Annotated in this window: 56 protein-coding genes (1 of these 56 only partly in view); 36 read left to right on the top strand and 20 right to left on the bottom strand. The window is 64.4% G+C overall.

Annotated features, from left to right (window positions below; all coding sequences use genetic code 11):
* The 4 genes from recG to proC all read left to right on the top strand — a co-directional run.
* On the top strand, positions 1–1,022 hold the 3' portion of the coding sequence (recG, locus tag CSC67_RS18425; RefSeq protein WP_245220295.1) for an ATP-dependent DNA helicase RecG. 991 nt of this gene lie to the left of the window's left edge; the window shows 1,022 of its 2,013 coding nt (coding positions 992–2,013); its start codon lies beyond the left edge, outside the window; it ends in the stop codon at positions 1,020–1,022.
* Positions 1,023–1,066: 44 nt separating this feature from the next.
* Complete coding sequence (locus CSC67_RS18420; RefSeq protein WP_118995921.1) at positions 1,067–2,014, top strand: LysR substrate-binding domain-containing protein; 948 nt, start codon at positions 1,067–1,069, stop codon at positions 2,012–2,014.
* Between the two features lie 35 nt (positions 2,015–2,049).
* Positions 2,050–2,562, top strand: a complete 513-nt coding sequence (locus CSC67_RS18415) for a Dps family protein (RefSeq protein WP_118995920.1) — start codon at positions 2,050–2,052, stop codon at positions 2,560–2,562.
* A 129-nt stretch (positions 2,563–2,691) separates the two neighbouring features.
* Positions 2,692–3,522 carry a pyrroline-5-carboxylate reductase gene (gene proC, locus CSC67_RS18410; protein WP_118995919.1) on the top strand — a complete coding sequence of 277 codons (831 nt, stop codon included), beginning with the start codon at positions 2,692–2,694 and terminating at the stop codon, positions 3,520–3,522.
* A gap of 22 nt (positions 3,523–3,544) precedes the next feature.
* Here the strand turns inward: proC and CSC67_RS18405 are convergent, their stop codons facing one another.
* Positions 3,545–4,153 (bottom strand): glutathione S-transferase family protein, encoded by a 609-nt coding sequence (locus CSC67_RS18405; protein WP_118995918.1) that lies wholly within the window; start codon positions 4,151–4,153, stop codon positions 3,545–3,547.
* Between the two features lie 42 nt (positions 4,154–4,195).
* The gene (locus CSC67_RS18400) at positions 4,196–6,103 is read right to left on the bottom strand and encodes an alpha/beta hydrolase family protein (protein ID WP_118996024.1); all 1,908 of its coding nucleotides are present in this window, start codon (positions 6,101–6,103) and stop codon (positions 4,196–4,198) included.
* A 150-nt stretch (positions 6,104–6,253) separates the two neighbouring features.
* Here CSC67_RS18400 and CSC67_RS18395 point away from each other — a divergent pair, with 150 nt between their 5' ends.
* From CSC67_RS18395 to CSC67_RS18365, 7 genes are all read left to right on the top strand, one after another.
* Complete coding sequence (locus tag CSC67_RS18395) at positions 6,254–7,024, top strand: SDR family oxidoreductase (RefSeq protein ID WP_118995917.1); 771 nt, start codon at positions 6,254–6,256, stop codon at positions 7,022–7,024.
* A 129-nt stretch (positions 7,025–7,153) separates the two neighbouring features.
* A complete protein-coding gene (locus tag CSC67_RS18390; protein WP_118995916.1) occupies positions 7,154–8,182 on the top strand; it encodes a type I glyceraldehyde-3-phosphate dehydrogenase in 1,029 nt (342 codons plus the stop codon).
* Positions 8,183–8,802: 620 nt separating this feature from the next.
* Positions 8,803–10,206, top strand: coding sequence for a class II fumarate hydratase (gene fumC / locus CSC67_RS18385; protein ID WP_118995915.1), 1,404 nt, complete (start codon positions 8,803–8,805; stop codon positions 10,204–10,206).
* Positions 10,203–10,598 (top strand): DUF488 domain-containing protein, encoded by a 396-nt coding sequence (locus tag CSC67_RS18380; RefSeq protein ID WP_118995914.1) that lies wholly within the window; start codon positions 10,203–10,205, stop codon positions 10,596–10,598. The genes fumC and CSC67_RS18380 overlap by 4 nt, the downstream gene beginning before the upstream one ends.
* Before the next feature lie 95 nt (positions 10,599–10,693).
* The gene (locus CSC67_RS18375; protein ID WP_118995913.1) at positions 10,694–12,103 is read left to right on the top strand and encodes an NfeD family protein; all 1,410 of its coding nucleotides are present in this window, start codon (positions 10,694–10,696) and stop codon (positions 12,101–12,103) included.
* A gap of 22 nt (positions 12,104–12,125) precedes the next feature.
* Positions 12,126–12,980 (top strand): slipin family protein, encoded by an 855-nt coding sequence (locus CSC67_RS18370; RefSeq protein ID WP_118995912.1) that lies wholly within the window; start codon positions 12,126–12,128, stop codon positions 12,978–12,980.
* A gap of 143 nt (positions 12,981–13,123) precedes the next feature.
* Complete coding sequence (locus CSC67_RS18365; protein WP_245220288.1) at positions 13,124–14,299, top strand: PQQ-dependent sugar dehydrogenase; 1,176 nt, start codon at positions 13,124–13,126, stop codon at positions 14,297–14,299.
* A 6-nt stretch (positions 14,300–14,305) separates the two neighbouring features.
* On the opposite strand, the gene CSC67_RS18360 is transcribed toward CSC67_RS18365, so the two are convergent.
* The 3 genes from CSC67_RS18360 to CSC67_RS18350 all read right to left on the bottom strand — a co-directional run bounded on the left by CSC67_RS18360 (position 14,306) and on the right by CSC67_RS18350 (position 17,315).
* The gene (locus CSC67_RS18360) at positions 14,306–14,728 is read right to left on the bottom strand and encodes a universal stress protein (RefSeq protein WP_118995911.1); all 423 of its coding nucleotides are present in this window, start codon (positions 14,726–14,728) and stop codon (positions 14,306–14,308) included.
* A 90-nt stretch (positions 14,729–14,818) separates the two neighbouring features.
* Entirely contained in the window at positions 14,819–15,328 is a 510-nt protein-coding gene (locus CSC67_RS18355; RefSeq protein WP_245220287.1) for a MarR family winged helix-turn-helix transcriptional regulator, read from the bottom strand.
* A gap of 1 nt (position 15,329) precedes the next feature.
* Positions 15,330–17,315 carry an acetoacetate--CoA ligase gene (locus CSC67_RS18350; protein WP_118995910.1) on the bottom strand — a complete coding sequence of 662 codons (1,986 nt, stop codon included), beginning with the start codon at positions 17,313–17,315 and terminating at the stop codon, positions 15,330–15,332.
* Positions 17,316–17,677: 362 nt separating this feature from the next.
* Between CSC67_RS18350 and CSC67_RS18345 the strand changes: the two genes are divergently transcribed.
* Positions 17,678–18,241 carry an NADPH-dependent FMN reductase gene (locus tag CSC67_RS18345; RefSeq protein ID WP_118995909.1) on the top strand — a complete coding sequence of 188 codons (564 nt, stop codon included), beginning with the start codon at positions 17,678–17,680 and terminating at the stop codon, positions 18,239–18,241.
* Here CSC67_RS18345 and azu read toward each other — a convergent pair.
* The 5 genes from azu to CSC67_RS21400 all read right to left on the bottom strand — a co-directional run bounded on the left by azu (position 18,238) and on the right by CSC67_RS21400 (position 23,648).
* Entirely contained in the window at positions 18,238–18,687 is a 450-nt protein-coding gene (gene azu / locus CSC67_RS18340) for an azurin (RefSeq protein WP_118995908.1), read from the bottom strand. The genes CSC67_RS18345 and azu overlap by 4 nt on opposite strands.
* Before the next feature lie 222 nt (positions 18,688–18,909).
* Complete coding sequence (locus CSC67_RS18335) at positions 18,910–20,082, bottom strand: ABC transporter substrate-binding protein (protein ID WP_118995907.1); 1,173 nt, start codon at positions 20,080–20,082, stop codon at positions 18,910–18,912.
* 145 nt (positions 20,083–20,227) lie between these two features.
* Positions 20,228–20,611 (bottom strand): hypothetical protein, encoded by a 384-nt coding sequence (locus CSC67_RS18330; RefSeq protein WP_118995906.1) that lies wholly within the window; start codon positions 20,609–20,611, stop codon positions 20,228–20,230.
* On the bottom strand, positions 20,608–23,085 hold the full coding sequence (ctaD, locus tag CSC67_RS18325; protein ID WP_118995905.1) for a cytochrome c oxidase subunit I: 2,478 nt from the start codon (positions 23,083–23,085) through the stop codon (positions 20,608–20,610). The genes CSC67_RS18330 and ctaD overlap by 4 nt, the downstream gene beginning before the upstream one ends.
* A complete protein-coding gene (locus CSC67_RS21400; protein WP_167752960.1) occupies positions 23,082–23,648 on the bottom strand; it encodes a cupredoxin domain-containing protein in 567 nt (188 codons plus the stop codon). Before CSC67_RS21400 ends, ctaD begins: the two co-directional genes overlap by 4 nt.
* A 253-nt stretch (positions 23,649–23,901) precedes the next feature.
* On the opposite strand from CSC67_RS21400, the gene CSC67_RS18315 reads away from it, so the two are divergent.
* Positions 23,902–24,372, top strand: a complete 471-nt coding sequence (locus CSC67_RS18315; protein WP_118995903.1) for a DUF2231 domain-containing protein — start codon at positions 23,902–23,904, stop codon at positions 24,370–24,372.
* On the opposite strand, the gene CSC67_RS18310 is transcribed toward CSC67_RS18315, so the two are convergent.
* Positions 24,253–24,807, bottom strand: coding sequence for a CopD family protein (locus CSC67_RS18310; protein WP_167752959.1), 555 nt, complete (start codon positions 24,805–24,807; stop codon positions 24,253–24,255). The genes CSC67_RS18315 and CSC67_RS18310 overlap by 120 nt on opposite strands.
* 217 nt (positions 24,808–25,024) lie before the next feature.
* Between CSC67_RS18310 and CSC67_RS18305 the strand changes: the two genes are divergently transcribed.
* The 4 genes from CSC67_RS18305 to CSC67_RS18290 all read left to right on the top strand — a co-directional run bounded on the left by CSC67_RS18305 (position 25,025) and on the right by CSC67_RS18290 (position 31,523).
* The gene (locus tag CSC67_RS18305) at positions 25,025–27,364 is read left to right on the top strand and encodes an FdhF/YdeP family oxidoreductase (protein WP_118995901.1); all 2,340 of its coding nucleotides are present in this window, start codon (positions 25,025–25,027) and stop codon (positions 27,362–27,364) included.
* Positions 27,365–27,530: 166 nt separating this feature from the next.
* Complete coding sequence (locus CSC67_RS18300) at positions 27,531–29,729, top strand: sulfatase-like hydrolase/transferase (protein WP_118995900.1); 2,199 nt, start codon at positions 27,531–27,533, stop codon at positions 29,727–29,729.
* On the top strand, positions 29,716–30,849 hold the full coding sequence (locus CSC67_RS18295) for a formylglycine-generating enzyme family protein (protein ID WP_118995899.1): 1,134 nt from the start codon (positions 29,716–29,718) through the stop codon (positions 30,847–30,849). The genes CSC67_RS18300 and CSC67_RS18295 overlap by 14 nt, the downstream gene beginning before the upstream one ends.
* Positions 30,846–31,523, top strand: coding sequence for a prepilin peptidase (locus CSC67_RS18290; protein WP_118995898.1), 678 nt, complete (start codon positions 30,846–30,848; stop codon positions 31,521–31,523). The genes CSC67_RS18295 and CSC67_RS18290 overlap by 4 nt, the downstream gene beginning before the upstream one ends.
* Positions 31,524–31,530: 7 nt before the next feature.
* On the opposite strand, the gene CSC67_RS18285 is transcribed toward CSC67_RS18290, so the two are convergent.
* Genes CSC67_RS18285 through CSC67_RS18270 form a run of 4 tightly spaced genes read right to left on the bottom strand, consistent with a single transcriptional unit; the run spans position 31,531 to position 35,082 of the window.
* Positions 31,531–32,454 (bottom strand): ABC transporter substrate-binding protein, encoded by a 924-nt coding sequence (locus CSC67_RS18285; protein ID WP_118995897.1) that lies wholly within the window; start codon positions 32,452–32,454, stop codon positions 31,531–31,533.
* A 35-nt stretch (positions 32,455–32,489) separates the two neighbouring features.
* Positions 32,490–33,293, bottom strand: coding sequence for an ABC transporter ATP-binding protein (locus CSC67_RS18280; RefSeq protein ID WP_118995896.1), 804 nt, complete (start codon positions 33,291–33,293; stop codon positions 32,490–32,492).
* Entirely contained in the window at positions 33,290–34,096 is an 807-nt protein-coding gene (locus CSC67_RS18275; RefSeq protein WP_118995895.1) for an ABC transporter permease, read from the bottom strand. The genes CSC67_RS18280 and CSC67_RS18275 overlap by 4 nt, the downstream gene beginning before the upstream one ends.
* A complete protein-coding gene (locus CSC67_RS18270; protein WP_167752958.1) occupies positions 34,093–35,082 on the bottom strand; it encodes an ABC transporter substrate-binding protein in 990 nt (329 codons plus the stop codon). The genes CSC67_RS18275 and CSC67_RS18270 overlap by 4 nt, the downstream gene beginning before the upstream one ends.
* A 262-nt stretch (positions 35,083–35,344) precedes the next feature.
* Here CSC67_RS18270 and CSC67_RS18265 point away from each other — a divergent pair, with 262 nt between their 5' ends.
* Complete coding sequence (locus tag CSC67_RS18265; RefSeq protein WP_118995893.1) at positions 35,345–35,857, top strand: ferritin-like domain-containing protein; 513 nt, start codon at positions 35,345–35,347, stop codon at positions 35,855–35,857.
* A gap of 76 nt (positions 35,858–35,933) precedes the next feature.
* On the top strand, positions 35,934–37,145 hold the full coding sequence (locus CSC67_RS18260; protein ID WP_118995892.1) for a zinc-dependent alcohol dehydrogenase: 1,212 nt from the start codon (positions 35,934–35,936) through the stop codon (positions 37,143–37,145).
* On the opposite strand, the gene CSC67_RS18255 is transcribed toward CSC67_RS18260, so the two are convergent.
* Positions 37,103–37,549, bottom strand: coding sequence for a type II secretion system protein N (locus CSC67_RS18255; RefSeq protein ID WP_245220286.1), 447 nt, complete (start codon positions 37,547–37,549; stop codon positions 37,103–37,105). The genes CSC67_RS18260 and CSC67_RS18255 overlap by 43 nt on opposite strands.
* Before the next feature lie 473 nt (positions 37,550–38,022).
* Here CSC67_RS18255 and gspG point away from each other — a divergent pair, with 473 nt between their 5' ends.
* The 12 genes from gspG to CSC67_RS18195 all read left to right on the top strand — a co-directional run bounded on the left by gspG (position 38,023) and on the right by CSC67_RS18195 (position 50,005).
* Positions 38,023–38,439, top strand: coding sequence for a type II secretion system major pseudopilin GspG (gene gspG, locus CSC67_RS18250; protein ID WP_118995890.1), 417 nt, complete (start codon positions 38,023–38,025; stop codon positions 38,437–38,439).
* The gene (gene gspH, locus CSC67_RS18245) at positions 38,411–38,980 is read left to right on the top strand and encodes a type II secretion system minor pseudopilin GspH (RefSeq protein ID WP_167752957.1); all 570 of its coding nucleotides are present in this window, start codon (positions 38,411–38,413) and stop codon (positions 38,978–38,980) included. The genes gspG and gspH overlap by 29 nt, the downstream gene beginning before the upstream one ends.
* On the top strand, positions 38,973–39,344 hold the full coding sequence (gspI, locus tag CSC67_RS18240) for a type II secretion system minor pseudopilin GspI (RefSeq protein ID WP_118995888.1): 372 nt from the start codon (positions 38,973–38,975) through the stop codon (positions 39,342–39,344). Before gspH ends, gspI begins: the two co-directional genes overlap by 8 nt.
* Positions 39,341–40,027, top strand: coding sequence for a PulJ/GspJ family protein (locus CSC67_RS18235; RefSeq protein WP_118995887.1), 687 nt, complete (start codon positions 39,341–39,343; stop codon positions 40,025–40,027). The genes gspI and CSC67_RS18235 overlap by 4 nt, the downstream gene beginning before the upstream one ends.
* Positions 40,024–40,923, top strand: coding sequence for a type II secretion system minor pseudopilin GspK (gene gspK, locus CSC67_RS18230; protein WP_245220285.1), 900 nt, complete (start codon positions 40,024–40,026; stop codon positions 40,921–40,923). Before CSC67_RS18235 ends, gspK begins: the two co-directional genes overlap by 4 nt.
* Before the next feature lie 10 nt (positions 40,924–40,933).
* Positions 40,934–41,959: a type II secretion system protein GspL gene (gene gspL / locus CSC67_RS21605; RefSeq protein ID WP_118995885.1), complete on the top strand. Its 1,026-nt coding sequence runs from the start codon at positions 40,934–40,936 to the stop codon at positions 41,957–41,959.
* Positions 41,956–42,546: a type II secretion system protein GspM gene (gene gspM, locus CSC67_RS18220; RefSeq protein ID WP_118995884.1), complete on the top strand. Its 591-nt coding sequence runs from the start codon at positions 41,956–41,958 to the stop codon at positions 42,544–42,546. Before gspL ends, gspM begins: the two co-directional genes overlap by 4 nt.
* Positions 42,546–43,304 (top strand): general secretion pathway protein GspN, encoded by a 759-nt coding sequence (locus CSC67_RS18215; protein WP_118995883.1) that lies wholly within the window; start codon positions 42,546–42,548, stop codon positions 43,302–43,304. Before gspM ends, CSC67_RS18215 begins: the two co-directional genes overlap by 1 nt.
* 44 nt (positions 43,305–43,348) lie before the next feature.
* Positions 43,349–45,802, top strand: a complete 2,454-nt coding sequence (gspD, locus tag CSC67_RS18210; protein WP_118995882.1) for a type II secretion system secretin GspD — start codon at positions 43,349–43,351, stop codon at positions 45,800–45,802.
* Positions 45,799–47,220 carry a type II secretion system ATPase GspE gene (gspE, locus tag CSC67_RS18205; RefSeq protein ID WP_118995881.1) on the top strand — a complete coding sequence of 474 codons (1,422 nt, stop codon included), beginning with the start codon at positions 45,799–45,801 and terminating at the stop codon, positions 47,218–47,220. The genes gspD and gspE overlap by 4 nt, the downstream gene beginning before the upstream one ends.
* A gap of 24 nt (positions 47,221–47,244) precedes the next feature.
* On the top strand, positions 47,245–48,450 hold the full coding sequence (gene gspF, locus CSC67_RS18200; RefSeq protein ID WP_118995880.1) for a type II secretion system inner membrane protein GspF: 1,206 nt from the start codon (positions 47,245–47,247) through the stop codon (positions 48,448–48,450).
* 226 nt (positions 48,451–48,676) lie between these two features.
* Positions 48,677–50,005 (top strand): amidohydrolase family protein, encoded by a 1,329-nt coding sequence (locus tag CSC67_RS18195; RefSeq protein WP_118995879.1) that lies wholly within the window; start codon positions 48,677–48,679, stop codon positions 50,003–50,005.
* 61 nt (positions 50,006–50,066) lie between these two features.
* Here the strand turns inward: CSC67_RS18195 and CSC67_RS18190 are convergent, their stop codons facing one another.
* The 4 genes from CSC67_RS18190 to CSC67_RS18180 form a co-directional block, all read right to left on the bottom strand.
* Positions 50,067–50,360, bottom strand: coding sequence for a helix-turn-helix domain-containing protein (locus CSC67_RS18190; protein ID WP_118995878.1), 294 nt, complete (start codon positions 50,358–50,360; stop codon positions 50,067–50,069).
* A complete protein-coding gene (locus tag CSC67_RS18185; protein WP_118996021.1) occupies positions 50,357–50,683 on the bottom strand; it encodes a type II toxin-antitoxin system RelE/ParE family toxin in 327 nt (108 codons plus the stop codon). Before CSC67_RS18185 ends, CSC67_RS18190 begins: the two co-directional genes overlap by 4 nt.
* 290 nt (positions 50,684–50,973) lie before the next feature.
* Positions 50,974–51,108: a glycine zipper domain-containing protein gene (locus CSC67_RS21695; RefSeq protein ID WP_280813927.1), complete on the bottom strand. Its 135-nt coding sequence runs from the start codon at positions 51,106–51,108 to the stop codon at positions 50,974–50,976.
* A gap of 30 nt (positions 51,109–51,138) precedes the next feature.
* Positions 51,139–51,564, bottom strand: a complete 426-nt coding sequence (locus CSC67_RS18180; protein ID WP_118995877.1) for a VOC family protein — start codon at positions 51,562–51,564, stop codon at positions 51,139–51,141.
* A gap of 181 nt (positions 51,565–51,745) precedes the next feature.
* Between CSC67_RS18180 and CSC67_RS18175 the strand changes: the two genes are divergently transcribed.
* The 5 genes from CSC67_RS18175 to CSC67_RS18155 all read left to right on the top strand — a co-directional run.
* The gene (locus tag CSC67_RS18175) at positions 51,746–52,276 is read left to right on the top strand and encodes a toxin-antitoxin system YwqK family antitoxin (RefSeq protein WP_167752956.1); all 531 of its coding nucleotides are present in this window, start codon (positions 51,746–51,748) and stop codon (positions 52,274–52,276) included.
* A gap of 90 nt (positions 52,277–52,366) precedes the next feature.
* Positions 52,367–52,714 carry a hypothetical protein gene (locus CSC67_RS18170; RefSeq protein ID WP_118995875.1) on the top strand — a complete coding sequence of 116 codons (348 nt, stop codon included), beginning with the start codon at positions 52,367–52,369 and terminating at the stop codon, positions 52,712–52,714.
* A gap of 189 nt (positions 52,715–52,903) precedes the next feature.
* On the top strand, positions 52,904–54,169 hold the full coding sequence (locus CSC67_RS18165; RefSeq protein WP_118995874.1) for a TolC family protein: 1,266 nt from the start codon (positions 52,904–52,906) through the stop codon (positions 54,167–54,169).
* A complete protein-coding gene (locus CSC67_RS18160) occupies positions 54,166–55,431 on the top strand; it encodes an efflux RND transporter periplasmic adaptor subunit (protein ID WP_118995873.1) in 1,266 nt (421 codons plus the stop codon). Before CSC67_RS18165 ends, CSC67_RS18160 begins: the two co-directional genes overlap by 4 nt.
* A 14-nt stretch (positions 55,432–55,445) precedes the next feature.
* The coding region (locus CSC67_RS18155; protein WP_135227480.1) for an efflux RND transporter permease subunit at positions 55,446–55,731 on the top strand (286 nt) is incomplete at its 3' end.

Raw genomic sequence — 55,731 nt, 5'->3', positions numbered from 1 at the left:
TGGGGGTCAAGGCGAGGCGCGAGGCCATCGCGGCCATCGAGTCGGGCGAAGCGCAGCTCGTCGTCGGCACGCAGGCGCTCATCCAGGACAAGGTCGTCTTCGCCGATCTGGGGCTGGTCATATTGGACGAACAGCATCGCTTCGGCGTCGGCCAACGGCTCGAACTCAGCCGCAAGGGCGAGGCGGCCGGCGGGGCGCTCATTCCGCATCAATTGAACATGAGCGCCACGCCCATTCCGCGCACCCTGGCCATGACCTTCTTCGCCGACCTGGACGTCTCGGTCATCGACGAGCTTCCGCCCGGCCGCAGCCCGGTCGTCACCAAGCTCGCCTCGGACGGCCGGCGCGACGAGGTGCTGGCTCTGGTGGCGCAAGAAGTACGCTCGGGCAGACAGGCTTACTGGGTCTGCCCGCTGGTCGAAGAAAGCGAAGCGCTGCAGCTGCAGACCGCGGTCGAAACCTACGAGCGCCTTTCCCAGGCGCTGCCCGATCTGCGCGTCAGCCTCATCCACGGCAAGCTCAAGCCCGCCGAGAAAGCCAGGGTCATGGACGCATTCCGGTCCGGCGACATCGACCTGCTGGTCGCGACCACGGTCATCGAGGTCGGCGTCGATGTGCCCAACGCCTCGCTGATGATCATCGAGCATGCCGAGCGCTTCGGCCTGGCCCAGCTGCATCAATTGCGCGGAAGGGTGGGGCGGGGCGCCGTGCAGTCCATATGCCTGCTGCTGTATCAATCGCCGCTGTCCCAGGTGGCCCGGCAGCGCCTGCGCGCCATGTACGAAACAGGAGACGGCTTCGAGATCGCGCGGCGCGACCTCGAACAGCGGGGGCCGGGCGAGTTCCTGGGCCTGCGCCAGTCGGGCGCGGCGCTGCTGCGCTTCGCCAGCCTGGAGGCCGACGAAGCGCTGGCCGCCCAGGCCCAGGAGCTTGCCCGCCACTGGCTCGAGCACGATCCCGGCAAGGCGCAGGTGCACATGCATCGCTGGATGCGCGGCCGGCAGGATTACCTGCGCAGTTGAGCGGCTCGCGCCACCCCATTACGCCAGACACATAGTGAGTAGCCATGACATTGACGGAACTTAAATACATCGTAGCGGTGGCGCGCGAGCGGCACTTCGGACGGGCGGCCGATGCCTGCTTCGTCAGCCAGCCCACCTTGTCCGTGGCCATCCGCAAGCTCGAGGACGAGCTGGGCGTCGTGTTATTCGAGCGCGGGGGCACCGAAGTGGGAGTGACTCCCATAGGATTGCGCGTAGTGGCCCAGGCACAGCGTGTGCTGGAAGAAGCGACCAATCTCAAGGAAATCGCGCGCCAGGGGCACGATCCGCTTGAAGGGCCGCTGAGAGTGGGGGTGATCTACACCATCGGGCCCTATCTGCTGCCCAAGCTGGTGCCGGCCCAGATCGAGGTGACGCCGCAAATGCCGCTGGTCCTGCAAGAAAACTACACCACGCGCCTGCTCGAACTGCTTCGCCAGGGCGAGATCGATTGCGCCATCGTGGCGCTGCCCATACCGGATGCGGGGCTGATGGTGCAGCCGCTGTACGACGAGCCTTTCATGGTAGCCGTGCCCAGAGGGCATCCGTGGGCCCAGCTCGGCCACATCAGTTCCAGCGCCCTGAAGGAAGAAACCATGCTGCTGCTGGGGGCCGGCCATTGCTTCCGCGACCAGGTGCTGGAGGTCTGCCCCGAGCTTTCGCGCTTTTCGGCGTCGAGCGAAGGCATACAGCGCACCTTCGAGGGCTCGTCGCTGGAAACCATACGGCACATGGTGGCGGCGGGCGTGGGCATCACGGTCCTGCCGGCCAGCGCCATCGGCACCGGCGACCCCAAGAACGACCTGCTGGCCTACATACCTTTCAAGAAGCCGGTGCCCGACCGCAGAGTGGTATTGGTATGGCGCAAGAGCTTCCCGCGGCCGACCGCCATACAAGCCCTGATCAAGGCCGTCCATCGCACTGAATTGGGCGGCGTTCACTATCTGGAGGAACCCTCCAGCATGGTATGCTAAACCCCGTTGTTCTCAACATATTTGGGAGATCTCAAATGGCCAAGGTTACAAGCAAGTCCTCCAGTAAAACAGATAAGGGCATCGTGATTGACATCGGCATCACCGCGAAAGACCGCGAGGCAGTCGCGCACGAACTCGCCAAGATGCTGGCCGACTCTTATACGTTGTATCTGACAACCCACAATTTCCATTGGAATGTGACCGGGCCGTTGTTCAACACGCTGCACCAGATGTTCATGACCCAGTACACCGAGCAATGGCAAGCGCTCGACGAGATCGCCGAACGCATCCGCGCCCTGGGCCACTATGCGCCGGGCACCTACGCCCAATACGGCCGCCTGGCTTCCATCACCGCGCCCGACGATGTGCCCGACGCCACCGAGATGGTGCGCATTCTGGTCAAGGGCAACGAGGCGGTGGCCAAAACGGCCCGCGCTGCGCTCAAGCGCGGCGAGGACGCCAGCGACGCGCCCACGGTCGACCTCCTTACCCGCCGGCTGGACGTTCATGAAAAGAACGCCTGGATGCTGCGCAGCATTCTCGAATAGCACCCAGAAGGTTTCGCCTTTGCGGGGCGTCCAGCGGTCTGCGCGCGGCGCCGTCTTGCTTGAGGCGTATTCAATACCCGGGCCCATCGCAACGCGGCGGGCCCGGGTTCTTTCGTACAATGGCGGGTTATGAATCAAGCACTCACTCTTTCCTTCATCGGCGGCGGCAATATGGCCTCGGCCCTGGCTTCCGGCCTCATCGGCAAGCGCTGCGGCGCGTCCGATGTGCATGTGATCGACGTCGACGAATCGGTGCTTGCGCGCTGGCGCGAACAGGGCGTCGGCACCGCCGGCGCGCCTGACGACACGCTGGCCTCGCAGCGCGTCTGGGTATTCGCCGTCAAGCCGCAAGTCATGAAAGAAACGGTGGCCCGGTGCAAGCCCTTCCTGCGTCCGGACACCCTGGTCATCAGCATCGCGGCGGGCATAACAAGCAGCACGCTGGCCGGTTGGCTGGGCGGCGACACGCCCTGGACGCGGCTGGTGCGCTGCATGCCCAACACTCCGGCCCTCATCGGCGCGGGTGTTTCCGGCCTGCTGGCTCTCGATGGCGTCTCCGAGGACGACAAGGCGGTTGCCCAGCTTCTGCTCAAGGCGGTCGGGGAAGTCGTATGGGTCGACAACGACGACCAGCTCGACGCCGTCACCGCCTTGTCGGGCAGCGGCCCGGCCTATGTGTTTTTATTTCTCGAAGCATTGATCCAGGGCGGCATCGACCTGGGCCTCGATCCTCAGCAATCGCGCAAGCTGGCGTTGGCCACGCTGCACGGCGCGACGCAACTGGCGGCGCTTTCGCCCGAGCCCCCGGCCACCTTGCGCGAGCGCGTCACGTCCAAGGGCGGCACCACGGCCGCCGCCCTGGCAGTATTCGAAAAACAGGGTTTTTCGACTCTGGTCCAGCAAGCCATGCGCGCGGCCTATGACCGCGCGGGCGAGCTGGCCACAGATTTTGCAAAATGAGGCCTTTTAGTGTTAACAGGCCCTAGGCCAGCCCTTGCTTCTTCAGCGCGGTTTGCACCGCCGGATCGGCATCTACGCGTTCGAAGAAGCGTTTCAGGTTGTCCATGCCTGACAGGTCTACCTCTTTGGCGCGCGCCCAGCGGCTCACCACGTACAGGTAAGGGTCGGCGATGGACCGCTTGCCGGTAAGCCAATCCTTGCCCTCGAGCTGCTTGTCGGCAATGCCGAACAGGAAGCGCAGGCGTTCGGAGGTCTTGTCGATGAGCAGCTTCTGTATCTCGGCGTCCGAGCTATAGGCCTGCACGCCGAAGATCATGGCGAAGGTGCGGTGCAGGTCGGCGTTGGCGAAGCTGAGCCAGCGGCGCACTTCGGCGCGCTCGACGACGTCGGCGCCATGCAGTCCCGCCTCGGGATGGAGCTCGTTGAGATACTCGAGTATGGCCACACTTTGCGTCAGCACCAGGTCGCCGTCCACCAGTACGGGCACCGAGCCGACGGGATTGAGCTTGAGGAATTCGGGTTTTTTCAGGGCGTCGCGCTCGACCGCCTCGAGCTCATAGGAAAGGCCCATCCATTCCATGACGATCTGCGATACCAGGGGGCAGGCGCCCGGCAGATAATAAAGCTTCAATTTTCTCTCCTTGTGGTGGGGGGTGCGCGCCGTCCGGATACGCTACTTGAGGTGGGCCTCCAGGAAGTGCGCCATGCGGTGATAGAACTCGAATTTGTTTTCGTCATTGTGGAAACCGTGGCCCTCGTTGTCCTTGACGATGTACTCCACATCGATGCCGCGCGCCTTCAGGGCGGCCACCATCTGATCGCTTTCGTCCTTGTTGACGCGGGGGTCGTGCGCGCCCTGGGCGATCAGCAACGGCGTCCTGATGCGGTCGGCGTTCAAGGCCGGCGACGTGGCCTCGAGTCGCTCGCGGTCGGCCACCGGGTCGCCCACCATGCTGTGCATTTTTTCGAGCATGGGTTTCCAGTAGGGCGGAATGGTGTTCAAAAAAGTGAGCAGATTGGAGACGCCCACGTAATCGATGGCCGCGGCGTAGAGGTCGGGCGTGTAGGTAATGCCCGCCAGGGTGGCATAGCCGCCGTAGCTGCCCCCGTAGATGGCGATGCGGGCGGGGTCGGCAATGCCCTGGTCGATGAGCCACTGGACGCCGTCGGTGATGTCGTCCTGCATGGCCAGCCCCCATTGGCCGAAGCTGCTTTCCCAGAAAGCGCGCCCATAGCCTGTGGAGCCGCGAAAATTCATCTGCAGCACGGCATAGCCGCGATTGGCCAGAAACTGGGCTTCGGGGTTGAAGCCCCAGCCGTCGCGCGCCCAGGGGCCGCCATGCGGGTTGACCACGACAGGCAGGCCGCGTGCCTCACGCCCCAACGGCAGCGTCAGGTAGCCGTGAATGGCAAGGCCGTCGCGGCTTTGGTACTGTATGGGGCGGACCACCGCCATATGTTCTTCGGGCAGTTCGGGATTGATATCGGCCAGCTTGTCCAAGGTGTCGCGTTGTGCGTCGTAGATATGACGGCTGCCCGGCGTGCGGTCGTTGTAGGCGGCCACAATGAATTTGTTTTCATCGAGCGTACTGCTTTGATAGGCGATTTCGTATCCCGGCAGATGCCGCTGCAGGCGTCGGTGGCGATCGCGACTGACATCATCGAAGAAATGGTAGGCGGGCTTGTCTGTCTGGTAGGCCGCGACAGTAAGCACTTTGCGCAGCTTTGAATAGCCGGCGCCATCCAGATCGACCTCGGGATTCTCGAATATGACTTCTTCGCTGTCCGGATGGGCCGGGTCGATGCGCACCAAGGTGAGCTTGTCGCGCCCTCGATTGCTCAGGGCATAGAATCCGACGTTGTCGAAGTCGAAGAATTGCGGTGCGACTGTGGTGCGGAAGTCGGTCTGGATCAGGGGCCGGAATTCACTGTGTTCGTCATTGCGGTACAGCAGTACTGCATTCAGGCCGTCGCTGGCGATGCCGGCCCTGACGCGTCCGGCGTGGTCGGTTTGCCAGCCGACGATATTGCCCGGGTTCTCGGCTACCAGCGCAAGTTCGCCGTTGCGGACGTCCGCCCGATACACATCGAATACCTCGGGGTTGCGTCCGTTGTGGCTGATCAGCACGTGGTCGGGGTCGTCTTCGAGATCGTCTTCGATGCTGGCCCGCACGCCGGGAAAGGGCGTCAGGTCGGTGACGGCTCCGGTCAGGATGTCGACTGCCAGTACGTGGAAGTTCTCGTCGCCGTTGAAGTCCTTTTCGTAGATGACGGTGTGTTCGCCCTTCCAGAAATAGCCGCTGATGTCGCGCTCTGTTTCGGCGGTGATGCGCCGAGCCGTGCCCGTGGGGCGGCTGCCTTCCAGAGGCTGGACGAAGATGTTCATGCGCGCCGGCTGTCCATCGATGGATACCGGCTCCATGAAGCCCAACATCGAGCCGTCGTCCGACAGCCTGAAAAAACCCCGGGCGGGATTGCGGAAAAAAGTCTCGATCGGATAGACGGGCGGCACAGGCTGGGCCGCGGCCTCGGCCGGCATGATACCTGGCTGAAGAAGGCCGGCGAGAAGGAAAAAAAGCATAAGAGGACCTTGAAAGTGCACAAACATTACTATATCGGCTTGCAAGCTCGCTGCATACTGCACGGGCACCGGAATGCCGCGCGCCAAGAAACCGTTTTTCCGGTCCGGCTCCGCCGGACCACTCCTTCCTGACCACCATCCATCGCCACCATGCAAGCACCCGATTTTTCCCTCTCCGGCAAGACAGCGCTCATCACCGGCTCGACCCAGGGGCTGGGACTTGAAATCGCCAAGGCGTACGCGGCCAGCGGAGCGCGGGTCATCATCAATGGCCGTTCGGAAGCGCGCGTGATGCGGGCCCTACGAGGCATAAACGAAGGCGGCGGCCGCGCCGAACCGCTGGTGCACGACGTGGGCGATCTTGCGGAGCAGGCTCAGGTCTTCGAACAGTTGTGCAGCCGGTCGGGTGCGCCCGACATCCTGGTCAACAACGTGGGGGTCCGCCTGCGCAAGAGCCTGGGCGAGTCCAGCGCCGAAGAGATCCAGGCCCTGATCCACATCGACCTGATCGCGGCCATGCATCTGTCCAAGCTGGCCGCGCAGCGCATGGCGCAAGACGGCCTGGGGGGCCGCATCATCACGCTCACTTCGATCGCCGATCGCGTGGCGCGCCCGGGCGACGCTATCTACGCCGTCGCAAAGCACGGCCTGGCCGGTCTGGTGAAAGCCCTGGCCGTGGAGTACGGGCCCGTCGGCATCACCAGCAACGGCATTGCTCCGGGCACCTTCGCCACCGAAAGCAATGTGCGGCTCGCAGGCGACCCCGTCCAGGGTCCGCGCGTGCTGGGCCGCAATCCGCTCGAGCGCTGGGCCCAGCCGCATGAGATCGCGGGCGCCGCCGTCTTTCTGGCCTCGCCGTCGGCCTCTTATGTGAACGGACACATCCTGGTGGTGGACGGCGGGTTTTCGATCGCGTTCTAGCTTCATGCCCGAGCGTCCGCGCCGGGACGCGCAAGGGCCATGGGATCCATGCCGGCGGCCAGGGTATACACTGACATACTTTGCCATCGACCCTGTTTCGACGCACATTTCTGATTCAGCTTCATCGACATGAACACACCGTTACGCCTGGCCATCAACGGATATGGCCGCATCGGACGCTGCTTCCTGCGCGCCCTGCACGAGTCGCCCCTGAAAAACCGCTTCCGCATCGTGGCCATCAACGAGCCTGCCGACCTGGACACCATGGCCTATCTGACGCGCTTCGACTCGACGCACGGCGTCTTCCACGGCAAGGTCGAACAGGGCGATGACAGCCTGATCATCGACGGACAGGCAATCTCGGTCACGCACGCCGGCACGCCCGAAGAAGTGCCCTGGCAGGCGCTGGACGTGGATATGCTGGTGGAGTGCTCGGGCCGCTACGGCAGCCGCGAGCAGTTGCAGCGTTTTCTGGATGCGGGCGTGCCGCGCCTGCTGCTGTCGCACCCCGGAGCCAGCGCGGCCGACGTGGATGCGACCGTGGTCTACGGCATCAATCACGAAAGCCTCGCCGGCACAGAGCGGCTGGTCTCCAACGCCTCGTGCACCACCAATGCCATCGTGCCGGTCCTGGACGTGCTGCATCGCTCCTTCGGCATGGAGCAGGCGTTCCTGACGACGCTGCACTCGGTCATGAACGATCAGCCGCTGATCGACGGCTATCACAATTCGGACTTGCGGCGCACGCGTTCGGCGATGCAGTCGTTTGTTCCGGTCTCGACCGGTTTGGCGAAGGGCGTGGAGCGCCTTTTGCCCGAGCTGTCGGGCAGGGTACAGGCCAAGGCCATCCGGGTCCCCACGCTCAATGTGTCGGCGATCGATCTGATGTTCCAGACGGGCAGCGACCTGGACGTGGAGGAGATCAACGCGCTGATGCGCGCGGCGGCGGAGGGCGCGCCGGGCCTCATTGCCTATTCGGACCAGCCGCATGCATCGGTGGACTTCAACCACGATCCGCACTCGGCCATCATCGACGGCAGCCAGACCCGGCTTTGCGGGCCGCGCATGGCGAATGTGCTGGTGTGGTTCGATAACGAGTGGGGCTTTACGAATCGGCTGCTGGATGTGGCGGATTATTGGGCCGGGCTGGTTCGCTGAGCTTTCCGCGGAGAAGTAGCCCTCTATGCCGTGTCTAGACCCCTCTATGCTGTGCCATGGTGCAAGCCGCTGGAGGTAAAGGCTCTTTTCCCGGGCGTTGGAGGGCGCTGCCTCGGACCGCCCGACCGCCCGGGAAAAGAGCCTTTACCTCCAGCGGCGTTCAAGAACTCAATCCACAACCGTCACCATATGACTCCCGGCCTTCTTGCCTCATTGAAGCACTCTGGTTCCTGGAGCGTTTCAATTTGGGTTCTTTAGCGCCGCCGGAGGCGGGACCGCTCATGCCGGGCGGTCAGGCGGTCCGGCTGCGCCGGACTCCCCGCGTCTACCTCGTACGCGCGGGCGGCGAAAGAACTCGCCCTCACCGCTACGCGGTTCGGAACTCGGACAGCTTTCGCCGACTGCCCCCGCGCTCCCTTCGGTAGCCCGCGGCGCCCTCCGACGCCCGGCATGAGCGGTCCCGCCTCCGGCGGCTTGCAATTGGGCTTATTGTGAGAGCGCAGACGATTGAGGCTTACTCGCCACAAGACCAGGCAAAAGCGTATAGTTGAGTTCGATGGCAATCGCCTGGCCACCGCGATTGCCGGTTCCCCGCCACACTCGAACCAGGAGCCCAACACATGAGCAGCACGCGCGTCGAAACGGATTCCATGGGAGCCATCGAGGTTCCCGCCGATCGTTACTGGGGGGCTCAGACCCAGCGGTCCATACAGAATTTTCCCATCGGCGTGGCGCGGTTCAAATGGCAGGCCCCCGTCATCCGCGCACTGGGCATCCTCAAGCGCGCAGCGGCCGAGGCCAATGCCGAACTGGGCGAACTGCCCCGGAACCTGGCCGACCTCATCGTGCAGGCCGCCGACGAAGTCATTTCCGGCAAGCTGGACGAGGAATTTCCGCTGGTCGTGTTCCAGACCGGCTCGGGAACCCAGTCGAACATGAACGCCAACGAAGTCATCTCGAACCGGGCCATCGAACTGGCCGGCGGCGCCATGGGCAGCAAGTCGCCGGTCCATCCCAATGATCACGTCAATCGCGGCCAATCGTCCAACGATACCTTTCCCACCGCCATGCACATCGCCGTGGCGCAAGAACTCGAGCGTGATTTCTTTCCGGCCTTGCACCAGCTCAGGTCCACCCTGGCCGACAAGGCGCGCGACTATGCGCAAGTGGTCAAGACAGGCCGCACACACCTGCAGGACGCCACACCCATCACCCTGGGCCAGGAGATCGGCGGCTGGGTGGCGCAGATCGATTTCGGCCTGAAGGCGGTGGAAGCCGCCTTGCCGGGCATCTACGACCTGGCCATAGGCGGCACGGCCGTGGGAACCGGCCTGAACGCCCATCCCCGCTTCGGCGAAACCGCGGCGGCCCACATTGCCCAGATCACGAGCCTGCCGTTCAAGTCGGCCGAGAACAAGTTCTTCGCGCTGTCCGCGCACGACGCGCTGGCCAATCTGTCTTCCGCGCTGCGGCTGCTGGCCGGGGCGCTGTTCAAGATGGCCAACGACGTGCGCTGGCTGGCCAGCGGGCCCCGCTGCGGCATCGGCGAACTCATCATTCCCGACAACGAGCCCGGTTCGTCCATCATGCCGGGCAAGGTCAATCCCACCCAGTGCGAAGCCATGACCATGGTCTGCGCCCAGGTCTTCGGCAACGACGCCACGGTGGCGTTCGCCGCCACCCAGGGCAATTTCCAGCTCAATGTCTACAAGCCGGTCATGGTGCACAACGTGCTCGAAAGCATCGCCTTGCTGGCCGACGCCAGCCGGGCCTTCAACGATCATTGCGCCGTGGGCATCGAACCCAATCACGAAGTCATCGAGCGCAATCTGCAGAAGAACCTCATGCTGGTCACCGCGCTCAATCGCCACATCGGCTACGACAAGGCGGCCGCCATCGCCAAGAAGGCCCAGAAAGAGGGCACCACGCTGCGCGAAGCGGCGCTGGCGCTTGGCCACGTCACGGCCGAGCAGTACGATGAGTGGATCGTGCCGCTGGACATGACCCACAACGACAGCGCATGAAAATACAGGTCGACGTCAAGCGCGCCTACGAAGAGGCGGCCAAGGGCGATGGGTATCGCGTCCTGGTCGATCGCCTGTGGCCTCGGGGCGTTTCCCGGGAAGAGCTCCATTTCGATGCTTGGTGCAAAGACCTTGCTCCCAGTCCCGCGCTGCGCAAATGGTTCGGCCACAAGGCGGAGCACTGGGAAAAATTCCGCGACGAGTACGAAACCGAATTGCGAAGCGAAGAGCAGAAAGAGCGCATGCGCCAGCTCGTCCAGGACTCGGGCGCTTCCCACATTACCTTGCTGTACGGCGCCCGCGACACCGAACACAACCACGCGGTCATCCTGGCCGCCGAAATCGAACGCGTTGCACGCTCCCTGCGCAAAACGTCCAAGCAGGGCGGCTGATCCCGCCCGAACCGTTGCCTGCATCGATTAAGCTTCGAGTAAGGCTATACTGGCCTTGAAGGCGTTCTCGGGGCGCCGTACACCGGAAAGCTGCAATGACCCGATTCGATCAAGCCAGACATTCGCCGCAGCGTGGGGGCATTCTCCCTCTTTTCATCGCCATCGCCATGGCCATAGCACTCCTTTGCGTGGCCTTGCCGGCTTTCGGCCAAGACGGAAGCGGCGGGAAAGTGGTCGAGCTGCAGCTCGACGGCATCATCAGTCCCGCCTCATCCGATTTCATCGTCCGCGGCATCGACCGGGCAGCAGCGCAGCAGGCTCAACTGGTCGTCATCACGCTCGACACTCCCGGCGGGCTGGACGCCTCGATGCGCAGCATCGTCAAGGCCATACTGGCTTCGCCGGTGCCGGTGGCCACCTACGTGGCCCCCGCGGGCGCTCGGGCGGCCAGCGCCGGCACCTTCATTCTGTACGCCAGCCACATCGCCGCCATGGCGCCCGCCAGCAACATCGGCGCCGCCACGCCGATCCAGATCGGCGGGTCTTCCCCGTCGCCTGCCGCCGACAAGAAGGGCGACAACGAATCCGAGCCCCTGGATGCTTCCGGGCGCAAGGCGCGCAATGACGCGGCCGCCTACATACGCAGCCTGGCCCAGCTGCGCAGCCGCAATAAAGAATTCGCCGAGCAGGCGGTGTTCGACGCCGCCAGCATGTCGGCCCAGGAAGCCCTGGCGGGCGACGTGATCGATGTCATTGCCACGGACATTCCCGATCTGCTGCGCAAATTGGATGGCCGCCAAGTCGAGCTGGAGAACGGCCGATCGGTCAGCCTGGCGACCGCCGGAGCATCGGCCGAGCAAGTGCAGCCCGACTGGCGCACCAAGCTGCTGCTTCTCATCGCCAACCCGCAGGTGGCGGTGATTCTGATGATGATCGGCGTCTACGGCCTGTTCTACGAAGTGACCAGCCCGGGGCTCGCCGGGCCGGGCGTTGCGGGTCTCATCAGCCTGCTGCTGGCCTTCTATGCCTTTCAGCTGCTGCCGGTCAACTGGGTGGGAGTCGGCCTGATTTTCATGGGCCTGAGCCTGATGGTGGCCGAGGTGTTCCTGCCCAGCTTCGGCATTGCCGGGGCGGGCGGCGTCGCGGCCTTCGTGCTGGGGGGCATCTTTCTGACCGACAGCGACGTGCCCGGCTTCGACCTGGGGCTGCCCTTCATCATCGGGTCGGCGCTGATCAGTGTGGCCGTACTGCTGGTCATCGGCCATCTCGCACTGCGATCGTATCGCAGCCGCATCGTCAGCGGAGCCGAATACATGATAGGGCAGATGGGGGTCGTCACCCATGTCGAAGAGGGCATGACGTATGCTGACGTGCGGGGCGAGCGCTGGAAGGTGCGCAGCAGCCAGCGGCTGCATCTAGGGCAGCGGGTGCGCGTGACCTCGATGGACGGCCTGACGCTCGGCGTCGACATCGCCCCGGACGACCCCGCTTCAAATCATTCCTAAACGCTCATCAAGGAAGGCGCTCATGTACTTCATCGATTTCGACTTAAACTTCGGTCTGTTGATCCTGCTGATCGTCATTGTGGTGATACTGATCAACACCCTGAAAATCCTGCGCGAATACCAGCGCGGCGTCATTTTCACGCTGGGGCGCTTCACTGCGGTCAAGGGCCCTGGCTTGGTGATCGTCATACCAGGCCTGCAGCAGATGGTGCGCGTCGATCTGCGGACCGTGACCATGGACGTACCCAGCCAGGACGTCATCTCGCGCGACAACGTGTCGGTCAGTGTGAACGCAGTGATCTACTTCCGCGTGGTGGCGCCCGACAAGGCCATCATCCAGGTCGAGCGCTATCTGGACGCCACCAGCCAGCTGGCCCAGACCACCTTGCGCGCCGTATTGGGCAAACACGATCTGGACGACATGCTGTCCGAGCGCGAAAAGCTCAATCAAGACGTTCAAACGATACTCGATCAGCAGACCGATGGCTGGGGCATCAAGGTCACCAATGTGGAGATCAAGCACATCGACCTGAACGAAAGCATGGTGCGCGCCATCGCCCGCCAAGCCGAAGCCGAGCGCGAAAGGCGCGCCAAGGTGATCCATGCCGAAGGCGAGAAGCAGGCCGCCCAGGCTTTGATGGAGGCCGCGCAGACCCTGGCCGAGCAGCCCTCGGCCATGCAGCTTCGCTACCTGCAGACCCTGACCCAGGTCGCCGGCGACAAGACTTCGACGCTGGTCTTTCCCGTGCCGGTGGACATGCTGGCCGGTTTCTTCGAAAAATCCGGCAAGGGTATTGCGCCCATCGTCCCCCCGGTTCCGTCCGCGCCGCCTGCCACCGACCCGGACCTTCCGCGACGCATCGACCCGGTGGCCTGAGTCACTATTCATACGGAGCTTGCATGAGGCATGAAAGCGCGCAGAACATCAGAGAAACCGGCTTGTCGGGCATAACGCGGGTCAGGCGATCATCCGGGCGTGCCACGGGGATGCCCGGCGCGGGCCGAGCCGGCATGAAGGCCATGCTATTGGACAGAGGCGGCGCCGGCTTCATGGGCGCAGTGCTGCTGGCTGTCGCGGCGCTGTGCGGACCGGTCCAGGCGCAGACCGCCACCTATCCCAGCGAAGAAGGAACGCTTGAAGTCACGACGCTTCAAAAGGGGCTTGAAAACCCTTGGGCCCTGGCCTTTCTGCCCGACGGCCAGGGCATGCTCATCACCGAAAGGCCGGGCCGCCTGCGGCTCTGGACGCCCGAGGGAGGCCTGTCGCAGGACATCGAGGGTGTGCCGCGCGTCTTCGCCAAAGGGCAGGGCGGCCTGCTCGATGTCGCGCTGGCCCCGGATTTTGCCCAAAGCAGGCATGTCTATCTGTCGTATGCCGAGGGTTCCGAGCGCAATCCCGGCGAGGGGCCGGCCGGCACGGCCGTGGGCTATGGCACGCTGTCTCAGGACATGCGCCGTCTGGACGACTTCAAGGTGATCTTCCGCCAAGCGCCCAAGTTGTCCAGCGGCGTGCATTTCGGTTCACGCCTGGTGTTCGACGGCAAGGGGCACTTGTTCATCGCCCTGGGCGAGAACAACCAGCGTCCGACTGCCCAGGACCTGGACAAATTGCAGGGCAAGCTCGTGCGTCTGCAGCTCGACGGCGGCGTGCCCGATGACAACCCCTTCGTCGGCCGCGAGGGCGTTCCGCCCGGCATCTGGTCCTACGGCCACCGCAATCAGCAGGGCGCGGCCCTGAATCCGTGGTCCGGCAAACTCTGGACTCACGAACATGGTCCGCGCGGCGGCGATGAGATCAACATCCCGCAAGCGGGCAAGAACTACGGCTGGCCCCTGGCGACTCATGGCATCAACTATTCCGGCATGCCCATACCCGAGGCCAAGGGCGAAACCGCAGAAGGCACCGAGCCGCCGCACTACGTCTGGGAAAAATCGCCCGGCATCAGCGGCATGGCTTTCTATGACGACCAGCGCTTCGCGCCATGGCGGCACTCGCTGTTCATCGGCGCCCTGGTGGACCGATCGGTGATACGCCTGAAGCTCGACGGCGATCGCATCGTTCACGAAGAGCGCATGCTGAAAGAGCTGGATGCGCGCATACGCGACGTCAGGGTGGGACCCGACGGCTACCTGTACGTACTCACCGATGAACGGGACGGCCGCCTGCTGAAGGTGGGCTTGCAGCCGCGGGAGTAGGCGCGGCTATTTGACCAGGGTGACGGGCAGGTCGGTGAGGCTCAGCACCTTGGTGGCCACCGAACCCAGCAGCAGGCCCGAGATACGGCCCAAGCCGCGAGTGCCCATCACGATGTGCCCGCAACCATGCTGCCTGGCATCGTCGACGATGGTTTCGGCGACCGACCCCACCAGCACTTCGAAGCTCACCGGCGCCGAGGCATCGCGCAACAATTCGCGGGCTGCCTCAAGAGACTTGTTGCCTTCGTCCTGATAGTACTCGTCCAGAATTTCGGCGGAGATGAAGCGCTTGACGTTGCCCGATGCAATGGGCGGCTGAACCGTGACGACCCGCAGGCCTACATCGCTGCGCCCGCCTATCATGGCGACAGCCGCCTTGAGCGCATTGAGAGAGGATTCCGAGCCGTCTATGGGAACCAGTATATTCATGCCTGACCTATTAGAATGATTGAATCCGCGCCCCGCGACACGGACAGCGATCGACTTGCTTATCTATTCGCTTATCTTAAACCAATCGCATCAGGCCGCGACGTCAGAAGCGTAAAGTTTGCGCAGCAGGCGCAAAAGCGTTTTGCGCTCGCCATCGGTCAGCGCGCCGGCGGCCTCGCTCTCGATGCGCAGGGCGGCTTCTTCGGCGAGCGTGCAAAGCACCTGGCCATCGGCCGTCAGCGAGAAAGTCTGGATGCGCCCGTCGCGCCGGCTGCGCTGCCGGGCCAGCAGCCGGCGCGCTTCGAGCCGTTCCAGCACGGGCGCCAGATTGGGCGGCGCCACGCCTATGCCGTGCGCCACCTGCTTCTGGCTGATGCCCGGGTTCGCGCTCAATAGGCTCAGCACGGCGAAGTCGGCCGGCCGCAAGGCGAAGGCGGACATCCGTGCGTCCGAAAATGGCTCTACCTGCACGAATGCCCGCCGGCAGTGATAGCCGATCAGCTGATGCATCAGCGAAGGCTTCAAGGTTTCTTCGGGCTCTTGGCTTCGGCCGGCGCGGGCGCCTGTCCTGGCGGGGGATGCAGCGGAAGAGGAGGCCATGTCAGGACTCTATCGGCGCCGGATTCAGGCGCTTGGCAAAGTCGACGTACCAGGCCATGCTTTCGGGGTTGGCCATGGCATCGGGGCTGGCCACCTTGTCGACGCTGGCGCCAAGCAGCAGCTTGCGCACCGGCAGCTCCATCTTCTTGCCGCTGAGCGTGCGCGGTATTTGCGGCACCTGATGCACTTCGTTGGGCACGTGGCGGGCCGAAGCCTTGCTGCGGATCTGCTCTTTGATGCGGGCGGCCAGCGCCTCGTCCAGTTCCATCCCTTGCGCCAGCACCACGAACAGCGGCATATAGGAAGGGCGGCCCAGGTATTCCAGGTCGACGACCATGCTGTCGCGTATCTCGGGCAGCTCTTCGACCACGCGATAGATCTCGGCCGTGCCCATGCGTATGCCGTAGCGGTTGATGGTGGTGTCGGAGCGGCCGTAGATGACGGCCGTGCCTTGCGGGCTGAAGCGTATCCAGTCGCCATGGCGCCAGCAGCCGGGAAAGGTTTCGAAATAGTTCTCGATATAGCGCGCGTTGCCCGGATCGCTCCAGAAATAAAGCGGCATCGAAGGCATGGGCCGGGTGATGACGAGTTCTCCCACTTCGTCGATGACGGGCCGGCCGCCGTCGTCGAAGGCGTAAGCCGCCACGCCCAGCTCCCGGCACTGGATTTCACCCGCCGTCACGGGCAGGCACGGCGCACAGGCCACGAAGCCCGACGCGATGTCCGTGCCGCCGCTGATGGAGGCCAGCCATAAGTCTTTCTTGACCTCGTTGTAGACCCATTCATAGGCGTCCAGGGGCAGAGGGGAGCCGGTGGAGTTGATGGCGCGCAAGGCGTCGAAGCGCCCCTGCCGGCCGGGCTGCAGGCCGTCCTTCTTGCACTGGACCAGGAAGGCCGCGCCGCATCCGAAATGCGTGACGGCGTGCTCGTCGATGAAGCGCCACAGCGACCGGGTGTCGGGATAAGAGGGGTTGCCGTCGTACAGCACCACGGTGGCGCCCGACAGCAGGCCGCCCACCATCAGGTTCCAGACGATCCACCCGGTGCTGCCCAGGAACATGAAGCGATCGCCGGCGCGCACGTCGTGCTGCAGCTGCATGGTTTTGAGGTGGGTCAGCACGATGCCGCCGTGGCCGTGCACCATGGCCTTGGGGATGCCTGTGGTGCCCGACGAATAGACGATCCACAGCGGGTGATCGAAGGGCAGGCGGGTGAACGCCAGCGGCGCGCTGCGGGCCGTCGCCTGTTGCCATGACGTGCAGCCGCGCCATGCCGGCTGCCCGATACAAGCCGGCCCCGCGACATGGATGACGCGCTCGACGGAGGGAAGCTGCTCGAGCAGCTCGGATACGGTCGTACCGCGCTCATGCACCTTGCCGTTGTAGCGATAGCTGTCCACCGCGAACATGACCTTGGGCTCGATCTGCCGGAAACGGTCGACCACGACGGACACGCCCATCTCGGGCGAGCAGCTCGACCAGATGGCCCCGATGCTGGCGCAGGCCAGAAAGGCCATGACCGTTTCGGGCCGGTTGGGCATATAGGACACCACGCGGTCGCCGGGCCCCACGCCCGATTCGCGCAAGGTCGCGGCCAATGCGCCCGTGGTGTCGCGCAGCTCCTGCCACGAGACGAAGCGCGGCTCGCAGTCTTCGCTGCGTGCAAGCAGAGCGGGACGCGATGCGTCGGCGTTGCGGAACACATGCTCGGCGTAATTGAGCTGCAAGCCCGGAAACCACTTTGCTCCGGGCATGCGCGCATCGGCCAGCACGACGCCCGGGTCGCCATCGGCCTGCACCTGGAAGAACTGCAGGACGGTGCTCCAGAAGGTTTCGAGCTCGTCGACCGACCATTGCCACAGCGTCTGATAATCATCGAAGCGCTTGCCATGACGTTGCGCCACGTAATCGATGAATTGCGCCAGTCGGGTCTCTTCGACCTGCCGAGCCGTGGGGGCCCATAAAACTTCGCCTTGTTCGATGGCCATGCCGGAATTCTTCCTCGCTATGCTGATTCCTTATGATACATAAGTAATTAGCGAAACAGACGGCCCATGCACTAGGGTTAACCAGCGGCCTCAAGAGAATTTCTTATGGCCTGTTCGGAGAATTCCGGAGTGGTGTTACAAACTGCATTTCTTTTGTCCATTGAACCTCGAAGCCTGTCGTATATTGCAGTTCGATGTCCGGTCCGTGACTTATTCGCAAGGTTATGCACAGACTTTGTGGATAAGCTTCGCGCAAAAAACGGGTTTCATTCCGGGGCGCGTCCGGGACCCGGCGTGCCGCTCCAAGGTGTTCAGGTGTGCCGCTTGCTGGAATCCATTTTTTCATCAGCACAAGGAAAGGCATGAACACATATCGAATCGCCGTCGTGGTCGGCAGCCTGCGCAAGAACTCCTACAACAGGCAGTTGGCCGACACGGTCGCCGCGATGGCGACCGGCACGCTGCGTTTCCAGCGCGTACGCATCGACGATCTGCCGCTTTACAACCAGGATGAAGACGAGAACCAGGCCGAAGCCGTGCAGCGCATGAAGCGCGAAATATGCGCGGCGGACGGCGTGCTGTTCGTCACGCCGGAGTACAACCGCTCGATTCCCGGCGTACTGAAGAACGCCATAGATCACGGCTCGCGTCCGTTCGGCGACAGCGCCTGGGAAGGAAAGCCGGCCGGCATCTTGGGCGCCAGCCCGGGCGCCATGGGTTCGGCGCTGTCGCAGCAGCATTTACGCAATGTGCTGGCTTCGCTCGACATGCCGACCCTGGCGCAGCCCGAAGCCTATGTGCAGGTACGGGAAGGGGTGTTCGATAACAAAGGCGGCGTAAGCGACGAGCCCTTGCGCGTCTTCCTGCAAGAATGGCTCGACCGCTACGCCGCCTGGGTGGCGAGATTCGCCGGTTCGAAAGCTTAGCCGGAGACCTTGAGCGAGCCTTTCATGACCGCCCAGTGGCCCGGGAAGGAGCAGAAGTAGGCGTAGTCTTCACCGGCGTTGAGCTTGCTGACGTCGAAGGTGACCGAAGTTTCTTCGCCGCCGCCGATCAGGTCGGTGTGGGCGAGGATGCGGTCGTCGTCGGGCTTGAGATAGTCGTTGTCGGCGCCCGCCGCCATGCCGTCGGTGGCGGTGGCCTGCATGTCGGCCTGCTTGGTCAGCACCCAGTTGTGGCCCATGGCGGCCTTGGGCAGCTTGCCGACGTGCTTGAGATGAACCGTGTATTTTTCGCAGGATTTGTCGACCGTGATTTCCTTGACGTTGAACTGCATCGCGTCGTTGCCTTCGATGGTGGTTTCGCATTCGGCGGCCATGGCGGGCAGGGCGGCGGCGGACAGTAGGGCGGCAAGGGCGAGTTTGGCGAACATATCAGGCTCCGTTGAACAGTGAAAAACCGGGCGGCTCGGCGTTTGCGGATGCAATGGCCGAAGCTCGACCCTACCCATTCTACTCTCACCCTCCCGAAGCTCCATTGACCCTGATCAAACAGGATGTAAAAAGCCCGCCTCGAAGAGGCGGGCTCAGGCAAGGACCCGTTGGAAAAGCCCTTGTATGCGCGCCGTCCCGGCGCGCTTGCCGTTGATGCCGGCTTATTGCTTTTTGTTCGTGACTGCGTCCATATCGACGAGCGACCAGTCGCCGTCCTTGACGGTGATGAGCACGCGTGCGCGCTCGTCCATGCCGAAGTGGTCGGTGGGCGTCATGTTGTATACGCCATGGGTGGTGACCACTTCTTTGGAGTTTTCGATGGCGTCGCGCAGGGCGGCGCGGAACTCGGGCGTGCCGGGCTTGGCGGCCTTGAGCGCCACGGGCACGGCGTTCTGGAACAGCAGGAATGCGTCATAGAACTGGGCGCCGAAAGCGGAAAGCGAACCTTTGCCGTATTTGGCTTCGTAGCGTTCGGTATAGTCCAGGCCCAGTTTCTTGGAGGGGTTGCTGTCGGGAAGCTGGTCGGCCACGACGACCGGGCCCACCGGCATGATGGTGCCTTCGACGGCCTTGCCGCCGACGCGCATGAATTCTTTGGTGGCCGTGCCGTGGGTCTGGTAGATCTGGCCCTTGAAGCCGCGGTCTTGCAGGGTGACCTGCGGCAGCACGGACGGAGTGCCCGAAGCCACCACCAGCACGGCGTCGGGCTTGGCGGCGACGATCTTGACGGCCTGCCCGGTGACGCTGGTGTCGTTGCGATTGAAGCGCTCGACGGCCGTGAGCTTGATGCCCGCGGCTTCGGTGGCTTTCTTCATGGCGGTGAGCCAGCTTTCGCCATAAGCGTCGGTGTAGCCGATGAAGCCCAGGGTTTTCACGCCGGTGGCCTTCATGTGCGAGATCAGGCCGTCGGCCATCACGTCGTAGTGCTGGGGCGCGCGGAACACCCATTTGTTCTTGTCTTCGGGCAGTTCGACGGGCGCGATCGTGATCTGCGGGGTCTGGGATTCGTTGGCGACTTCGGCCATGGCGGCGCTGGGCGGCGTGGCGGAGGAACCCAGCAGGATGTCGACCTTGTCTTCGGCGACCAGCTTGCGTGCATTGCGGCCGGCCTGGGTGGCGTCGGTGGCGTCGTCCAGGACGATGTAGTTGACTTTTTCACCCTCGATGGTGTCGGGCAGCAGAGGCACCGTGTTCTTTTCGGGAATGCCCAGCGCGGCGGCCGGACCCGTCGAGGACAAGGATATGCCCACGTTGATGTCGGCGTGCGCCGGCGCGGCAGCCACCGCCATCGAGCCAGCGGCAATGGCCGCCGCGAGCGTCAACTTTTTATTCATGCTTCCTCCTGGTTTGCAACTTGTGGCCTTCTGGCCTGAATATGGCGCCCGCCCGACTTGAATTCCGGACGCCAGCAGCGACTCTACGCTGTTAAAAATAGGCGGTCAAGAATTTTGGTTACAACTTCGGGTTAACCATCGGAGTTCAGGGGTGGCAGGCGGGAAAAGCCAGCAGGGGCAGACCCGTGACAAATGTGGCGCCCAGGGCGGACGCATCGATCAGAAAGGCGGCGCGCCACATGAAGCGCGCCCGGACGCGGCAGTCGCCATCATGGCGCAGAAGCCTCAATCGCCCGCCGCTGCGCCAGGCCAGGGCCGCGCCCGCCGCCATATGCACCGCCCACAGGACCACCAGCGCGGCGGTCACGGTGGCGGGCTGGATGGACGAGGGAACATAGACGCAGCCCAGGGCATGGCCGGCATACAGCACGACGAAGGCCGAGGCCCAGACGATGAAGCCGGCAATGGCGCGCCACACGCCGGGCGAGGAAGACGATGCATTCCAGCCGCGCATGCCCGAGCCCTTCATGGCGAGCCCCGCATTAAGAGCATCAGGGCCAGCAGCCCCAGCCCGCTGAGTCCCGTATAGCCCGTCCACAGCGACGCGATGCGCAATTCTTCGTCGCACACCGCGTGGCTGTGCCGGACGCGCCGGCACAAACCGTACAGGGACATGATGAGGGCCGCGCCGAGGTGCACCCCCATGTAGATCAGCACCACCAGCATCAACGCCAGATAGGCATGCTGACTGGGCGATCCCACTTGCCGGACGAGCAGTACCACGGCCGCCAGCGCCACGGCGGCGCAGACGGCGGCGGCCGCCTCCAGGCCGATCGCCCGGCTGGCGGCGGGCCGGGCAAGCGCGGTGGCGAGCAGGCCGGCCAATGCCGCAGCCAGTATGCCCGCAAGCCAGGGAGCCGGTTCCAGCCAGTGCGGCGGCGGCCAATTGGGCGCGTACAGGTTCAGGAACAGGCAGCCGAAGATCAGAGAGGCCAACAGCGTGGCGTCGGCCGCCAGAGCACAGGCCATGCCCCACCAGCCGGGCGATCCCCTGGCGGCCCAATGCCCCGGCAGGTCGATGCCCGGGCTCGCATCGACGCGGGGCGGACGGCCCTTGGGGGCCAGCTGCCATGCCCAGCAGGCGAAGAGCAGGACGGTGACGGCCGCGCCGGCCAGGGCGACGGCGTAACCCTTGAAAAGCAATGCCAGAAAGAACACCGCGGTGGCGATGCCGCAATACAGAGGCATCCAGGTAGGCCCCGGCAGATGGATCACGCTGCGCGGCTCGCCGGTGATGACGTCCACGCTGAGAGTTTGCCGGGTGGGCGGCGGGCAGGCGGCCAGCCACATGCGGCCTTCTTCGATGTCGTCGTTCAGTTCCGGCTCGTCCCACAGGGGATAACGGCCGCGTATCTCGGGAATGCTTGCGAAGTTGTACGAAGGCGGGGGCATGGGCATGGCCCATTCCAGGGTGCCGGCGCGCCAGGGATTGTGACGCGCGGGATCGCCTTTGCGCGCATGCAGGACGATGTCGAGCAGGAAGATGCCGAAGCCGATCGCTTGGATGAACCCGCCCAGGCTGCTGAGCAGATTGAGCGTGTCCCAGCCCGAATCCTCGGCATAGGCGAAGATGCGGCGCGGCATGCCCAGCAAGCCGGTCAGGTGCATGGGCAGAAAGGTAAGATTGAAGCCCGCGAACACGAACCAGAAGGCCGTGGACCCCAGACGCGCGGACGGCATGCGTCCCGACAGATGCGGCATCCAGTAGTAGGTGGCCGCCATCAGCGGAAACACGGCGCCGCCGATGAGCACATAGTGCATGTGGGCCACGATGAAGTGGGTGTCGTGCACCTGTACGTTGAAGGGTATGAGCGCCACCATCACGCCCGTCAGGCCGCCCAGCACGAAGATCACCAGAAAGCCGCCCAGATAAAGCATGGGCAGGCGCAGGCGCACGCTGCCCGACCACAGGGTGGCGATCCAGGCGAAGAACTGGATTGCGGTGGGCACGGCCACCAGCATGCTGGCCGCCGAAAAGAAGGCCAGGCTCAATTGCGGGATGCCCACGGTGAACATGTGGTGCACCCATAGCCCGAAACTGAGAAAGCCCATGGCCACCACGCCGTTCACCACCCAGGCGTGGCCGACGATCGGATGCCGCGCGAAAGTGGGAATCATCGTGGACACCAGCCCCGCCGCGGGAAGAAAGATGATGTAGACCTCCGGGTGTCCGAACATCCAGAACAGGTGCTGCCAGAGAAGATTGTCGCCGCCGAGCTCCACGGTGAAGAAGGGCAGGCCGAATGCGCGCTCGAGTTCGAGCAGGATGCTGCCCAGAATCAGCGGCGGAAACCCGACCAGGATCATGCCCGCCGTCACCAGCATGTACCAGGCGAATAGCGGCATGCGCGCCAGGCTCATGCCGGGGGCCCGCATCTTGAGTATGGTGGCGATCAGCTCGACGGCGCCGCATAGTGCGGAAATCTCCGCGAAAGTGATGCCTATCAGCCAGATGTCGCTGTTGATGCCGGGCGTGTATTGCCTGCCGGACAGCGGCGTGTACATGAACCAGCCGCTGGAAGGCGCCAGCCCCAGCGCCATGCCCGCCATCAGGATGAGCCCGCCGAACAGATAGCACCACCAGGCATAGGCGCCCAAGCGCGGAAACGCCAGGTCGCGGGCGCCCAGCATCTTGGGCAGCAGGTAGAAGGCGAAGCCTTCGAGCATCGGAATGGCGAACAGGAACATCATCACCGTGCCGTGCATGGTGAAGATCTGGCTGTACAGTTCGCTGTCCAGAAAGCCGCTGTGCGAAGTCGCCAGCTGGGCCCGGATCAGCATGGCCAGCACGCCGCCCACCAGAAAGAAACACAAGGCGGCGACCATGAACCGGCGGCCCATGGCCGTGTGGTTGACTGCCGACCAGCCGCGCCAACCCTGCGGCGACCGCCAATGCTCATCGAGGGCGCGATGCAAGGCGGCGTTGTCGGGGGCTTCCCTCATGGCGACCCCTGGCTGTGGGTGGGCAGCGAGTCAAGCACCCGGGAAAGCTCCGCCTCGTTATGCGCCACCACCTGAAAAGGCATTGCCGCGTGTCCGATGCCGCAGTACTCGGCGCACTGGCCCTGATAGACGCCTGCCTCCTCGGCGGTATAGACGAGCTTGTTGAGCCGGCCCGGAATGGCGTCCATCTTGCCGCCCAGCCTGGGCACCCAGAAACCGTGTATGACGTCCGATGCACCGAGCTCGATCAATACCGGCACGCCGCGCGGCACGTGCAGGACGTTGGCCGAATAACGCGCCGCGCCGGGCGCATCGGGGTAGCGCACTTCCCACCACCAGCGATGGCCGGTCACCTGCACCCGGTATGCGGGCTCGCCCTGCGCGGGCGCGGCAAGATAGGCGTAGGCCAGCAAGGCCGCCATGACGCTCAGGGGAAACAGGACGCCGCCGCCCAGCAGCAGCCACAAGGGCCGGCGTCCCGGCCGGCCGCTCGAACGCGCGCGGATGGCCAGAAACACCAGGGCCAGCATCATCAACAGGACCGACAGGCTGCCCCAGGCCATGGCTTGCCACACATCGGCAACATGACCCGCCTGCTCGCTGGCAGGATTCAGGGCGGATAGGGGGGTGCGGTCGCAGCCAGCCAGGACTGCCGCCGGCGCGGCGAGCCATACATGCCGGCAAAGGGAAGAGCGCCCGCGCGGCGGCGATCCACCATGGCGGCCCCGAAAAGGCAAGCGTTGACGAAATAACGAGGGCCGATGAAGGTATGCTGTTTGCTGGCGTCGCCTGACCAGGGGACGAAGGAAACGAACCATGAGACTTTTTTTTCGGCGCAAGCCAGAGCAAACACATACCGCGGTGGCGCTGGGCAGCCATCCGCTGCACCCCATGGTGGTGCCTTTTCCCATTGCTTTCCTGATCACGGCGCTGGCCACGGACCTGGCCTTTCTAGTAACGCTGGACGAGTTCTGGGCTCGCCTTTCCCTCTGGCTGCTGGGCGCGGGAACCTTCATGGGCGTGGCCGCGGGCATGATCGGCGCGGCCGAAATGCTCATCATCGGCTCCATCCGCCGGCGCGCGGCGGCCTGGAGCCATTTCGTGGTGGCGGTGATGCTGCTGTCGGTCGCTTTTCTGAACTGGTTCATGCGGCTGTCCGATCCGGTTTCAGCCCTGTATCCGTGGGGCATCGGCATGTCCTTTCTGGGCTTCCTGCTGGTCTCGGCGGCCGGATGGCTCGGCGGCAAGCTGGTGTTCGAGGAGCGTGTCGGCGTGAAAGAAGCGTAAGCGCGGCTGTGGTTCGAACTCCAGGCGCGGCTTGGCCAGCACTAGCCACAGTACACATGGAAAGAGAATGATGGGCAAGGCGATGCGCATGACTCGCACGAGCGCATTCGCCCGCTCGGCGGTATGGCTCTGTTTGGCCAGGATGACGCCGCAGCGCGCATGGATGATGGCGAGCGCGGCAACGAAAAGCAGCTTCAGCGCGAACCACGGGGCCGTGACTTCGCGCAGCGGTATCAGGGCCGTGCCGCTGATGATGGCCAGAAGGGCGAAGGGCGACGCGATCCAGACATAAAGGTTGCGCACCATGCCGTGCAGGCGCAGGTACGTCGGGTTGGACAACCTCGGATTATGGCCGGCCATCAGGATGGGCAGGTAGATCAAGGAGGCGCTCCAGAAAATAATCGCTATGACGTGCACGCCCTTCAACCAGGTCATCTGTTCTCCATCCTCCCCGCCGCTTTTTTGTCTTAGGCGCCGCAGGGCTTTTTTCGCCCGCTCGGTGCGCCGTCTCGTCGCACGCCAGCAAGAGATGTTCCCATCCCCTCGGATCACAGCGGCCACATAGCGAATGTACAGCAGGCACCGGAGCAAAGCGCCGCCTTCGAGGCATGACGCTTGCTGTCCCGCGGGCTCGTTCGACGGGGAAAAACTCATGACTAAAACAGATCGGGATGCCGGCCCCTATGCCGGCGATCATCAAGACAAGGCGAGTCCCTACGAGGGCTCGGCGGGCGGCTGGGGGTCGGTGCGCGCATTGACCGACATCTTCGCCAGGACCGGGGCGGCAACGGCGGCGGCCACGGTGCTGCCGCGGCAGAACAAAACGGGCGGCGTCGCATGTGTAAGCTGTGCTTGGGCCAAGCCGGCCGACTCGCACACCTTCGAGTTCTGCGAGAACGGGGCCAAGGCCACTGCGTGGGAAGGCACCTCGCACAAGATCGACGCCGGCTTCTTCGCCGATCACTCGGTGGCGGCATTGCGCCGATGGAGCGATCATCAGCTGGAAAACAAGGGCAGGCTGGTGGAGCCCATGGCCTGGGATCCCGAATCGGACCGTTACCGGCCCATTCCATGGGAGCAGGCCTTTGCCGAGATCGGCGCGCATCTCGGCCGCCTGGAGCCGGATTCGGTCATCTTCTACACATCGGGACGCGCCTCGCTCGAGGCATCCTATATGTACCAGCTGATGGCGCGCATCTATGGGACGAACAATCTGCCCGACAGCTCCAATATGTGCCACGAGTCGACCTCGGTGGGCCTGAAGGAAACCATAGGACTGGGCGTGGGCAGCGTGCGGCTCGAGGATTTCCGCCAGACTCACGCCATTTTCTTCTTTGGCCAGAACGTCGGCAGCAACAGTCCTCGCATGCTGCATGAGCTGCAGGCGGCAAGCGAAAGAGGCGTGCCCATCGTCACTTTCAATCCGTTGCGCGAACGTGGGCTCGAACTGTTCCGCAATCCGCAGCGGCCCACGCAGATGCTTGGGGCCGAAAGCACGCCGGTCAGCTCCCATTATCACCAGTTGCGGTTGGGCGGCGACATTGCCGCCGTCACGGGGCTGTGCAAGGCCTTGCTTCAACGCCACGACGTCCGGGCGGGCGACGGCTCGGCCACACCAGTGCTGGACACCGACTTCATCGAGCGGCACACCAGCGGCTTCGAGGCATTTGCGCACTACCTGCGCGATACGAAGTGGCCGGATATCGAGCGACACAGCGGCCTGACGCGCGCCGCGCTGGAGGACGCCGCCCTGATCTACGAGAAAGCGGACAGCGTGCTGCTGGTGTACGGCATGGGCCTGACCCAGCATGTGGGCGGAGTGGACAACGTGCGCATGCTGGTCAATCTCGCCCTGATGCGCGGCAACATCGGCAAGGCCGGCGCCGGCATCTGCCCGGTGCGCGGACATTCCAACGTCCAGGGCCAGCGCAGCGTCGGCATTACCGAGAAACCCGAACTGGCCCCGCTGGACCGGCTCGAACAACTGTATGAATTCCAGGCTCCGCGGCAGAAGGGGCGCGACACCGTGGGCGTGTGTGAAGGCGTCATCGACGGTTCCGTGCGTGGCTTCGTCGGGCTGGGCGGCAACTTCGTGCGCGCTGCGCCCGACACCCAGGCGCTGGAGGCGGCATGGCCGGCGCTGGACCTGACCGTACACATCACCACGACACTGAACCGCAGCCACCTGTTCCCCGGCAAGGCATCCTACCTGCTGCCTTGCCTGGGCCGCACCGAAATCGACGAACAGCGCAACGTCCCGCAAGCCGTTTCAATCGAGGACAGCACCTCCTGCGTACACGGTTCGCGGGGGCGCAAGGCGCCGGCGGATCAGCGGCTGATGTCCGAAGTCGCCATCATCGCCCACATCGCCCTGGCCGTGGGACGGCTGTCCCATGCCAAGGTGCCATGGCTCGAATGGACGCAGGACTATGCCCGCGTGCGCGACGCCATCGAAGCCACCTATCCACAGCGTTTCTCCCGCTTCAATGACAGACTGTGGGAACCGGGCGGCTTTCCGCTGACGAATGGCCCGCGCGAGCGGATATGGCATACCGACTCGGGCAGGGCGCAGTTCACGGTGCCCGCCAATCTGACCGCGCTGCGGCCGGAGAGCCTGGACGAAGAAGGCGTCATGCAGCTCATGACGCTGCGCAGCAACGATCAGTTCAATACCACCATCTATGGATATGAAGATCGCTTCCGCGGCGTCTCCGGAACCAGGCAGGTGGTGTTCATGAACCGGGCCGACATGGAAAGACTGGGCCTTGCCGAAGGCGACAGCGTCGCGCTGCGTACAGCGGCGGACGACGGCGCCGAACGCCGCGTAGGCGAATTGAAGGTGGTGCCTTATGACATACCCGAGGGTTGTTGCGCCGCCTACTATCCCGAATGCAATGTATTGCTGCCGGTATGGCATCACGCCCACGCCAGTCGCGTGCCCGCGGGCAAGTCCATTCCGGTGAGGGTGGTGCAGCAGGCCGGCGCTTTATAAGAAGAAGAGCCGTCGGGGGTGTGCGGCGCCGCGTCATCGCGGCGCCGTGTGCGCTGCACCAAAATTTTAACTATCTCCGCCCAAAGGAAATCTGTTACGATTTTCAGCGTTTTGAACGGCGACTCACGAGTTGTGCCGCGACGCCGCCAAGTACTGGAGAATAATTTTGAAGAAGACAGTTCCAGCCCTATGCGCGGCAGGTTTGGCCGCGCTCGCTCTTGCCGGGTGCAATAGCGGAGGAGGAGGGGGTTCCAGCAACGACACCGCCGCCGGGCCAAACATTCTGTTCGTCATCATGGACGACGTCGGCATCGATCAGATGAAGGTCTTTGGCTATGGGGGGCAAATGTTCCCCATACTGCCCAACATAAACGCCGTGGCCCATGCCGGCGTACGCTTTCGCAATACCTGGTCCATGCCCGAATGCTCTCCGGGCCGAGCGGCCATGTTCGTGGGCCGGTATCCGCTTCGCACCGGCATCAACCAGGCGATCGGCCCCAATGACCTGGCCACGGCCCACCTGTCGCCCTACGACGTTACCGCGCCCAAGCTGCTCAAGCGGGCGGGCTATGAAAGCGGCATGTTCGGCAAGTTCCACCTGGGCGGCCCCGAAAACAACCAGGCGGAAAATTCCATGCCCAGCGTGCTCGGATGGGATTATTTCTACGGCTGGGTGGGCGGGCTGCCCGGCTCCAACGACAGCACCGCCGGCGGTTACGCCACAGAAGGCACGTATATGTGCGGCTTCGTTCCCGGCGCCAAGCAACAGGGCGGGGCCGACACCGGCGCCTGCTATCAGCCTGATGGAAGCTGCAAAGTCATTACCAGCAATCCGCTTCTTGAAGACGCGGCGGGCCTGCAATGCATCGCATCCGGCGGGGTCTTCGATCCCGAAACCACGTGCGGTACGCCTACCTTCACGCCCAACTTCAACAAAGAGAACGCCTACTACGTTTCGCCTCTGGTCATCATCGAAAACGGCGAGACCGAAAAAGTGGATCTGGCGGACCCGCGCGCCCGCGGCTACCGCACCACCATCGAGACCGACGCCGCCATCGAGTGGATCAATGCACGCCCCGCCAATAAGCCCTGGATGGCCACGGTGAGCTACAGCGCCGCCCACACGCCTTGGCAGCAGCCTCCCAAGAGCCTGGTGCCGCTGGCTCCCAGCGGCATGAGTCCGCTCGACGCGCTTAGCTGCACCAACGGCGACAGCGACAGCCCATTGGGCGTGCGTGTCATTCAAGACCGCATGATCGAAGCCATGGACACCGAATTCGGCCGCCTGCTGGTCGAGACCGGCATTGCCAAATATAACGACGACGGCAGCCTTGACTACGATCCCAAGGCGAGCAATACCGTCATCGTCATCGTCGGCGACAACGGCTCTCTGGCCACCGCCGTCAAGCTGCCTTTCGACCCCAGCCGGGCCAAGGGCAGCGCCTACCAGACCGGGGTATGGGACCCGCTCATCATCGCCGGACCGCAAGTGGTACAGCCCGATCGCGAAGTCGATCATATGGTCAATATGGTGGATCTGTTCCAGTTCTTCGGCGAACTGGCCGGCCTCGATGCGCATAAAGAAGTGCCCCATACCATCGATTCGGTCGGCATCCTGCCTTACCTCACCGATCCGGGACAGAGCAGCCTGCGCACCATCAACTTCACCATGGGAGGCTTGAACGAGCAGGCCAACGGCGGCCGAAACGGCCCTTGCGTGATGACCACCGCGTGCACCGTCATTCCCACCTCCAAGAGCGTGTGCGAAGACAATCTCGGCGTGTATTGGGGAGCCGGATATACCAGCGACCTCGTGATTCCCACCAATCCTCCGGGCGCCGGCTACGCAACATGCGCCGACGTCAACCAGGCGCTGTACGAGGACGGTCAGCCGATGTTGTCGCTGGTGCCTGAATCCACAGTGGCCATCCGCAACGACCGCTACAAGCTGGTGGTCAATTCCAGCGTCGACTTTGACCCGGCTTCGGGCGAACACAAGGAGATGGCCACGGAAGAACTGTTCGAAATCAATCAGGCCGCGCCCGTACCGTTGCTCGATACGGCGGACCGCAACCTGCTGCCCACGTCCGACCCACAATTGGAAGCCATCCGCAAAGACTTGCGCGCCAAGCTTGACGACATACTGGCCTCCAACCCGCCGTGCCCGGGCGACGGCAACATCGATAGGGTCGTCAATGCCGAAGACCTGAGCAACTGGCGCGAGATCGCCCACGACTGGGGCTTGTCCAGCGTCTATGACTTCCTGACGCCGGAGTTCCGCGACGGAAAAACCGACAACAAGGACGAAGCAGTCATACAGGCCAATCTGGGCAAGACCTGCGAACGCACTTATGCGCTCTACTAACGCGCCACGCCGGAAATGGCTGGTGGCGGGCGCCGCCGCGTTGGGCGCCATCGCGGCGGGGACCGCGGTGGCATTGGCCTGGTACAAGCCTTCGCCCCAGGCGCCGGCCGAGCCCGTCGTCGTCCTGGGCGACGGCGTCACCACGCCCCGGGACATGGCCTGGATACCCCCGGGCACATTCCAGATGGGCAGCGACAGCAAGCTGGCCCAGCCCAACGAACAACCGGCCCATGCGGTGCGAGTGGGGGGATTCTGGATGGACGTCACCCACGTCACCAACGATGAATTCGCCGAGTTCGTGCGCCAGACCGGCTATGTGACGACCGCCGAGAAAAAGCCCGACTGGGAGACCATACGCGTGCAGCTTCCGCCCGGCGTTCCGCAGCCGCCCGACGAGGTGCTGGTGCCCGGCGCCATGGTGTTCGTGGGCACCAGCGGTCCGGTCGACCTGCGCGATTATTCACAATGGTGGCGCTATGTGCCGGGCGCCGACTGGCGCCATCCGCAAGGCCCGGGCAGTTCCATCGAAGGCAAGGGCGACCACCCCGTCGTGCAGGTCAGCTACGAAGACGTGCAGGCCTACGCCAAATGGGCCGGCAAGCGCCTGCCCACTGAAGCCGAATGGGAGTACGCCGCGCGCGGCGGACTGGAGCAGGCCACCTATGTCTGGGGCGATGAGCTGTCTCCCGACGGCAAGCCGATGGCCAACTATTGGGACACCCGGCAGCAGGGCGCCTTTCCCGTGGTCAGCCCCAAGGCGGGCGGCGCCGAGGGCACGCTGCCCGCCGGAACCTTCCCGCCCAACGGCTATGGCCTGTACGACATGACGGGCAACGCCTGGCAGTGGGTGGCCGACTGGTACGGCGCCGACTATTTCAGCAAGCAGGCGGCGGCCAAAAAAACCATCGACAATCCGCAGGGCCCGGTCCGGTCCTTCGATCCGTCCGACCCGGGCGTGCCGGCGCATGCGCCCAAGCGGGTCATACGCGGCGGTTCGTTCCTGTGCAATGAAAGCTACTGCCTGTCGTACCGGCCCAGCGCGCGGCGCGGTTCCGACCCGTACAGCCCCATGTCGCACGTGGGGTTCCGCCTGGTCAAGGACGCGCCGGGGCCGGCATGACCGCCATGTGGGCGCCCTGGGACATCGGCACAGCAGCCGCCTTGCTGATCGCGGCGGTCTTCGCCCTGGCGCTTTGCGTGCCGCTCAGCCGGGTCGCTTATCGGCTGCCCCGCGCGCTGGACCCCGGCATGCCCGCCGAGGCGTCGGCCCCGCACCGGTTCTATCGCGCCGTATTCTGGCTGGCGGGCCCGCTGCTGGCGTTGTGCTGCGTCTGGCGTTTCGGCGCCACGCCGGCCGCGGTGGCCGCCGTCGTCTGTGTCGTGGCGCTATTGGCCCTGGCCTGGATAGATGCCGAAACCGGTTTTTTGCCCGACCTGCTGACCTTGCCCTTGCTGTGGCTGGGCCTGCTCGTCAATCTCGGCGGCACCTTTTCGCCCCTGGCCGGGGCGGTGGTGGGCGCCGCGGGCGGCTATATGGCTTTGTGGCTGATCTGCGGCGCCTTTCTGCTGCTGACCGGACGGCAGGGCATGGGGAACGGCGACTTCAAGCTGCTGGCGGCCCTGGGCGCCTGGCTGGGCTGGATGGCGCTGCCCTGGATACTTCTGGCCGCTTCGCTGCTGGCGCTGGCGGTCGTTCTCGCACGCCGCTTGGCGGGGCGCATTCAAGCAGGGGAGCCGTTCAGCTTCGGCCCCTATCTGGCTCTCGTCGGCATCGCGGCATTGCTGCGGCTATAGGCGCGGCTCATTGCCACAGACGGCTGTATTGCGTTGCGACGGCGTCCTCGTAGGCGACCGGGGCGGTGACCAGGCCCATGGCGGTCTGGAAATCGTTCAGGTTGTCCAGGGTCTGACGCGAGATGTCGGGCGAGTAGAAAGGCAGGTCGCGCGCGATCAGCGCTTCGATCAGAGCCGTCTGTTCGGGGGGAAAGATATCCCGGGTCGCCTGGGGTGCCAGGCCGGGATCCGCTTTCAGCCTCTGATGTGTCTTGACCAGGGCGCGTACGGCCGCCGCCGCGGCTTCGGGGTGCTGCCGGATAAAGGCGTCCGAGGTGGCCAGGGCCGAAAAAGTATAGCCCTTGGCCTGCGGCGGGCCGTCTCCGCGCCGCGCGTCGATGATGATGTCGCCCGCGCCGCTGCGCACCGCCACCTCGGCGCCCATGCCGTTGGCCCAGAAACCGTCGATCAGGCCCGCCTCGAGTGCTTTTGCCGCCGCCACGCCGAAATTCATGTTATCGCCCAGGAAAGCGCCGGGTACGGGGCCTATCTTCACCCCATCGCGCTCCTCGTCGATGCCCGCATCGGCCAGCAGCTTCTTCAGGCCGACATCGACCCAGGGCGCGGCGCCGATGCGCAAGCCCTTGACGGCCGTGATGTCGCCTTTCCCGGCCTGCAGGTCTTTGCGCAGCACCAGGAACCAATACATGTTCTGGGACAGGGCCGCCAGCAGCTTGGCGCCCTTCCATTCAGGAAAGGCGGACGGCACGGCGTGCGCCGACGCCGCGGCGAACTGGATGCTGCCGTCGCGCAGCGCCTCCATGCAGCGGTTGACGGGCGAAATGCGCTCGAGCCGCACATCGAGACCTTCCTCCTCGAAGAGGCCCAGCTTCACCGCCGCAATGGCCGGAAAGTACGAGGTGGAAATCAGGTCGGGAACCGCGATGATCATGCTTGTCTCCGGTTGTTGTCATGCAAGGAGGTTGTTTAGTCCAGCGCGGGTGCGCCGGCGTCGATTTCGCGCCAGATGCGATCGACATAGTCGATGTAGGCGGGCTCTTTGCGCAGCAGCCGCGGGTCGCGCGGCCGCGGCAGATCAATGGAAAGGTCCAGGCGTATCGCGCCCGGGCGGGGCGACATAACGATGACCCGGTCGGACAGCGTGACAGCCTCTTCGATGTCATGCGTGACGAACAGCACGGTGCGCTGGTGGCGCTCCCAGATGCGCAGCAGCTCGCGGCCCATCACCGCCTTGGTCTGGCTGTCGAGCGCGCCGAAGGGCTCGTCCATCAGGAAGATGTCGGGGTCATAGGCCAGCAGGCGGCCCAGCGAAACACGCTGGCGCATGCCGCCCGAAAGCTGGTGGGGCATGTGGCGTTCGAAGCCCGTCAGCTTCAGGAAATCGACCAGTTCGCGGATGCGCTCCCTGGCCGTGGCGGCGGGCGCATGCGCCAGCTCGAGCCCGATGGAAATGTTGTCCTGCACGGAGGCCCAGGGAAGCAGGGTGTCGCGCTGGAACATGAAGCCGATGCGCTCGGCGGTTTCGTCGGCGGTCAGGCCGTCTATCAAGGCAGTGCCCGCGTCCGCCCGCACCAGGCCAGACAGCACCCGCAGCAGCGTCGATTTGCCGCAGCCGCTGGGGCCGACGATGGCGACGAACTGCCCGGCGGGGATCTCCAGGTCGAAGCCGTCCATGACCAGCACGTCCTGCCCGGCGGAGGACGAGAAGCGCACCCGTATCCCCTTGAAGGCGATATGGCCCGATGCCGGCCTCGCATTCGAGCCGTTCATGCGTTCCTCCATCCCAGCCTGCGCCGTTCCAGCCAGCCCACGCCCGAGTTGGCCAGGGCCGCGATCACGACCAGCACCGCCAGGCCGGCGAAAACGCCGGTGGTGTCCAGGCGGCCGGCGCTGTTCTCGATGTACCAGCCCAGGCCCCTGCTGGAACCGATCAGTTCGCCCACGATGGCGCCGATGAGGGCCGAGCCGATCGCCAGGCGCATGGAGGCGATGATCCAGGGCTCGATCCAGGGAATCAGCACCTTGCGTATCAGATAGGGTGTGGGCGCTCGCATGGTTCGAAACAGGTCGACGATGTCCTTGTCGACCGTCTTCAGCCCTTCGTGGATGTTGAGGATGAAGATGAACACCACGATGGAGAAGGCCATCATCACCTTGGAGAACAGGTCGATGCCGAACCAGATGATGAACAGCGGGGCCAGGGCCACGCGGGGCATGCTGTACAGCGCCATCACGTAAGGCTCGGCCACAGCCGCGCCGTACTTGAAACGAGCCATGAGTATGCCGATGGGAACCCCCACGGCGAAGGCCAGCATCAGGCCCAGGCCGGCCTCGAGCAGCGTGGTCCAGGCATGCCGCCACAACTCGCCCGAAACGGCCAATTGCCACAGGCGGGCCCCGATCAGGCTGGGCCGGCCTATCCACAGGGGATCGATCAGCCAGACGGCAGCGGCCTCCCATGCAGCCAGCCCCACGGCCAGCAGCACCAGCCGGTCGAATGCCAGCCGGGCTGCGCTTCGCGTGGCACCCGGGAAGGCGGGCCTGGCCGCCTTCATGCGCGCGCCCGCCGTCATTGGCCGAGGAAGTCCGGATTGAAGGCGTCGTAGGAGATGGGCTTGAGCTCGGGTTCGAGCGCCAGCGTGTCGGACTGCAGTGTCTCGAACTCGGCTTCAGTGAAACGCGGCCGTGTCAGCACCGATTCGACCAGCCGGTCGGAATTGCCGCGTATCAGCTCCGCGTCGATATTGGGATAGAACTCGAGCAGGGCGTCGTCGCGCCTGGTCTTGTCCTGCGCGGCGATCTCCGCCGCTTTCAGCGTGGTCTGAATGAATTTGCGCACCAGTTCGGGGTTCGCCTTGGCCCAGCTGTCCAGGCCGATGAGCGCCAGACTGGCGGTCTTGGACTTGCGCCAGTCGTAGACGGCGGTAAATTGCTGTTCCGCCAGCAACACTTCGAGCCCCGACACCATGCCGGCGTCCACATGGCCGGCCTTGATGGCGGCCAGGTTGTTGGCCGAACCGCCTATGCCCACGATGCTGGCGTCCTTGTCCGGGTCCAGGCCGGCGCGTTCGAGCGCCAGCCGCACCAGGCCATCGGTCTTGCTGCCGGGCGAGGTGATGCCGATCTTCCTGCCCTTGAGCTGGGCGATGTCGTCGACCGGGCTGTCCTTGGGGCCGAACAGCACGTAGCTGGTGATGTTGGACAAGGGCACGATGACATGCGCATCCAGGCCGCGATTCGTAAGCCTGATCACATGCTCGGGCGAACAGATGCAAACATCCACCGCCTTGCCGGCCAGGGCCTGCACCGCCGGCGCGCCGCCCTTGAAGGTGATCAGCTCGGCGTCGATGCCGGCTTCCTTGTACAAGCCCTGGTCCAGCGCAATGGCCACGGCGATGGATTCATTGTTCAGCGGTCCGAAAGCCGCGATGCGCAGGGCTTCGGCGCTTGCCGGCGCGGCCGCCAGCACCGACGCCGCGGCGGCCAGAAGCAGAAAGGAAGAGGCCAGCAGTTTCTTGACGGGGCTGGAAAATGTTCGATGTATACGCATGGTTGCCATAGGTGCTCGTCTCGGATTCGGATTCTTGTGCCTGATGGCCGGCCGCGCATGTCGCGGCATGGCGTCGCCGCCGGCATCGTTTCCACAATATTAATAGTTTGTCGATATAACAACTACAAATTATTTGGAATAACGATATGTGCCTGGAAGGCGAGGGGAATACGGGTCTGACGCTTGCTGAACTTCTCCACGCCGCGCGGCGTACCGCTGCCGCGGGCAGGGGCGCCGCCCGTACATTGACTATGCAGAGACGAGGACGATCATGACTACACGAGCTGAAGAGAATCTACTGGACTGGCTGCGAGATGCGCACGCCATGGAAGAGCAAGCCGAGAAAATGCTGACCAAGACGGCCGAAAGGCTTGAGAACTACCCTGAATTGAAGGCGCGGATACAGCAGCACATCGAAGAAACCCGCAGGCAGGCCCAAATGGTGCGCGGCTGCATCGAACGCCTGGGCGGAGATACCTCGGCGGTCAAGGACGCGACAGCCAAGATGATGGCCATGGCGCAGGGCATGAGCGGCATGTTCGTCTCGGACGAGGTCGTCAAGGCGAGCCTTGCCAGCTATGCCTTCGAACATATGGAGATCGCCAGCTATCGCGCTTTGATCGCGGCGGCGGAGCTATGCGGAGACGTCGAGACCCAGCGGGTCTGCGAGCAGATCCTGCCCGAAGAAGAGGCCATGGCCAACTGGCTGGCGGAGCGCCTGCCGGGAACGGTGCAGAAGTTCCTCGCGCGCGACGAAACGCCCGACACCACGGCCAAGCACTAGGCATTCATCACGCGCCGGCTGCGTGCGAACTTGCGGGAGTGCCTGAGCGCAACCCGCTCATCCCAGGAAGAACATCATGAAAGCACTACGATGGCACGGCAAACACGACATACGCCATGAAACCGCTCCCGATCCCGTGATCGAGGCTCCAAGAGACGCCATCGTAAAGGTCTCCTCTTGCGCCATCTGCGGGTCGGACCTGCATCTGTTCGACGGGTTCATGAAGGGCATGAAATCCGGCGACGTCATGGGCCATGAATTCATGGGCGAAGTCGTCGAGGTGGGCAAGGACAACAAGGCGCTGCGGCCGGGCGACCGCGTCGTGATTCCCTTTACCATCTTCTGCGGCGAGTGCGAGCAATGCCGCCTGCGTAATTTCTCCTTGTGCGAACGCAGCAACCCCAATGCCGCACTCGCCTCCAAGCTGTTCGGGCACACCGGCGCCGGGCTGTTCGGCTATACCCACCTGACCGGTGGCTATCCGGGTGGCCAAGCCGAATATGTGCGCGTGCCTTTCGCGGACACCACCCACATCAAAGTGCCGGCGGGCATGAGCGACGAACAGGCGCTGTTTCTGGGCGACATCCTTCCGACGGGATGGCAGGCCGCGATGCAGTGCGAGATCCAGCCCAGCGACACGGTGGCCGTTTGGGGGGCTGGTCCGGTGGGCCAGATGGCGATCCGCAGCGCGGTGATCATGGGCGCGCGCCAGGTGGTGGCCATAGACAATGTCCCCGAACGGCTGGCGATGGCGGTGCGGGCCGGCGCCATAAGCATCAATTTCGACGACGAAAGCGTCGTCGAAAGGCTCAATGAACTGACGCAGGGCAAGGGGCCCGAAAAATGCATCGACGCCGTCGGCATGGAGTCTCACGCGACGCGCTCGCTCGATTCAGTCTACGACCGGATCAAGCAGGCCGCTTTGCTGGAGACCGATCGGCCGCACGTACTCAGGGAAATGATCTATGTATGCCGGCCGGGGGGCATCCTGTCCATACCCGGCGTATACGGAGGCCTCGTGGACAAGATTCCGTTCGGCGCCTCGATGAACAAGGGCCTTACGTGGCGAATGGGGCAGACGCACGTCAATAGATGGGCGGACGACCTGCTGCTGCGGATTGCCGAAGGGCAGATCGACCCGTCATTCGTCATTACTCACACCGTCGCCCTGGAGCAAGGGCCCGAGATGTACCAGACCTTCCGCGACAAGCAGGACGGATGCATCAAGGTCGTCATGAAGCCGGGCTATCGGCCGGCGGCGGGCGCGGCGACGGGAACGAATCCCTGAGCCGGCCGCGCCGGCGCAGGCACCGAAATGTCTTCGATGATGCCGTCTTGATCGATCGAAACACCATGGGGCAGCACGGCCGAGAGCGTAACGCCCTGGGCAAGCGTCTGGCCGACACGATACGCTTCGGGCTTGCCGCCATTGATGGACAGAAGGGCGGCGCCACGCTCGCCGGACGCGATCAGGCCGACCACGGCCACGCGCAGGCGGGCGCTTCCACCACCGAACCAGTTGGCCACGGGCGTTACATCCTGGCCCGGCGCGGGGCCCGCAGCCAGAGCGGGAGGCGCCGCGGCGGGGCGGGGCGCCAACAGCAGGGCGCCCCATAAACCTATGCCGGCCGCCACGGCCAGCATGGCCGCCGCCTGGGCGAGTCGGGGGCCGCGCTGGCTGAGCCAGCTCAAGGAGGGGAGTCCGGGTGCAAACATGAAGCAGTAGCTATGAAGATGGAAAGGGTGGCTTTCAGGCGCCAATCATGCCTTAAAAAATTGTAAAACGCATCCACTTTTGCTGTCCGGATCATCGGGACCGCTGTTGCGGCCATGTCGATTCGCCGCCTCGGCCACCCGCCCGCACGCACCGGATCGTGCAAGCGGCGTCCAGATCCGGCGTCGCAGAACACGATCCGTCCAGGCTGTACGCGCCGCAAACAACTATGAATTTTGGATGAATGCCCAGGCTTTCATCATTTTGACCGATTGAAGATGTTAAATATCATTGACGGCGGCGTTTCGCGGCGAGTAGCATGCTTTCGACCCTCGAATGTATCTAATTTATTCCTTTTCCGGCTGCGCGGCGTGCGGCGCCGGATAGTTTCATTTTCATCGCAATGACAGGCAATTTCTCCTCTTCCAGGCTGGGCGTACTTTCCTCCTCTATGCCCGATGCGCGGCGCGCGGCGCTCCAGCGGGGCTTTTCACTCATCGAAATCATGGTCGTGGTGGTCATCATGGGCGTGCTGGCCGCGCTGGTGGTGCCCAATGTCATGGACCGTCCGGACCAGGCGCGCGTAGTCGCGGCCAAGCAGGACATCGGCGCCATCATGCAGGCGCTCAAGCTGTATCGCCTGGATCATGGACGCTATCCGACCACCGACCAAGGCCTGGGTGCGCTCGTGAGCGGGGAAGGCAAGGGGACAGCGTATATGGACCGCATGCCCAACGACCCCTGGAACACCCCCTATCAGTATCTCAATCCCGGGGTGCATGGCGAAATCGACGTGTTTTCGCTGGGCGCCGACCGGCAACCCGGAGGCGAAGGCGTCGATGCCGACATCGGTTCCTGGGCTCGCTGACCTTCGGCAGCGCTTCGTCCGGCGCGGCGCCGGGGATTCAGGCAAGGCGCCGCGTCAACAAGGCTTCACCTTGCTGGAGATGATGATCGTTCTGGTCATCATCGGCATCGCGACCGCTTTGGCCAGCGTTTCGGCCTTCGGCGACAATGGCGCCCGCGCCTTGCGCCAGGACGCTTTGCGGCTGGCGCAGCTGTTCACCGCCGCCCAGGTCGAGGCCCGGGCCAGCGGCCAGGCCATCGCCTGGGAGCACGATGGCGAAGGCTACCGTTTCGTGCGCCTGCCCCGCAGGCTGATTCTGCCCGCCCGGCTGGCGGCCCGGGGCCAGCCCGTGCAGGACACCGCGCTGGGCGCGGGCACCGTGCTGCGTCCCCGCGAGTGGACGTCCGAAGAGCCGGTCGCCGTCCGCATTCTTCCCGAAGACAAGTTGGTCTTCGGGCCGGACTGGATCCCCGGACCCCTCCGGATGGAGTTGACTTCGGATGATCGGACGGTGGTGCTTTCCCGCTTGGGCAATGGACGCTTCGTGGTGGAGCATGACTAACCCCGGCCGCCAGCGCGGCTTCACGCTCATCGAGGTGTTGGTGGCGCTGGCCATCGCGGGCGTGGCGCTGGCCGCCTGTGTGCGGGCCCTGGGCGTGGGCGCCAGCGGCGTGCGCGGCATGCAGGAGCGCAGCCTCGCCCAGCAGGCGGCGCAGAACTTCCTTTCCGAAATACGGCTGCAGGCGGTGTTTCCCGCGGTAGGGCGCCGCGCCCAGCCATGCCCGCAAGGCCCGCTCGGCTTTCGCTGCGAGCAGGTGGTGCAGGGCACTCCCAATCCCGATTTCCGCCGCATCACCGTGCGTGTCAGCCTGGCCGGCGGCCCCGTGCTGACCGAGCTCGATGGCCTGTTGTCCCGAGTCAGATGAAAGACATCCGCCGGTCCCAGCAGGGCTTTACCCTCATTGAAGTGCTGGTGGCGCTGACCCTCATGGCGCTGGTCAGCCTCATTTCCTGGCGCGGCCTGGATGCCGTGCAGCAAACGGGAGAACGCCTGGACGAGCGCGCAGAGGAAACCCTTTCGATCGTACGTGCGCTGGGCCAGATCGAGCGCGACGTCCAGCTGCATGCGGGGGCCGACGTGCTTCCGGATCAGATTTCGACGGTGTCGGATGCGGCTTCCGGCGGCGCCGCGAAGTCGTCGGCGCGCTTGCCCGCGGGCATCGCCTGGGATCCGGAAATCGGGCTGAGCCTGGTGCGCTCGGCGGGCGACGGCCTGTGGCAGCAGCTGCGCTGGCATTTACAAGAGGGCAAGCTCATCAGGGCCATCGGCGCGCCGTCGTATCTGCTGCCTCTGCCCGCAGCCGAGACCGGCGTCGTCGTTCTGGAGGATGTCGATACGCTGACGGTGAGAATGTGGCAAGCGGGAAGGGGCTGGGTGGACCCGCCGAGCGCGGTGCGGGACGGCGCGTCCGCCAATGCGCAGGCCGACGCCAGCGCGAACACGCCGGGGCAGGCCGCCGGTTCCGGCGTCACCGGCCTGGAGATCGCCTTGTATCGACGCGGCGCGGCCAGCGGCAAGCCCTATCGCAAAGTGGTGGTGCTGCCATGAACGCGCGGGCGGAGCTTCGTCAGCGCGGCATGGCGGTCATTGCCGCCTTGCTCGTGGTCGTGGCGGCATCGGCCCTGGCCACGTCCGTCGTCGAACGGCAGGGGGTGCTGGCGAACATTCTCGTCACCGAACGCGACCGCGCCCAGGCCGCCTGGCTGCTGCAGGGCGGGCTGGACTGGTCGCGCGTGGTGCTGCTGATGGATGCGCGCAACAGCCCCACGACCCGCCTGGACGGAATCTGGGCCCGGCCCATCATCGGCCTGCCGGTGGGCACCGCCGAGGATCCGAACCGCGCTTTGTTCTCGGGGCAGATGGAAGACGAGCAAAGCAAATACAATCTACGCAATCTGGCCGAGGGAGGACGCATCGATCCGGGCGAGGTCCAGGCGCTGGAAAGCCTGCTGCAATGGCTGGACATCGATCCGGCCCTTGCCGAAGTGATGGCCCGGCGCGTGGCCGCGGCGCAGTTCACCGAAAGCGGCCCGCCGCGCGCGGTGGGGCTGCGAGGCATCGACGATCTGCGCATGCTGGAGGGCTTCACGCCGCGTATCATCGACACCCTGCAGCCGTTCATCACAGTGCTGCCCGCGGCCACCCCGGTCAACGCCAATACGGCGTCGGCCGAAGTGCTGGGCGCGGTGGTCGGCAAGCTGGGCCTGGCCGGCGCGCGCGAACTGGTCGTGCAGCGGGACAGGGGGCTGTGGTTCACCAACCGTGCGGATTTCGTCAATCGCGTGCGCAGCAAGGAGAAAGACGCCGGGCAACGCATAAGCGTAAACAGCAATTGGTTTCGCGTCACAGGCGAGGTTACCGTAGGGGCTACCTTGGTCGGGATGCGGGCATTGCTTCACCGCGGCAACCAGGGGCTCGCATCGGTCCGCTGGGTGACCTACTGATACCAACAACATGAAACAACATCTGCGCCTGGCCTTGCCGCCCCTCGAACGCCTTTCCTCCGACACGCCCATCGCCTTCGTCCAGGTCGATCGCGAAGGGCGCGCCGCACGCTCGGGCGAGCAGACGGCCATCGAACTGGGCGCGCACGCCGGCTCCCAGGCTGTGTACGCCATTCTGCATCCCGACGACGCCATCGTGGCCCAGGTCACGGTTCCTCCCGTGTCGGCCCAGCGCCTGGACGCCGCGGTGCTGGGCAGCATCGAGCCCATGGTCTTGTCGGACATCGAGCAGCTGTGCGTGGCGCACGGCGCGCGCGCACCCGACGGCGCCGTGACCGTGGCATGGACGACACGCCGGCCCCTGGCGGACGCCTGGACGATGCTGGCCGATGCCGGACTGGACATCGCGGCCTTCATTCCCCACGCTCTGGCCTTGCCGGCGGGCGACGCCCAGCCCGGCCAAGCGCTGCAGCTGCCGGCGGGGCCCAGGTGGCTGGCGCCTTTGCCCGCCTGGTCGCTGGCGCATGACAGCCTGCGCCCTGCGTCGGCGGGCGGTCGTTGGCGCAAGGCGGCATGGTGGGGCGCAGCCGCCGCGGCGTTATGGATAGTGGGACTCAACGGCTACGCCGGCCGCCTTCAGGGCGAAGTCGATAGCCTGCAGCGCAATATGAGGCAGGCCGTTACGCACGCCTTTCCCCAGATTCCCGTCGTCATCGATCCCGTGCGTCAGGCGCAGAACCAGCGCGATGCACTCAGGCGCGCGCAGGGCGTCAGCGCCGACGACGACTTCATGCCTCTGGCGCTGGCGGCCGCCCAGGTACTGGATTTCGCCCAGGGCCACGTACGGGGGCTGCACTACGAGAACGGCGTGCTTACGCTGACCCTGGCCGAAGGTTATGCGCCGCCGGCCAACGAAGCCGCGCTGGCCCAGTCCGCCGCCGTTCAACAGGTAGTGCTGGAAAAAGACGACAGCCAGCCTCACGTCTGGCGGGCCAAGCGGCCCGTTGCCGCGCAAAACGGGGTAAAGGCGTCATGAGCATCCGCGACACGCTATCCCGGTTCGGACAGTCCCTGCGCGCGCGGCTCGAACCTCTCGCCGAACAGGGCCGGCTGGCCTGGAAGCGGCGCACTCGGCGCGAACAGACGCTTTTGCGGGGCGGGGCGCTGCTGCTGGCGGCCGCCTTGCTCTGGACGATAGGCTTGAAGCCGGCGCTGGAACGCGTAGACAGCGCACGCGCGCAGCTGCCTGTCCTGCAGGCCCAGGCAAGCCGGCTCGACGCCATCATTCTCGAGGCCTGGGCCCTGGATCGCGGCCGTTCGGGCGCGATGTCCGCCGATGAAACCGGACAGGCCCTCCAGGCCAGCCTGCGCAGCGCCGGGCTCGATTCCCTGAGCGAATTCAGTCGCCTGACCGACACCGCGCCGGACGAAGCCCAATGGCAGGTCCGCTTTGCCAACGCCCCGGCGGGACGCATCGTCGAATGGATGTCCAGCCTGCCCTTCGTCGCCCAGGTACAGACACGCCAGGTCGATCTGGCGCGCAGCAACGTCGACGGACGCGATCGGCCCGGCCAGCTCACGGGCGCCATCGTGCTGGCCTTGGCCACCAAGGAGGCCCTGTGATGCGAGGCTTTCGCTTTGCCTGGATGGCGCTGCTGCTGGCCGTGGCGATCGCGGCCGCACTGTGGGCGCTGCCGGCCCGCTGGGCCATGGCCTGGATTCCCGACTCGTCTCCCGTCGTGATCACCGATGCGTCGGGCACCATGTGGTCGGCCAGCGCCACCATCGCCGTGGGCGTGGGCGGCTTGCGGCGCACCTTGCCCGACCCGCTGCAATGGCGCCTGGCCTTCGACGGCGGGCCGAGGCTGGTGCTGAGCCATCCCTGGCTGCGCGGCCCGCTCGCGCTGTCGCCGGGCTGGGGCGGCCTGCGCCTTTCGGCCCAGTCGCTGCAGTTGCCCGCCTCGGTGCTGACCACCGTGCATGCCATGTTCAATACGCTGGATCCGGGCGGCGAGGTGCACCTGAACTGGCCCGCGCTTACGCTGGGGCGCCATGTCTCCGCCTCGAGCGACTCGCCGCTGCTGACCGCCCAATGGCGCAATGCGTCTTCTTCGCTCACACGCGTGCAGCCCATGGGCGACTACACTCTCACGCTGAAGCAAGGTTCCGGCGATGCGGTCGCGATGGCGCTGGTAACCGGGCGCGGGCCCTTGATGATGGAGGGCGCCGGCAGTTTGTCGCGTTCGGGCGCCCAGTTCGACGGCAAAGCCTGGGTGGCGGAATCGGCCACCGGCGATACCCATGCGGCACTGCAAGGCCTGCTTGCCGCGATGGGCCCCACCGCCGGCCAAGGCGGCCAGACCCTTCTGAAAATACGTTAGTCGCGAAACACGATCAGAGCCTGCTTACTCAAACTACTGTAGCCATGACCATTTTTTCTCGTACCCCGGAACATCCGTCCATGCAGCTTGCGGGACACCGTCTGCGTCTGCCCATGCTGATGCTCGCTCTGGCGCTGGGCGGCTGCGCGGCCAACGACGCCGGCATGCAGTCGGACAGAATGCCTCTGGTGGCGTATACGGCGGTGGGCTCCGACCAGCCGCAAGAGGCCAGGCCCTACACCGAGCCGGCCCCTGCGCAGCGCGCCAGGCCGCGCGCCTTGCCGCCCATACAGCAGCGTCCGACATACGAGGACGAGGTCCCGGCGCGCAGGACGGGGGAGTCGGCGACCGGGGAGCGCACCACGCTCAATTTCAACGAGGCCGACCTGCAGGGGGTGGTACGGGCGCTGGCCCAGTTCACCGGGCGCAACTTCGTGGTGGACCCGCGCGTGAGGGGGCAGCTGACCCTGGTGTCGGACACGCCGGTGGATGCAGACACTGCGTACTCCATGCTGCTGGGCGCGCTGCGCATGCAGGGTTTTGCCGTGATCGACGTGGACGGCGTCAGCCGTGTGGTGCCCGAAGCCGATGCCAAGCTGCAAGGCGGCCCGGTCGTCTCCGGCGGCCAGGCGGCGCGCGGCGGCGAGCTCGTGACTCGGGTGTTTCCGCTGCGCTATGAAAGCGCGGCCGCCATGGTACCCATATTGCGCCCTATGGTTGCGCCCAACAACACCATTGCCGCCCATGCCGGCAACAACACGCTGGTCATCACCGACTACGCCGACAATCTGGACCGCGTCGCCGACGTCATCGCGCGCATCGACACGCCCATGGCCATCAATACCGACGTCATCCCCGTCGAATACGGCGTGGCCCTGGACGTCGCCGCCCTCGCACAGCAGCTTCTGCAGGCCTCGGGGGGCGGTGCAGAGCAGGCCCAGCAGTCCACCACCATCGTCGCCGACCCGCGCAGCAATGCCGTGCTGGTCAGAGCCAGCACGCCCGAGCGCCTGAAGCTCGCGCGCGACCTGATCCGCCAGATCGACAGCCCCGAATCGCGCGCCGGCAATCTGCACGTGGTCTATCTGCGCAACGCGCAGGCCACCCATCTGGCCGAAGTACTGCGCGGCGCCTTGACGGGGCAGGGCGGTTCGGGCTCGGCCTCCGGCGACTCGATGCTGGACAGCACCCTGGATGGAAGCGGCAACTCGTCGCCGCTGGAGGGAGCGTTCGCCTCCAACGTCGGGACGAACGCCACCAGCGCGGGCACCGGTACAGGCACGGGCATGGGCGCCTCCATGCCGGACTTCCGCAACGGCAATCAGCAGGCCGTGGCGTTCTCGGCCGGCGGCGCCACCGTGCAGGCCGACCCCACCACCAACACCCTCATCATTTCGGCGCCCGACCCCTTGTACCGCAGCCTGCGCGAGGTCATCGACCTGCTCGACCAGCGCCGCGCCCAGGTGCTGATCGAAAGCCTCATCGTCGAAGTCAACGCCGAGGACGCCGCCGAGATCGGCGTGCAGTGGATGACCGGCGCCGACAGCATCAACAGCGGCGGCACCTCCTTTTTCGGCGGCACCAATCTGGGCGGCACCGGCATCGGCGCCAACCTGGCCAACTCGCGCACCACGATCGACGCGCTGGGTTCCGGCCTGAACCTCGGGGTGGTCAAGGGCACGGTGGACGTGCTGGGCACCCAGTTGCTCAACCTGGGCGTGCTGGCGCGCGCCATGCAAAGGCAGGGCGGGGTCAATATCCTTTCCACGCCCAACCTCATGACGCTGGACAATGAGCAGGCCAGCATCATCGTCGGCCGCACCGTGCCGTTCGTGACCGGTTCCTACACCACCACCGGCGACGGGGCCAGCAATCCCTTCCAGACAGTGCAGCGCGAAGACGTCGGCCTGACCCTGCGCATCCGGCCGCAGATCTCCGAGGGCGGCACGGTCAAGCTCTCGCTGTACCAGGAGGTCAGCAGCATCGATCCCTCGACGTCCTCGCTGTCCAGCGGCAACATCATCACCCGCAAGCGCGCGCTGGAAACCAATGTGCTGGTCGACGACGGGCAGATCATCGTGCTGGGCGGCCTGCTGGAAGACACAGTGGACGATTCCACCACCTCGGTGCCGCTGCTGGGCGATATTCCCATACTGGGCAATCTGTTCAAGTACCAGAAGCGCGGGCGCAGCAAGACCAACCTCATGGTCTTCCTGAGACCCCATATCGTGCGCACCGCCCAGGACGGCGCCAGCCTGACCCTGGACCGCTACAACTACATGCGCGCCGCCCAGGCCGGCCTGCCCGTCAGGGCCTCGTGGCTGGTACCCGGAGCCACCACCGCCAAGCTGCCCGACATCCAGCGCGACCCGGCCACCGGCCTGCTGGACCTGCGCGGCCTGCGCCGCGACGCGCCCATCGAGCCCGACGCGCCGCAGTCCCAGGCCGTGCCGGTACCCACCCGGCCCGAGCCGCTCGACCCGCTCGGCCCGCTATGATCTCGCGCCTGCCCTATGCCTGGGCCCGCGCTCATCGGGCCTTGATCCAGACCGGCGCCGCGGGCGCCGCGCTGACCATTTCGGAACGCACGCCCGCCTGGGCGCTGGCCGAGATACGCCGCCGCCACGGCGCGCTGCCGGTGCGCGAGGTCAGCGACGCGGAGCTGGACACGCTGCTGGCCGCCGCCTACGCCCAGACTGGCGATGCGGCCGAGATCGTGGATGCCGCGGCCAGCGAGATCGATCTGGACCGCCTGATGCAGGACATGCCCGAGATCGAAGACCTGCTCGAGACCAGCGACGATGCGCCCATCATCCGCATGATCAACGCCTTGTTCACCCAGGCGGCGCGGGACGGCGCCAGCGACATCCACATCGAACCCTTCGAGACGCATTCGGTGGTGCGATACCGGGTGGACGGCACGCTGCGCGACATCGTCAGCCCTCGCCGCGCGCTGCACAACGCCCTGGTGTCGCGCATCAAGATCATGGCCAGCCTGGACATCGCCGAGAAGCGCCTGCCGCAGGACGGCCGCATCGCCCTGCGCGTGGGAGGGCGGCCCATCGACGTGCGGGTCTCCACGCTGCCCACCGGCCACGGCGAGCGCGCCGTGCTGCGCCTGCTCGATAAAGAAGCGGGCCGCCTGCAGCTCGAACGCCTGGGCATGGCGTCCGACGTGCTGCAGGGCCTGGATTCCCTGATCCGCCAGCCGCACGGCATCTTCCTGGTGACCGGCCCCACCGGCAGCGGCAAGACCACCACGCTGTACGCCGCCCTGGGGCGCCTCGACGCCTCCACCACCAACATCCTCACGGTCGAGGACCCGATCGAATACGACTTGCCGGGCATAGGCCAGACCCAGGTCAACGCCCGCATCGATCTCACTTTCGCCAACGCGCTGCGCGCCATCTTGCGCCAGGACCCCGACGTGATCATGATCGGCGAGATCCGCGACCTGGAAACCGCCCAGATCGCCGTGCAGGCCTCGCTGACCGGCCATCTGGTGCTGGCCACGCTGCACACCAACGACGCCGTCTCCGCCGTGACCCGCCTGGTCGACATGGGGGTCGAGCCTTTCCTGCTGGCGTCCACGCTGCGCGGCGTGCTGGCCCAGCGCCTGGTGCGCAAGCTGTGCGCACACTGCAAGGTGCCGCAACCCGACGGCAGTTCCGGCTGGAATCCAGGCGGCTGCGCGTCCTGCGGCCACACCGGCTACAGCGGACGCACGGGGGTGCATGAACTTTTCGTGCTGGACGAGACGTTGCGGGAGATGATCCATGCCGACGAGGGCGAGCAGGCCCTGCGCCGCGCCGCGCACGGGGCGGGCATGCGCACCCTGAGCCAGGACGCCCAGCGCTGGGTCGGGCAGGGCGTCACATCGCGGGAAGAAGTCGCGCGCGTCACGCGCGACGCCTGACGCACGGGCTTTACGGAGTACGCCATGCCTTCCTATCAGTACGAAGCCGTCGACGCCACCGGCCGCAGCGACCGCGGCATGATAGACGCCGACAGCGAGCGCAGCGCGCGCCAGGCCCTGCGCGCGAGGGGGCTGCTGCCGCTTTCCGTGCGCGAGACGCGCAAGCGGGCAGGGCAGGGCTGGTCGGCCGGGGCCAGGATCAGCGACGCCGACCTGGGCTGGCTCACCCGTCAGCTGGCCAGCCTGCTCGCCGCCAGACTGCCTCTCGAGGCCGCGCTGCGCGCCACCCTGGAACAGGCCGAGCGCCGCCACGTCGCCCAGACCCTGGCGGCGGTGCGCGACGACGTGCGCGCCGGCCATCGCCTGGGCGAGGCCCTGGCCGCGCACCCGCGCGACTTCCCGGAAATCTATCGGGCCCTGGTCGACGCCGGAGAACAGTCGGGCGACCTAGCCCAGGTGCTGGAAAGGCTGGCCGACTACATCGAGTCGCGCGGCGCGCTGCGCAACAAAGTGCTGACCGCCTTCATCTATCCCATCATCGTCACTGTCGTGTCCATCGGCATCGTCATCTTCCTGCTCAGCTATGTGGTGCCGCAAGTGGTGGGCGCCTTCACCCAGGCCCACCAGACCCTGCCACTGCTGACCCGCATGATGCTGGCCGCCAGCGACTTCGCCCGCAACTGGGGCCTGCTGACGGCCGCCGGCCTGGCGGCGCTGTTCGGCCTGTGGCGCCTGAGCCTGCGCAACCCGGCCGCCCGCCTGGCATGGCACGCCCGCGTGCTGCGCCTGCCCGTGTTCGGGCGCTACGCCATGGGCGTGGACGTGGCGCGCTTTGCGGCCACCCTGGCCATCCTGACCGGCAGCAACGTGCCCCTGCTCACGGCCCTGGACGCCTCGCGCCGCACGCTCAAGAACCGCAAACTGCAGGCGGCCGTGGACGAAGCCACCCATCGCGTGCGAGAGGGCAGCCCGCTGGCCCAGGCGCTGCAGGCGCAAAAAGTCTTTCCGCCGCTGCTGATTCATCTGGTGGGCAGCGGCGAACGCACGGGTGAGCTGCCCGCCATGCTGGACCGCGCCGCCGGCGTCCTGTCGCTCGAACTGGAGCGGCGCGCCATGACCATGACCGCCGTGCTCGAGCCCATGATGATTCTGATCATGGGCGGCATCGTGCTGGTGATCGTGCTGGCCGTGATGATGCCCATCATCGAGATCAATCAGCTGGTGCAATAGCCAGCATCCGCGCCAGCGTTATTCGCGGAACTCTCCGCCCCATAAGCATCCAGCGAGCTGCCTGGCGTGCGCATGCACTATGAATAAATTGCATAGAAACAATGACATTGATTATATAGACGCATAACTCCCCACGACCCACACTAGCTGTACACAATTAAAGGCCGACGAAACGGGACGGCCATTTAAGGTGGGCATCAAAATAACTATTCAAGAGGAGACAAACATGACTGTCACATTCAATAGGCGGCTTTCCGGCTTTTTTTGTGCCGCCGTGGCGGCCTCGCTACTGGCGGCCTGCGGCAGCAGCGGCGACAGTTCGACCAAGGTGGCTCAGGGCTTTGTAATCCGCAACGCCACTATCGTCGACACGCGCGACGGCTCGCTGCAGCCAGGACGCACCATCGTCGTGAACGAAGGAAAAATCCAGACCATTACCAGCGAGCCGGTACGTGTGACGGGCACCGCGCAAGAGGTGGACGCAGCCGGCAAATACGTCGTGCCGGGCTATAACGACATGCACACGCACGTAATGGAGGCCATCGATCTGCAGCCCAACTTCTTTCCGCTGATGATCGCCAACGGCGTCACCGCGTTTCGCGACCAAGATCTCTCCAGCGAAGAGCGGGGCGAGCAGCTGAACGCGGATAGCGCGGCGGGCCTCGTCGACGCGCCGGAAGCCATCTTCGCCGGCGGGGAGGCACACCTGAACCCGGCCGAGAGTACTTTTGACACGAGCAACCGCGGCATGCCGTATATAGACCATCTGGGAGCGGGAATCGGGTTGCTCATGGATTGTTCGACACAGGCCCAGGACATACGCACGGAATTCCTGGCGCAAAGCTACCGACCGTCGGGCATCAATATGGCCGACTTCATCTTGAACCCCAGAGCCTACGATGGTCGACAGAATGCGCCGTTCTACCAGCGTGTCCTTGACACCTACGACGAGAACACGTGCAAGGCGCTCAGCCAGGCCTTCGTGCACAACAGCACATGGCAGATACCATCGCTCATCCGGCTGCGCACTCAGGATTGGGGCAACGATCCACTCTACAGACAGGATCCGAATCTTATTTATGTAGAAGAGTCCAGGCGTGCGAACTGGAACGAAGTGGGAGATCGGTTCTCGACCTTGCCGGCCAGCGCGGTCACGACCTTGCAGAACTACTATGAGTTGCAAAAGCGCGCTACCTTGCTCATGCAACGCAACGGCGTGAAGATGCTCACTGGCTCGGACATCGGCGGCATCTGGCTCATAGCCGGCTTCAGCCTGCAGCAAGAGTTCCAAGAACTGGCCGCTGCGGGCCTGTCGCCGCTCGAAGTGCTGCAGGCGACGACATTGAACCCCGCCGAGTTCCTGAACCGCCAGGCCAGCATGGGGACGGTGGAAGAGGGCAAGAACGCCGATCTGGTACTGCTGGAAGCCAATCCGCTCGACAGCGTCGACAACCTTGGCAAGATCGACGGCGTCTTCCTGAAAGGCCACTACTTCTCGAAGGCCGCCCTCGACAAACTCAAAAGCGACGTGGCCGACGCCTACGCAAAACAGTAGTTTCTATGCGGTCTTGGCTACCGTCGATAGCGCAAAGGTATATCCGCACCAATAGCAAGCTTCAAGAAGATAATCTCAGCTGCGCGCGCAGACCCGCGCGCGCAGCCAGGGTTAGAAGCATATCCAGACTGAAGTCCTCGACCTTGCCCTTCATCAGCCGCGAAACACGCGGCTGAGTGATGCCAAGACGTCGCGCAGATTCTGCTTGAGTCCAGCCTTGTTCTTTCAGCCGCTGGGCAGTGCGTATCATGACCTCGGTACGCATTTTCATTACTTCGGCCTCTACAGTGCCAAAGCCGAGATCGGCAAATACATTGCCGCTGCTTTCAGTGATGGTAAGGGCTTGCTCTTTCATTTCAGCGTCTTGATCAACTTTCTATAACGGGCAGCCGCCAAGTCGATATCTGCCCTCGAGGTTTTCCGAGTTTTCTTCTGAAAAGCATGTAGTACGTAGACTGCGTCCGCAAACTTGGCTACATAGATCACTCGAAATGCACCATTCGCATCTCGATAGCGAATTTCGTATATTCCTGCGCCGACACTAAGTATGGGCTTGAAATCGCTTGGTATACCGCCGTGCTGCACGACCATCAGCTCAATACCTAATGCATGCCGGACATCTGCGGGCATCATCCGTAAGTCTTTCAAGCTGGAAGCGACAAAGCTGAGCGGCTTCATGGAAATTATCTCGCCATTTATGTGGTTATGCAAGTATTTGCATAGAATGCGCTTCGTCCCACATTTCCGAGATGTGTTGATCATGGTGGGGGACGGACTCCCAGAGCGCTGTCGCCCGATCCTGCGGTCGACCGTTCGATTGAGACGCTCATAATGCAGCGATCCGTCCCGCAGGAACATCCCTTCGCGACATTTTGTTCACTCTATTAACGCGTTCCAGGCATGTCGAAGTGCGGAATGCGGCGAAAGCTCGATGACAGATTCAAACTAATGCTGTCATTGCAAAATTGTCATTGCTTCGCGGCGATTCCCAGGGCAATGCCGATTCCTATGCCCATGCCTATGCCCGTGCCGATGCTGTCCATCGCAACGCCGATCGCTGCGCCTATGCCTACGCCGACGGCGGTCCAGACTCCCCAGTTCATGATGGCTCCATGTCGGTTTGCCAAGTCGTCTCAAGGATGCGGCTTGCCCGCCTTGGGCCAGTATGTGCCGAAAGTCCAGAGATTGGATTCGGGGTCGCGGCATGAGAACTCGCGGCTGCCATAGTCGGTGTCGGCAGGCTCGCGCTCGATGACCGCGCCGGCGGCCTTGGCTTTTTCATACAGGGCGTCCGGGTCGTCCACCGCCATGTACAAGGAATCGGTGCGCCGCCCCTCGGGGCTTCCCACCAGCTTGCCGTAGTCGTCGTCCCTGTGCTGGCCCAGCATCAATATCGAAGATCCGAACGCCAGTTCGGCGTGCTGCACTTCGTCGCCGTCGCGGTAGACGACGTGTTCGGTAAAACCATAGACATCGATCAGCCACCGGATCATCCGATTCGCGTCCTGGCAACGCAAAGTAGGGAAGAGGCGGGGCGGTTCAGTATGCGCGTCGGGCATGGCTCGGCTCCTGCTTGGTCCAATCCTTCATGATAGGTGCACAGCGCGCGCACGGTTTTGAGGAATTGTTACGACGAAGCGGAGCGGTATATATTGTGTATCCCATCCCTCGCTCACGGAGTGCTTCCGAATGCATGTCAGAAGTTTCGTCCTTGCCGCCACATTCGCCTTGCTGTCTCCGGTGGCGGCCGCCGAAGTCAACTCGTCGCTTGCGGGGCAGTCCGTGGTCACCTCGATCCCGGGCGGCGAACATCGCAAAGAATATGCATCGAATGGGCAATTGATCTATGAAGTCATAGAACAAAAAAATGGCTCAGAGCTGAAGGCGACCGAGCGCGAATGGTCGCAGGACGGAAAGCCGCTGCGTGATCAGGAGTTCGTGAACGGCGAGCAAATGCGCGCGACGTTCTGGTATATGAATGGCCAGGTACGCGAAAAACATGTGAATCAGGCGCTGCGCGACCCGAAAGGCCCGCCGGGGAACTATGTCGAGTATTTTTCCGATCTGGGCCTGCTGCAGGCCAGCGGCGTGATGCAAGGGCGGTTCAAGCGGGTAGGCCTGCATCGCTTCTATGACGAACGCGGGAAGCTCAAAGCCGAGCAAACCTACGATGCCTCGGGCACTCTCGTTTCAGAAAAGAAAATCGGCGCGGACGGAGTGGCCGGCAAAGAGCAGGGCTTTTATCCCGACGGATCGCGCCGGCTGCCCTGAGGCCGCATTTGATCTCGTCATTCGGCAGGCCGCGAGAACGGCCTATTCCGCCGCGAAGCGGAAGCCAAATAAAGTACAATCGCGGCACCAATGAAAAAGATCGTGCTCATCCTTCTTCTCGCCCTCATGCCTCTCCAGGCTTCCTGGGGGGTGGTCAGCATGTACACGGTCCAGCAACACGAAACCTGCCTGCACCCCCATTCCGAAGGCCAAAAGCTGCAGGGCACGGACAGCGATAAAGAAGAATCCGCCGGCGCAGCAAACGCGCACCATGAAGATCGTTTTTGCGGGCTGCACGCATTGTCGGTCATCGACAGCTTTCCATTGCGTGCGCTTTCTTTTTCATCGTCTGCCGTTCCTCCGATCTACGAACCACAGTTCGTTCGGCAGACCGTCGTCGACAGGCCGGAACGGCCCAAATGGGTGGCGTCAGCCTAAGCGGCACGACGCGACCCCATCTCCATCCCGCGTCGTCCCGCCTACCATGCAGTAGCTGGGACAGGCAGCACGACACCTCATTGGCACCCAATCGCCTGCGCAACCCGCGTTCATAGGCGGCATCGTCGCTGCATATCCCCGGCACTGCCCAAGAATCAAGTACGTCGATAGACAATCTTGGAGCATTCCATGCGCAGCGCATCAGTCCTAATCGGGGCCGCCATGGCCCTATGGGGTGCGGCATCGGCTCAGCCTCTGCCTTCCCATCATGAAGCAGTTCCGGCGGCGCGGGCCGACCCCGCCGCCCCTCTGACCCTGGATCAAGCCCTGGAACTGGCCCTGGACAACAATTATTCACTCTCGTCCGCCCGCTACGCCGCCGACTCGTCGGAAGGGGTCGTCCTTCAGGCTCGAACAAGGCCGAACCCGGTACTGGGCATCGAGGTAGAGGATACGTCCCGAAAAGCTACGCGCAACACCACGACGACCTTGAGTGTTCCCATAGAACTTGGGGGCAAGCGCGATGCGCGCATCGCCACCGCCAAGCTGGCTCGCGATAGGGCGCGCCGGGAAGCAGAGCAGATCCGTGCGGACGTGCGGTCACAGGCGGTGGCAGCCTTTTTCGAAGTATTGGCCGCGCAAGAGCAGGTGGCCCTATCGACGCAAACCGTGGACGTCGCGCGTGACGCATACCGGATCGCGGACAAGCGGGTCGAGGCGGGAAAAGCGCCGCCGCTCGATGCGGACAGGGCTCGGGTCGAACTGGCCGACGCCGAGCTGGAACGGGCCCAAGCGGTCAGTGCGCTGGAGGTGGCCCGCCGCGACCTCTCCGTGCTGTGGGGCAATCCTTCACCGCAGTTCACAAAAGCAGAAGGACTGATCGCCATGCCGCCGGATCGGCCCGATCTGGACGAGCTGGTCGCGGCGCTGGAGCGGTCGCCGTCCATACAAGCCGCGCGACTCGAGGCGGATCGAAGCCGGGCCCAAATCGAAGTAGAGCGAAGCAAACGCTATCCCGACGTCGAAGTCAGCGCCGGCGTAATTCGCAACAATGAACTGGGACGCAACCAGATGATGCTGGGCGTCTCCATTCCTTTGCCTCTTTTCGACCGGAACCAGGGCAACATCTATGAAGCCTCGATGCTCGCATACAAGAGCCGAGACGACTATCTGGGCCTTAAAACGCGTCTTCAAACGCAACTGCAACGGGCCGTCACACAATTCGACATCGCCAAGAACACCGCATCGAGACTCGAATCCGAAGTCCTGCCCAGCGCCCACACCGCGTTCGAAAGAGGAAAGAGGGGGTTCGAGGCTGGAAAGTTCGGCTTCATCGACGTACTGGACGCGCAAAGGACATTGTTCCAGGCGCGCGCGCGACACCTCTCGGCGCTGTCGGACGCCTATCGAGCGCTTGCGCAAATAGACCGTATCCTCGGACGGGGCTCACTATGAAAAACGCTCCAAACACGATAGGTTCGAAACGCCTTTGCCGGCAGGCTGTACTGATCGCCATAATCATTCTCCTCGGCGTGCTGCTGGGCTCTTTGATTCTTACAAGCACGGCATCCGAAGGCGCCGGTTCTGGACACGATGAGCACGATCATGCTGCTGACGCCAGGGAGGCCGGGCAATCGGCGCATGTCCGTGAGGACGGCGGAGCATCTGAGAATGGCGAGCAGCACGAAGACGAAGCAGCCTTTACGGACGAGCAAATCGAAGCCGCCGGCATCACGATGGCCACGGCGGGCCCCGCGCACATCCGGGACGCGCTTCAATTACCAGGCGAAATCGTCTTCAACGCAAATCGTACAGCGCAATTGGCGCCGCGCTTGCCGGGAGTCGTCCAGGCGGTGCATGTCGAGCTTGGGCAAGAGGTCGAAGAAGGCGACGTGCTGGCGGTGATAGCCAGCCCGGAGCTATCGGAGCGACGCAGCATATTGAGGGCGGAGCAAAAACGCCTGGCTCTGGCCACCACCACCTACGAACGCGAACGGCAGCTATGGAAAGAGAAAATCTCCGCTGAGCAGGACTACCTGCAGGCTCGCCAGCAACTGCAGGAAGCCCGGATCGCCGTCGCCAACGCGCTCGAGCAGCTTCAGGCGCTGGGAACGGACGCAGGCGAATCGGGAAGCCTCAACCGTCTTGAAGTGCGGGCGCCCTTTGATGGCATGGTCATCGAAAAAAGCATTGCGCTCGGAGAGACGGTGGCCGCTGACGCCCCCATCTTCAAGATTTCCGACCTTTCGACCGTATGGGCCGACGTCAGCGTGCCCGCCGAGACGCTGGGCGTAGTGCGCGTGGGCAGCAATGCAACGGTCAGCGCCACCGCCTTCGAATCGCGGGCCGAGGGAACGGTTTCCTATGTCGGCTCCCTGCTGGGCCGGCAGAACCGAACCGCCACGGCCCGGATCACTCTGCGCAACCCTGATCGAGCTTGGCGGCCGGGCCTCTTCGTCAACGTCCAAGTGGCTTCCTCCGAGGTGGAAGTGCCCGTGTCAATCAAGCCCGAGGCCATCCACACTCTGGAGGAAAAGGCCGTGGTGTTCGTAAGGCGTGACACGGCGTTTGTCGCCCAGGCGGTGACAACCGGCCGCCGCGATTCCAAGGCGGTGGAAATACTCGAGGGGCTGGAAGCCGGCGCGCGCTACGCCGTGGACAACAGCTTCGTCATCAAATCCGAGTTAGGCAAGGGCAGCGCCTCGCACAGCCACTGAAGAAAGGAAGCACCGTGTTCGAACGCATCATCCGTTTTTCAATCGAGCAGCGTTGGCTGACCATACTGGCCGTGCTCGGCATGGCCGCGCTGGGCATCTTCAACTACCAGCGACTTCCCATCGACGCCGTGCCCGACATCACCAATGTTCAGGTACAGATCAACACTGCCGCACCGGGCTATTCGCCCCTGGAAGTCGAGCAACGGCTGACCTATCCGCTTGAAACCGTCATGGCCGGCATCCCCAATCTGGAGCAGACCCGCTCGCTCTCGCGCTATGGGCTGTCCCAAATCACCGTGA

Origin of the sequence: Pusillimonas caeni (assembly GCF_003545815.1) — a bacterium.
Classification (GTDB): domain Bacteria; phylum Pseudomonadota; class Gammaproteobacteria; order Burkholderiales; family Burkholderiaceae_B; genus Pusillimonas; species Pusillimonas caeni.
This window is presented reverse-complemented; position numbering and strand designations above follow the sequence as displayed.

Excerpts from the sequence above, each read along its gene's own strand:
- CSC67_RS18420 (WP_118995921.1), top strand. The coding sequence starts at position 1,067 with ATGACATTGACGGAACTTAAATACATCGTAGCGGTGGCGCGCGAGCGG.
- CSC67_RS18415 (WP_118995920.1), top strand. The coding sequence starts at position 2,050 with ATGGCCAAGGTTACAAGCAAGTCCTCCAGTAAAACAGATAAGGGCATC.
- proC (WP_118995919.1), top strand. The coding sequence starts at position 2,692 with ATGAATCAAGCACTCACTCTTTCCTTCATCGGCGGCGGCAATATGGCC.
- CSC67_RS18400 (WP_118996024.1), bottom strand. The coding sequence starts at position 6,103 with ATGCTTTTTTTCCTTCTCGCCGGCCTTCTTCAGCCAGGTATCATGCCG.
- CSC67_RS18395 (WP_118995917.1), top strand. The coding sequence starts at position 6,254 with ATGCAAGCACCCGATTTTTCCCTCTCCGGCAAGACAGCGCTCATCACC.
- CSC67_RS18390 (WP_118995916.1), top strand. The coding sequence starts at position 7,154 with ATGAACACACCGTTACGCCTGGCCATCAACGGATATGGCCGCATCGGA.
- fumC (WP_118995915.1), top strand. The coding sequence starts at position 8,803 with ATGAGCAGCACGCGCGTCGAAACGGATTCCATGGGAGCCATCGAGGTT.
- CSC67_RS18380 (WP_118995914.1), top strand. The coding sequence starts at position 10,203 with ATGAAAATACAGGTCGACGTCAAGCGCGCCTACGAAGAGGCGGCCAAG.
- CSC67_RS18375 (WP_118995913.1), top strand. The coding sequence starts at position 10,694 with ATGACCCGATTCGATCAAGCCAGACATTCGCCGCAGCGTGGGGGCATT.
- CSC67_RS18370 (WP_118995912.1), top strand. The coding sequence starts at position 12,126 with ATGTACTTCATCGATTTCGACTTAAACTTCGGTCTGTTGATCCTGCTG.
- CSC67_RS18365 (WP_245220288.1), top strand. The coding sequence starts at position 13,124 with ATGCTATTGGACAGAGGCGGCGCCGGCTTCATGGGCGCAGTGCTGCTG.
- CSC67_RS18360 (WP_118995911.1), bottom strand. The coding sequence starts at position 14,728 with ATGAATATACTGGTTCCCATAGACGGCTCGGAATCCTCTCTCAATGCG.
- CSC67_RS18355 (WP_245220287.1), bottom strand. The coding sequence starts at position 15,328 with ATGGCCTCCTCTTCCGCTGCATCCCCCGCCAGGACAGGCGCCCGCGCC.
- CSC67_RS18350 (WP_118995910.1), bottom strand. The coding sequence starts at position 17,315 with ATGGCCATCGAACAAGGCGAAGTTTTATGGGCCCCCACGGCTCGGCAG.
- CSC67_RS18345 (WP_118995909.1), top strand. The coding sequence starts at position 17,678 with ATGAACACATATCGAATCGCCGTCGTGGTCGGCAGCCTGCGCAAGAAC.
- azu (WP_118995908.1), bottom strand. The coding sequence starts at position 18,687 with ATGTTCGCCAAACTCGCCCTTGCCGCCCTACTGTCCGCCGCCGCCCTG.
- CSC67_RS18335 (WP_118995907.1), bottom strand. The coding sequence starts at position 20,082 with ATGAATAAAAAGTTGACGCTCGCGGCGGCCATTGCCGCTGGCTCGATG.
- CSC67_RS18330 (WP_118995906.1), bottom strand. The coding sequence starts at position 20,611 with ATGAAGGGCTCGGGCATGCGCGGCTGGAATGCATCGTCTTCCTCGCCC.
- ctaD (WP_118995905.1), bottom strand. The coding sequence starts at position 23,085 with ATGAGGGAAGCCCCCGACAACGCCGCCTTGCATCGCGCCCTCGATGAG.
- CSC67_RS21400 (WP_167752960.1), bottom strand. The coding sequence starts at position 23,648 with ATGGCCTGGGGCAGCCTGTCGGTCCTGTTGATGATGCTGGCCCTGGTG.
- CSC67_RS18315 (WP_118995903.1), top strand. The coding sequence starts at position 23,902 with ATGAGACTTTTTTTTCGGCGCAAGCCAGAGCAAACACATACCGCGGTG.
- CSC67_RS18310 (WP_167752959.1), bottom strand. The coding sequence starts at position 24,807 with ATGACCTGGTTGAAGGGCGTGCACGTCATAGCGATTATTTTCTGGAGC.
- CSC67_RS18305 (WP_118995901.1), top strand. The coding sequence starts at position 25,025 with ATGACTAAAACAGATCGGGATGCCGGCCCCTATGCCGGCGATCATCAA.
- CSC67_RS18295 (WP_118995899.1), top strand. The coding sequence starts at position 29,716 with ATGCGCTCTACTAACGCGCCACGCCGGAAATGGCTGGTGGCGGGCGCC.
- CSC67_RS18290 (WP_118995898.1), top strand. The coding sequence starts at position 30,846 with ATGACCGCCATGTGGGCGCCCTGGGACATCGGCACAGCAGCCGCCTTG.
- CSC67_RS18285 (WP_118995897.1), bottom strand. The coding sequence starts at position 32,454 with ATGATCATCGCGGTTCCCGACCTGATTTCCACCTCGTACTTTCCGGCC.
- CSC67_RS18280 (WP_118995896.1), bottom strand. The coding sequence starts at position 33,293 with ATGAACGGCTCGAATGCGAGGCCGGCATCGGGCCATATCGCCTTCAAG.
- CSC67_RS18275 (WP_118995895.1), bottom strand. The coding sequence starts at position 34,096 with ATGACGGCGGGCGCGCGCATGAAGGCGGCCAGGCCCGCCTTCCCGGGT.
- CSC67_RS18270 (WP_167752958.1), bottom strand. The coding sequence starts at position 35,082 with ATGGCAACCATGCGTATACATCGAACATTTTCCAGCCCCGTCAAGAAA.
- CSC67_RS18265 (WP_118995893.1), top strand. The coding sequence starts at position 35,345 with ATGACTACACGAGCTGAAGAGAATCTACTGGACTGGCTGCGAGATGCG.
- CSC67_RS18260 (WP_118995892.1), top strand. The coding sequence starts at position 35,934 with ATGAAAGCACTACGATGGCACGGCAAACACGACATACGCCATGAAACC.
- gspG (WP_118995890.1), top strand. The coding sequence starts at position 38,023 with ATGCCCGATGCGCGGCGCGCGGCGCTCCAGCGGGGCTTTTCACTCATC.
- gspH (WP_167752957.1), top strand. The coding sequence starts at position 38,411 with ATGCCGACATCGGTTCCTGGGCTCGCTGACCTTCGGCAGCGCTTCGTC.
- gspI (WP_118995888.1), top strand. The coding sequence starts at position 38,973 with ATGACTAACCCCGGCCGCCAGCGCGGCTTCACGCTCATCGAGGTGTTG.
- CSC67_RS18235 (WP_118995887.1), top strand. The coding sequence starts at position 39,341 with ATGAAAGACATCCGCCGGTCCCAGCAGGGCTTTACCCTCATTGAAGTG.
- gspK (WP_245220285.1), top strand. The coding sequence starts at position 40,024 with ATGAACGCGCGGGCGGAGCTTCGTCAGCGCGGCATGGCGGTCATTGCC.
- gspL (WP_118995885.1), top strand. The coding sequence starts at position 40,934 with ATGAAACAACATCTGCGCCTGGCCTTGCCGCCCCTCGAACGCCTTTCC.
- gspM (WP_118995884.1), top strand. The coding sequence starts at position 41,956 with ATGAGCATCCGCGACACGCTATCCCGGTTCGGACAGTCCCTGCGCGCG.
- CSC67_RS18215 (WP_118995883.1), top strand. The coding sequence starts at position 42,546 with ATGCGAGGCTTTCGCTTTGCCTGGATGGCGCTGCTGCTGGCCGTGGCG.
- gspD (WP_118995882.1), top strand. The coding sequence starts at position 43,349 with ATGACCATTTTTTCTCGTACCCCGGAACATCCGTCCATGCAGCTTGCG.
- gspE (WP_118995881.1), top strand. The coding sequence starts at position 45,799 with ATGATCTCGCGCCTGCCCTATGCCTGGGCCCGCGCTCATCGGGCCTTG.
- gspF (WP_118995880.1), top strand. The coding sequence starts at position 47,245 with ATGCCTTCCTATCAGTACGAAGCCGTCGACGCCACCGGCCGCAGCGAC.
- CSC67_RS18195 (WP_118995879.1), top strand. The coding sequence starts at position 48,677 with ATGACTGTCACATTCAATAGGCGGCTTTCCGGCTTTTTTTGTGCCGCC.
- CSC67_RS18190 (WP_118995878.1), bottom strand. The coding sequence starts at position 50,360 with ATGAAAGAGCAAGCCCTTACCATCACTGAAAGCAGCGGCAATGTATTT.
- CSC67_RS18185 (WP_118996021.1), bottom strand. The coding sequence starts at position 50,683 with ATGAAGCCGCTCAGCTTTGTCGCTTCCAGCTTGAAAGACTTACGGATG.
- CSC67_RS21695 (WP_280813927.1), bottom strand. The coding sequence starts at position 51,108 with ATGAACTGGGGAGTCTGGACCGCCGTCGGCGTAGGCATAGGCGCAGCG.
- CSC67_RS18180 (WP_118995877.1), bottom strand. The coding sequence starts at position 51,564 with ATGCCCGACGCGCATACTGAACCGCCCCGCCTCTTCCCTACTTTGCGT.
- CSC67_RS18170 (WP_118995875.1), top strand. The coding sequence starts at position 52,367 with ATGAAAAAGATCGTGCTCATCCTTCTTCTCGCCCTCATGCCTCTCCAG.
- CSC67_RS18165 (WP_118995874.1), top strand. The coding sequence starts at position 52,904 with ATGCGCAGCGCATCAGTCCTAATCGGGGCCGCCATGGCCCTATGGGGT.
- CSC67_RS18160 (WP_118995873.1), top strand. The coding sequence starts at position 54,166 with ATGAAAAACGCTCCAAACACGATAGGTTCGAAACGCCTTTGCCGGCAG.